The following is a 54442-nucleotide window of genomic DNA, read 5'->3' as shown; positions in this document are numbered from 1 at the left end:
GCCACGGTACGGCGGGCCTGGTTCCCGCTTGTGGTCGCCGTGACCGCCGCGATGGCTGCCGTGGTCACCACCCAGCTGCTCAAGAACGTGGTCCTCACCCGCCCCGACCTCGGCGTGGACGGCTACGACCCCAACTCATTCCCGTCCGGGCATACGACGGTGGCGGCGGCATCCGCGCTGGTGGTGTTTCTCGTGGCCAGCCCGCACACTCGATGGCTGGCCGGCACGATCGGAGCCGCGTTCGCCGTTGCAGCCGGGGTGTCGACCCTGGTGAGTCTGTGGCACCGGCCCAGCGACGTGATCGCTGCGCTGCTCGTGGTGGCCTTCTGGGGCTGTGTCGCCGGAGCCGTTCTCACCCGAGCCGGCGGCCGGCAACGCACCACCGGCATCCCCACCCCGGCCCGGGTGGGGTTGAAGTTGCAGACCTGGATCGCCGTTCTCGCCGCGATCGTCACCGCGGTGGCCGCGGGCATCGGCGCCACCGGGGCGTTCGGCATCTCGGATGCGCCGGTGGCCTATCTCGGCGCCGTCACCGCGATCGTCGCGGTGGGCTTCGTGCTCGCCATCACCGCCACCCGACTGTTCGACAGCCTGCCGTAGAGCGCAACTCCTGCAGAATCCGCCGGCCGGCACGCACTTCCGCGGAATTACCCCTGCCGCTGCCGGCCTGATCGAGAAATTGCAGGAGTTGTGCACCCCGGCGGTACTGGGAGCTGGCCGGCTCGCCGCGCGGGGGATGTGCCTACGGCGCGGTGCGTGTAACACTGGGGCATGGCCGTCACGCTGAGAGCGCTCCAGACCGTTGTCCCTCCCACCGTCCTTGTTCAGGAGCAGGTCAGGGATATCTTCGCCGCCCAACCCGGCCTCAGCCGGTTGGCTCAGCGGTTGGTGACCGCGTCCTTCAACCTGTCCGGGATCGATACCCGGCATACCGTGATCGAGGAACTCACCCTCGACGCGGATGTGGCCGAGCCGCAGTTCTTCGACGCCAAGACCCAGCGGCTACTGGTGCCCGGCACCCGGGCGCGCAACGAGCTCTACATCGAGCAGGCCACCAAGCTGTTCGTCGAGGCCGGCCGGCGCGCCCTGGCCGCCTGCCCGGGGCTGGAAGCCGGCGACATCACCCACGTCGTCACGGTGTCGTGCACGGGCTTCTACGCACCGGGCCCGGACTACATGCTGGTGCGAGAACTCGGCCTGGCGCCGTCGACCCAGCGCTACCACCTCGGTTTCATGGGCTGCTACGCGGCGATGCCGGCGCTCCGCACGGCCAAACAGTTCGTGGAGGCCGACCCGGACGCCGTGGTGCTCGTGGTCAGCGCCGAACTGTGCTCGCTGCACCTGCGTACCTCCAGCGACCCCGACACGATCGTGGCCTCGTCGCTGTTCTCGGATGGCGCGGCCGCCGGAATCGTGAGCAGCCGCCCACCGGTCGCCGGCGAGAACGCCCTGAACCTGGACCACTTCGAGACCGTGATCACGCCCGTGGGCGAGGGCGACATGGCCTGGAAGATCGGCGACGAGGGCTTCGAGATGGTGCTGAGCTCCTACGTGCCGCACATCATCGACGAGCACATCGAGTCGGCCCTTGCACCCCTGTTCGGCCGGGACGAGTCGCTCACCCGGGCCCTCGCGGCGGACGTGGTCGCCGAGGCCGGCGTGCTGGCCGCGCAGGCGCAGGAGCAGTCCCAGGACGGCGGGGAGAGCTCCGGTCAGGTGCTCACGGCCGCGTCGCCCGGGTCACAGCTGAGTACCGCGATCGCGCACTGGGCGATCCATCCAGGCGGGCGCAGCATCCTGGACAAGACCGAGGCCAAACTCGGTCTCACCGAGGCGCAACTGGTGCCGTCACGGGAGATCCTGCGCACCAACGGCAATATGTCCAGCGCCACCATCCTCTTTGTCATGAAGGCGATCCTCGACGGTGAGGCCACCGCCGACGGCGACCGGGTCTGTGCCATGGCGTTCGGACCCGGTCTGACCGTGGAGTCCGGCCTGATGACCGTGCAGCGCGGCTGAGCAGTGCTGCCCAGGCTCCGCGAACGGGCGGTCGACGCTGTCGAGATCATGGACGATCCGCACTGCGACGCCGAGACGTTGCGGCGCACCTACGCGAACTTCCGGTACGTCAACGCCGTGGTTTCCGGGCTGCGGCACACCTACCGGCGTGACATCCGGCCCCGGTTGTCGGCCGCCACCGACACCAGCCTGCTCGACATCGGCTCCGGTGGCGGCGACGTGGCCAGGTCGCTGGCCCGCTGGGCGGCCCGGGACGGGCTGCGCCTGCGGGTGCGGGCGATCGACCCGGATGCCCGGGCGCATGCCTACGCGACCGCCCACCCGCCGCTGCCCGGCCTGGACTTTCGCCGGGCGCTCAGCAGCGACCTCGTCGCCGCGGGGGAGCGCTACGACATTGTGCTCTCCAACCACGTGCTGCACCACCTCACCGGCGCCGAGCTCGGCGCCCTGCTGGTGGACTCCGAACGGCTCAGCCGGGGCATCGTGCTGCACGGCGACATCGAACGGGCCCCGCTGGCCTACCTCGGCTTCGGGCTGGGCACCTGGCCGTTCTTCCGCCGCTCCTTCATTCGCGCCGACGGGCTCACCTCGATCCGGCGCAGTTTCACCTGGCGGGAGCTCTCCGCCGTGGCGCCGCCGGGCTGGACCGTGCGCCGGGAGGTGCCGTACCGGCTGATGCTCTGTTGGCAGGCCCCCGCTGTCGCCGCAGCGCAGCCGGCCGAGGGAAGGCGAACGCATGCGTGACGTGATCGTGGTCGGCGGCGGCCCGGTGGGTATTCTGCTGGCCTGCCTGCTGGCCGAACGCGGCGTGGACGTTGAGGTGCTCGAACGGCGCACCGAACCGTCGATGCTGGCCAGGGCCATCGGCATCCACCCGCCGTCGATGCGGGTGCTTGGGCAGGCCGGCGTGGCCGAGCAGGTGCTCGCCCGCGCCGTGCGCATCGAGGCCGGCAGTGTGCAAAGCGGCGGCCGCACCCTCGGGCGGCTCTCGTTCGCGCGGATGACGGGGCGATTCCCGTTTGTCGTGGCCCTGCCGCAGCACGAGACCGAGGCGGTGCTGCGTGCACGGTTCGAGCAGCTGCGACCGGACGGCCTGCGCTCGGGTGTGGGCGTGGGCATGCTGCACGATCGCGGCCACCACGTAGACGTGATCGCCGAGCCCGGCGTCGGGACGGCCGTCGACGCATCCGACGAGCACGACGGCGACACCGGGCTCGAGATCGTGGGTTCGGCACGCTACGTGGTGGTCGCCGACGGCGCCCGCGGCCAGCTGCGCGACGCCGTCGGCATCGCCTCCCGGCCGCTCGGCGGCGGGGAGACCTACCTGATGGCCGACTACCCGGACACCGGCGAGCACGGCAGTGAGGCCGTGCTGTTCTTCGAACGGGGCGGTGTCGTGGAGTCGTTCCCGCTGCCGAACGGGCGGCGGCGGTGGGTGGCGATGACGCCCGCCCTGATGCCGGATGCGTCGATCGACGAGCTGACGGCTCTGGTCCTGGGGCGCACCGGCGTGCTGCTGCCGGCGTCGGATGCACAGCCGAGCTCGTTCTCGGTGCGGCAACGGCTGGCCGCCACGATGGTGCAGGGCCGGGTGCTGCTGGCGGGGGATGCCGCGCACGAGATCAGCCCGATCGGCGGGCAGGGCATGAACCTGGGTTGGCTCGACGCCGTGGCGCTGGCACCCGCGCTCACACACGCGCTCGCGCAGCCGATCGAGGCCAGGGTGACCCTCGCCGGCTACGATCGGCGCCGGCGCCGGAGCGCCCGGATGGCCGCCAGGCAGGCCGGCTTCAACATGGCCATGGGCCGGCCCGCCCGCGGGCTCCGGCTGCGGCTGCGCAACGTGGTCGTGCGGGTGCTCGCGACCCCGCCGCTGAACAGCCTGCTCACGAGGGCGTTCACGATGCGCTGGCTCTAGCGGGTCTCCACTCCGGCCGTGCCGGTCTCGTCGGTCGTACCTTCCTCGTCGGTCGAGCTTGTCGAGACCTGGTGACGTGGTCTGCGAGTCGTTCCCGTTTCGTTGGTCGAGCTTGTCGAGACCTGGTGACGTGGTCTGCGAGTCGTTCCCGTTTCGTTGGTCGAGCTTGTCGAGACCTCGTGCGGGGTCTCGACAAGCTCGACCAGCGGAAGACCGGTCGCCGCTCGTGCAGTTGAATAGAGGGGTGACTGGACCCGTGATCGACCTGCTCCGCGCCGACCTCGCCGCCGCCAACTTCTCGGTGACCGCCCTGACCGGGGTGTGGGGCATCGAAGCGGATGCCGCCCTGCACCGCAACCAGCGGGTGCCGGCCCTGCGGGCGCTCGCCCGGCTGCGCGCCACCCTCACCGTGCCGGAGGCCAATGTTGTGCTCGCCCAGCTCTTCGTGCTCGGCCTGCCCGTCGACCGCGCCGAGCTGGCGGCCGCCCTGCCCTCCCTCGGCCTCGACGGTGCCGAGACGCTCGGCCTGGTCACCGCTCACCACGCGCACACCGGCACCATCGACAACCCGACCGTGGACACCGGCGCGGCTCGGGTGGCACCGATGGTGGAGCTGCGGCCGTACAGTTTCGTGGACGCGCACGGTGCCGGCAGTTGGTGGATCACGTCGGACCTGGGCGAACTGGCCCTGGGGCATCCGCTCGGCGAAGGGCACGTGCTCGGCGTCGGCGGTGCCTCGCTCACCCTGAGCGCCCTGATGATCCCCACCCCGGTCGAGAGCGCGCTGGATCTCGGCACCGGCTGCGGCATCCAGGCCCTGCACGCCTCCCGGCACGCCGCCCGCGTGGTGGCCACCGACATCTCCGAGCGCGCCCTCGAGCTCGCCGCGTTGAACGCACGGCTGAACGGTGTCGAGAACATCGAGTTCCGGCTCGGCAGCCTGTTCGACCCGGTGGCGGGGGAGCGCTTCGACCACATCATCTCCAACCCGCCGTTCGTGATCACCCCGCGGGTGGAGGGTGTGCCCAGCTACGAGTACCGCGACGGTGGCCTCGTCGGGGACGCCCTCGTCGAGGCGGTGGTGCGCGGCGCCGCGGAACACCTCACCGCCGGCGGGGTGGCGCAGCTGCTCGGCAACTGGGAGTACCACGACGACGACGCCTTCGACCGGCTGACCGGCTGGCTGGAGCGCCCCGCCGGCGGGGAGGCCCCGTTGGACGTCTGGATCATCGAACGCGAGGTGCAGGCGCCTACCGGCTACGCCGAGACCTGGATCCGCGACGGCGGCACCCGCCCGGACACCCCCGACTTCGACCGGCTCTACGGCGCCTGGCTCGACGACTTCGAGGCGCGCGGGGTGCGCCAGGTGGGCTTCGGCTACATGCTGCTGCGCCGCCCGACGGATGCCCGCCGCCGCGCCGCCGCGCCGGCCCGGCCCCGCCTGCTGCGGCTCGAACGCCTGCCGGAGGCCCTCGGCCACAACCCGGCCGGCATCGGCCACCACCTGGCCGAGTGCCTGGCCGCGCACGACTGGCAGGCCGGACTGGACGACGACGCGCTGAGCCGCAGCACCCTCACCGTGGCCTCCGACGTCACCGAGGAACGCCACTTCTGGCCCGGTCAGGAAGACCCCACGCTGCTGACCCTGCACCAGGGCGGCGGCTTCGGCCGGTCGGTGTCGCTGGACACCGCCCAGGCCGCCCTGATCGGCGCCTGCGACGGCGAGCTGCCGGTGGGCGCCATCATCGACGCGATCGCCCAGCTGCTCGACGCCGACGCGGCGGCGTTGCGGGTCGAGCTGCTGCCCCGGGTGCGCGCCCTGCTCGACGACGGGTTCCTCGAGCCGCCCGCGGCCGGCTCCGGCGCCTGACCGGGCTCGACCGCCGCCGCATCCGCCCGCCCCAGCCCCGCCCCGCCCCCGCCCCGCCCAACTGGTGCCAAAGCGGACAAGTGCACCCGGTGTGCCGGGACCCTTTGTCCGCACGGGGAACAGTTGCGGCGCCGCACGGGGGACCGGCGCGCCCACGCTCGGTCGAAAGCCGGCGTCCGCACGCTGAGGTAGCGTGAGGGGTACCACTTCGAGGGTCCGAGAGGAGGGCGTCGCATGACGCGAACGCAGGTATGGAACGTCGAACCTTTCTGATCAGCTCCCTCACCGGGCTCTCGCTGCTCGCGCTCACCGGGTGCGTGCCGCCCAAGCCCACCCCGACGGGCACGCCCACCCCCAGCACCACGCCCGCGCCCTCCCTGGTGCCGCAGCCCCAGGACATGCTGCGCAGTTCCTGGTCGGACGACCCGTTCGCCCGCGGGTCCTACAGCTTCGCGGCGGTCTCCTCGACACCGCAGCAGCGCGAAGACCTCGCCGAACCCATCCTTGAGCGGCTCTTCTTCGCCGGCGAGGCGCTCTCCGACACCGCGCCCGGCACCGTGCAGGGCGCCCGCGGCTCCGGCCAGCGCGCCGCCAGGGCCGTGACGGATGTCGCCGAACCCGGCGAGCGGGTGGCCGTGATCGGCGCCGGCGCCGCCGGCATCGCCGCCGCCCGGTTGCTCGCCGACGCCGGGTTGACCGTGCTCGTCATCGAGGCCCGTGACAGGCTCGGCGGCCGCATCCACACCGTCACCAATGACTCGTGGCCGATACCCGTCGAGCTCGGCCCGTCGTTCATCGTGGCTAGCAACGCCCACTCCCTGGACGAGGAGTTCACCGGCCTCGAGGTCTCGCACGCGGCGTTCCCGACTGACCCGGAGGCCCGCACCCCGGACGGCACCGTCACCCCGGTCTCGCCCGTCGGCTCCGGCGCCGTCACTGCGGCGCTGGCCTGGGCCGCCGCCGAGGCCCAAGACACCTCCCTGGCCAAGGCGCTCGTCGCCACCGGCTCGGCCACGCTGTCGTCGACGGATGGTGACGCCGGCGTCTCCGACGCCGACTGGCTGGACTACCAGCTTGCCACCTCCACCACCCTGGAGTCCGGCGCCTCGACCGACGAGATGTCCGGCTGGTATGCCCCCACCCCCGAGGCCACGGCCGCCGACGACACCCGCATCGTGCTCGGCGGCTACCGCACCCTGCTCGACGAGGACGCGGCCGGCCTGGACGTGCTCTACTCCAGCGTGGTGACCCGCGTGGCGCACAGCGAGACATCCGTGAGTCTGCGCCTGGGCACCGGCGAATCACTCACCGTGGACCGGGCGATCGTGACCGTGCCGCTGGGCGTGCTCAAGAGCGACGTCATCGAATTCGACCCGCCGCTGCCGTTCGCGCACCGGGGCGCGATCGCCGCGCTAGGAATGGGCGTTCAGGACAAGATCTGGCTGCGCTTCGACGAACCGTTCTGGGACACCGATGCCGCCCTGTGGACCACGGTCGGTGACGACACCCTGGACTTCAGAGTCTGGGTGAACATGATGCCGCTGACCAACGAGCCGATCCTGGTGGGCTTCGTCAGCGGAGAGAAGGCCCTGGGGTTGGCGAAGTCCGATGACACCACCTTCACCGACGCGGCGCTGCGCAGCCTCGAGCCGTTCGCGATCGTCCCGACGGCCACGCCCACGCCCTGACCGGCCTTTCTGCAGAGGCCGCCGAATCGGCCACGTTGCCGCTGAAACATTAACGAGTAAAACTCAGAGTCCCGGTGTATTCTCCTCGAAACGTCTAGTCGGTAACGGGGCCGCCCATCTCAGGGACGCCCCACGGGGTAGATCCAGTCGTTTCCCTGCTGGTCGTGCCGACGGTGTCTGGTCGGGCGCCTTTCACCGTCGGACACCGGGTGCGGTCGCGATCCCGGTGCATCTGCACCGCGGCCAATGCCTCTGCTGATTGACCGTGTGAAACATGTATATTCTGACCAATCTTGATTCCATGTCGTTGCTCGACTTCGATACCAATCTGCCCTGCGAGGGCAGCCACCACCACCGGAGCCTGAGCGGTCACGCCGCTGCAGAGCCCGGGGCCTTCATGGTGATCTCACCGTGCTGCGGCCCGAAGGTGATCCAGTGCTCGCCGCGGGTGTCCGCCATGCAGGCTTCCGGCGTGCTGTACTGCGGCACCTGCGAGTCCGAGCACCTCACCAGCCAGTACACCTTCGTTCCGGTCGAGCAGTAGCGGGTGATGCCGGCCTGTTGGCCGGCATCCGCCCCGCTGGCATCCGCCCCGCCGGCCGGTCTAGTTCGGCACCGACGAGGTTCGGTCGCCGCGCGGCCGGGGCCGCCAACTGAGCCGCGATGTGGCCACGAGCACCGCCGCGATGCCCAGGAGCAGCACCACCGCTATCAGGCAGTACAGCAGCGTTTCGAGCGGGCCGCTGACCTGAGCGGGGTCGAGGAAGAAGTACGGGTACCAGCCCACGAACGAGCCGCGCACGAGCGTGAAGACGCCCCAGGCGATGGGGTAGGGCAGGATCCAGCGCAGGAAGCGCCAGGACAGCCGGGCCTTGCCGGTGTCGGTCAGCCAATCGAGCAGCGCGATCACGGGGATGTAGAAGTGCAGCACCTGGCTCGGCCAGGGCACCTCGATCGCGTAGTCGCGGGATGACGACTGGATGACGATGGTGAGGAATACGATCCCGGACACCAGGATGTACGTCGTCACGAGCGCCCGGAACAGGTCCAGCCACTGCGGGTCCTTCTCCTGCCGGAACGCCACGATCGCGCCGAGCACAAACGCGATCACCGCCGCGATCGCGCTTTGCACCGTGAAATAGCTGAAGACGTTGTACGCGGCGAAGGTGGGGAACAGCAGCACATACTCGTAGTTGCCGATCAGGCCGATGACGCCCGCCACCGCCAGCACAAGCCGGCCGATGCCGTAGCTGGAGCGCAGAGTCAGGCGCCGGCGCGCGCGCGACGGCTCGCGCTCATTCGGTTCCCCCCGCGGCCGAGAGGATTCGCGCACCGTCGGTCCCGTCCGGCCGGGACCGGATGCCTGCGCGCCCATACTCCCACGGTACGCCAGAGAGTCCCTCGCCCGTGGCCATCCCCGGTTCGGGCGGGCTGGCTACAGGCGGATGCTGAAACTCGCCTCGCCGTGTTCGGCCAGGTCGGTCACCTGCACCGACTCCACACTCGCCGAGCGCGGTCCGGTGTGCAGCCAGGCCAGCATCCGTTCGACGGCGTCGTCGTCGCCCTCGATCTCGGCTTCAACGGCGCCGTCTGGCCGGTTGCGCACGTAACCGCCCAGGCCCAGGGTGCCGGCCTGCGCCTCGGTGTAGTACCGAAACGCCACGCCCTGCACCATCCCGTTCACGATCACTCGCTTCCGACTCACGTTGCCCATTCTGTGCGCCCACCGCCGCCCCGGCAACCGCGGCAACCCCGGCGGCGTCGCTGCCGCCGCGGTTCCAGATGTAACACTTACCCGTTCGGACAATTGCACCCGGTGTGCCGGGTGCAAATGTCCGCAGCGGGACCAGTTGGGCTCGCGGGGTCGCGACCGGCTCGACCAGCGGTGCGGCTGAGCCGAGATCGGCCGCCGCGGGTTAGGCCGAGTCGCGCCAGACGATTTGGGTGTCGAGCAGGATGCCGCCGAGCTCGGGCGCCTCACCGCGCAGCTGGCTGAGCACCGACTCGGCCGCGCGTTGGCCCAGGCCCTTCGCGGGCTGGCGCACGGTGGAGAGCAGCGGCTGGCAGCGCAGGGCCCAGGCGCTGTCGTCGAAGCCGACGATGCCCACATCCTCCGGCACCCGCCGGCCGGCCTCACGCAGGGCGTTCAGCGCGCCGGCCGCGATCACGTCGGAGGCCGCGAAGACGCCGTCGATCAGCGGATCCTGGGCGAGCAGCGCGCTCATGCCGTCGCGGCCGTCGGCGTAGGTGTACAGCGGCACCGGAGCCACCAGGGCGGGGTCGAACCGTTCGCCCAGGGCATCCGTGAAGCCGGCCAGCCGGTCGGAGCCGGAGTCGCGGTCCAGCGCTGCGGCAATCATGCCGATACGGCGGCGGCCGGTACCAATCAGGCGTTCGGTGATGGCTCGGGCCGCGGCCCGGTTGTTGATTCCCACGTACGGCAGGTCGCGCAGATCCTGCGGATGTCCGACAAACGCCGCCGGCAGGTCCAACCGTTCGATCACCCGGGTGATCGGGTCTTGTTCTCGGGCCGACACCACGACGACCCCGTCGACGAAACCGCCGCTGAGGTAGCGCGCCACCCGTTCGGTGTCGCGCTCGGACTCGATGACCAGGCTCACCATCTGGTAGTCGGCTTGGGAGAGGGCGGAGTTGGCGCCGAGCATGATTTCGCCGATGTTCGGGTCCTCGAGGAACAGGGAGTGCGGCTCGTGCACGATCAGGCCCACCGCCTGGGAGCGCTGCATCACGAGGTTGCGCGCGGCTGTGTTCGGCACGTAGCCGACCTTCTCGATGGCCGCCTCGATGGCCACGCGAGCCTCGGCCGAGACGTAGGGCTCGTTGTTCACCACCCGGCTGACGGTGCCGCGGGAGACCCCGGCTTCCGCGGCGACGTCGTGGATCGTCGCGCGCCTGCGCCGCCCCGGAATCGTCACCATTCGATAACTGTACCCGTCCGTCGGCTTGACATAGCGGCCGCGCTGTACATACTCTGTGTACGTTCACAGACACTCAATGAGGAGTCATTTGCTTCTCGATCTGTGCACGTTCACAGAACGACAGATCGAGGCTGGTCCCACCGGGCCGGTACCGCAGAAGCAGGAGCAGATGAACACCCCAGTAGCCACCCCGGCCGTGACGCACCAGGTCACCGCGGCGACCCCGTTCGTGCAGAACGGCATCGCCTACGGCTGCGACTACAACCCCGAGCAGTGGGGACCGGAGGTCTGGGCCGAAGACGTCGTGCTCATGCAGCAGGCCGGCGTCGACCTCGTTGCGATCAACATCTTCGGCTGGTCCGCCCTCGAACCGGCTCCGGGGGAGTACGACTTCACCCTGCTCGACATCATCGTGGACCTGCTGCACGATCACGGCATCCGGGTGAACCTGGGCACCGGCACCTCCTCTCCGCCGCCGTGGTTGACCACGCTGCACCCGGAGATCCTGCCGCAGACCGAGGACGGCACCACCCGCTACCCCGGCGGCCGCCAGGCCTGGTGCCCGAGCTCGCCGGTGTTCCGCGAGCACGCGCTGCGCCTGGTGGAGCAGGTGGCCCGGCGCTACGGCGACCACCCGGCCGTGGTCCTCTGGCATGTGTCCAACGAGCTCGGTTGCCACAACGCGCTCTGCTACGACGACGACACCGCCGCCGCCTTCCGGCTCTGGCTCGAGGCCAAGTACTGCACCATCGGCGCCCTCAACGCCGCCTGGGGCACGAGCTTCTGGAGCCAGCGCTACACCGCCTGGGCCGAGGTGCACACCCCCCGGCTCACCCTGTCCAGCCGCAACCCGGGCCAGGTGCTCGACTTCCAGCGGTTCAGCTCCGACGAACTGCTCGGCTACTACCGCGCCGAAGAGGCCGTCATCCGCCGGCACAGCGCCGTGCCGGTCACGACGAACTTCATGGTCACCGCGCACATCAAGAACCTCGACTACTGGCGCTGGGCATCCGCGGTCGACGTGGTCGCCAATGACCACTACCTCGACCACCGCCTCGCCGACCCGACCACCGAGCTGGCCTTCGCCGCCGACCTCACCCGCGGCCTGGCCGGCGGCGATGCCTGGCTGCTGATGGAGCAGGCCACCAGCGCCGTCAACTGGCAGCCGATGAACCTGGCCAAGACGCCGGGGGAGCTCACCCGCAACTCGCTTGCCCATGTGGCCCGCGGTGCCGAGGCAATCTGTTTCTTCCAGTGGCGCGCCTCCCAGCAGGGCTCGGAGAAGTTCCATTCCGCCCTGGTGCCGCACGCCGGCACCGACACCGTGCTCTGGCGCGAGGTCGTGGAACTCGGCGCGACCTTGGACAGGCTCGACGAGGTCATCGGCAGCCGCGTCGTGGCGGATACCGCGATCCTGTTCAGCTGGGAGGCCTGGTGGGCCGGCGACGGTGAATCCCGGCCGTCCAAGTCGGTGAAATACCTCGAGCAGGTGCACGCCGCCTACACCGCGTTGCACCGGCTGGGCGTCACCGTCGACATCGTCTCGCCGGATGCCGACCTGGCCGGCTACACCCTCGTCGTGGTGCCCGCGCTGTACCTGGCCACCGACGCGCAGGCCGCCAACCTCACCGGTTTCGTCGCCGACGGCGGCCACACCCTGGTCACCTTCTACAGCGGCATCGTCGACGAAGACGACCGGGTACGCCTCGGCGGCTACCCCGGCGCCTTCCGCGACCTGCTCGGCGTGCGCGTGGAAGAGTTCGTGCCTCTGCCACCGGGCAGCGCTGTGGGCCTGCACGCCCCGATCGGGCTGACCGCCGACGCGACCGGCACCCTGTGGACCGAGCGCCTGCAGCTGGCCGGGGCCGAGGCCGTGGCGCACTACACTGACGGCGCCCTCACCGGTGTGCCCGCGCTCACCCGCAACCGGCACGGCGCCGGCACCGCCTGGTACCTGGCCACCGCGCCCGACTCCGACACCTACCGCGACATTCTCCGCACCATCGCCGGGCAGGCCCGCGTCACCGCGGCCGGCCCGGAGGGTGACGGCCTGGTCGAGGTCATCCGTCGCGCCGCAGCCGACCGCTCCTACCGCTTCATCATCAACCACGGCGACACCGACGTGGAGGTGAGCGCGGCGGGGGTCGAGCTCGTCACCGGCGCCACCATCGCCAGCACCCTGCGCGTACCGGCCGGAGCCGTTCGCGTCATCAGAGAGGACCCCGCATCATGAGCGCACCAGCCCTTCCGGCCGCGGATGCCCGGAGCGCGGCACCCCGCAGCCCGGCAGCCCGGCCCCGCAGGATCAAGGTTGCGCACCCGCGCGCGATCGCGATTTTCATCGTGCCCTTCGCCGTGCTGTTCACGCTGTTCTACCTGATCCCGATCGGGTACGCGATCTACCAGTCGCTGCTCGTGGTGGAGCGCGACGGCACCTTCGGCAAGGCCACCCAGGTCTTCGGCGGGCTGACGCAGTACATCGCGGTGTTCCAGAACGGACCGTTCTGGGAATCCATCGGCCGGGTGCTCGCCTTCGGCGTGGTGCAGGTGCCGGTGATGCTCGGCCTGGCGCTGCTCTTCGCGCTGCTGCTGGATTCCCCGCTGCTCCGCGGCAAGCGCTTCTTCAGGCTCGCGTTCTTCGTGCCCTATGCCGTCCCCGGCGTCATCGCCGCGATCATGTGGGGCTTCCTCTACTCGCCCAACCTGTCGCCGTTCACGGCGCTGACCAGCAACGTCAGCTTCCTCTCCGCCGACCTGGTGCTCTGGGCCATCGCCAACGTCGTCACCTGGGTTTACGTGGGCTACAACATGCTCATCATCTACTCGGCCCTGCTGGCGATCCCCACCGAGATCTACGAGGCCGCCCGCCTCGACGGCGCCGGGCAGCTGCGCATCGCCTGGTCGATCAAGATCCCGCTGATCATGCCCGCGATCGTGCTCACCGGCATCTTCTCCATCATCGGCACCCTCCAGCTACTCGCCGAACCGCAGGTGTTCCGCACCTTCAGCTCCGCCGTGACCAGCACCTTCACGCCCAACCTGATGGTCTACTCCACCTCCTCCATCCCCAACGTGAGTCTCGCCGCCGCGTTCAGCGTGGTGCTGGCCCTGGCCACCTTCGTGCTCTCGTTCTCGTTCCTCAAGTTCACCCAGCGGAAGGAAGGCAAATGAGCGCCCTCACCGAGACTCCGGCCGCCACCCGCGCCGCGAAGCGTGCCAGGAACAACAACCCGGCTCCGAAGGTCGCCAAGGAGAGCCCGCTTTCCCGGATCGGCGCGATGACCGTGATGCTCGTCTTCACGCTCTACTTCCTCATCCCGATCTGGTGGCTGTTCATCGCCGGCACCAAGAGCAGCACGCAGTTCACCAACACCAACCCGCTCTGGTTCGCCGACTTCAACCTGTTCGCCAACATCGGCAACCTGGTGGCCTACCGTGACGGCGTCTTCCTCAAGTGGATGCTCAACAGTGCCCTCTACGCCGGCGCCGGCGCCCTGCTGGCCACCCTGTTCGCCGCCATGTGCGGTTACGCCTTGGCGAAGTACCGCTTCCCGGGCCGGGAACTGCTCTTCAACATCGTGCTCGGCGGGGTGCTGGTGCCCGCCACCGCGCTGGCGCTGCCGCTGTTCCTGATCTTCAGCCAGGTCAGCCTCACCAACACCTTCTGGGCGGTGTTCCTGCCCAGCCTGGTCAGCCCGTTCGGCGTGTACCTCACCCGCATCTTCGCCGCGGCGAGCGTGCCGGATGAACTCATCGAGGCCGCCCGTCTCGACGGCGCCGGCGAGGTGCGCACCTTCTTCACCGTCTCGGTGAAGCTGATGTTCCCCGCCCTGGTGACGGTGTTCCTCTTCCAGTTCGTGGCCATCTGGAACAACTTCTTCCTGCCGCTGATCATGCTGCGCGACGAGACCCTGTTCCCCGTCACCCTGGGCCTCTACGCCTGGAACTCGCAGGTCAACCAGATCCCCGAACTGCGCGGCTACGTGCTCATCGGCGCGCTGCTGTCGATCGTCCCGCTGATCATTCTGTTCCTGCTGCTGCAGCGCTTCTGGCGCAACGGCCTCGGCGCCGGCAGCGTCAAGTAGTCTCCCTCAACTTTTTGACCGCACGACCAGCCTTACCCGCACCATCCTGCACCACCTTGCACCACTCCTTTTCAGCGAAAACCCAACAAAGGAAAACAATGCGAATCACCAAGAGAGCGGCCACCGTTGCCCTGCTCACCGCAGCCACGGTGGCCCTGACCGGCTGCTCCGCTGCCGGCGACACCACCACCGGTGGCGACGACGCTGCCGCCTGCGAGCCCGCCGAGGGCAAGGTCGACCTGACCTTCACGTCCTGGATCCCCGGCATCGAAGACGTCGTCGACGTGTGGAACGAGGCCAACCCCGACATCCAGGTGGCTGTGCAGACCGGCCCGAACGGCAACGGCGGCACCTATGCCAACTTCTTCAACCAGCTCGAGGCCGGCAACGCGCCCGACCTCGGCCAGATCGAATACGACGCCCTGCCCAACTTCCGGGTGCAGGACGGCCTGATGAACCTCGCATCCTGCGACGGTGTCCTGGACGCCAAGGCAGACTTCGTCGACTGGACCTGGGGACAGGTCAGCTTCAACGAGGACGACGCCGCCTACGCCATCCCGCAGGACTCCGGCCCCATGGCCATGTTCTACCGGGCCGACCTCTTCGAGGCCAACGGCATCGCGATCCCCACCACCTGGGCCGAGTTCGCCACGGCGGCCGAGCAGGTGCGTGCCACCGGTTCGTACATCACCAACTTCTCGCAGAGTGACATCAACCAGTTCGCCGGACTCGTCTGGCAGGCCGGCGGCACCTGGTTCGGCAACGACGGCACCGACTGGAACGTCGACCTCACCGGCGACGAGTCCATCAAGGTCGCCGACTACTGGCAGGACCTGATCGACCGGGACCTCGTCTCGACCCAGCCGCCGTGGACCACCGAGTGGGACAACGCCTACAACACCGGCGCCGCATGGACCTGGAACTCCGCAGCCTGGGGTGCAAACTCCATCGCCAGCGGCGCGCCCGACACCGCGGGCAAGTGGGCCGTCGCGGCCTCCCCGCAGTGGGAAGCCGGCGATGAGGCCAGTGGCAACTGGGGTGGCTCGTCCACCGCAGTGTTCACCGGTTCCAAGCACCCGTACGAAGCCGCGCAGTTCGCCCTGTGGCTGAACAGCTCCAGCGAGTCGCTCACCATGCTCAACGAGTCGGCGAACCTGTACCCGGCCGCCAAGGCCGGCCTGGACCTCCCCGTGCTCAAGGAAGGCGTGGAGTTCTACGGCGACCAGCCGATCTACGACGTCTTCGCGAAGGCATCCGGCGAGGTCTCGGCTGACTTCGTCTGGGGCCCGACCATGACCCAGACGTACAACGATGTCTCGGACGGCTTCAAGGCCGCCGTGAGCGGTAACGGCACCCTGGCCGAGGCACTGACCACCGGTCAGAGCGCCACGATCAAGGCGCTGCAGGCGCAGTCCATTCCCGTCAAGGAGTAGCTGACCCGTTCGCGTGATACCCGTACCGCCCGGCGCCTCTCGTGCCGGGCGGTACTCTCGTGTCGGGGACAAGGCTCGCCCACTTTTGCTAGTGGGTGTGCGTTCGGACTAGCAGTTTTGGGCGAGTCAGCTTTTTGTTTGCCAAAGAAGAGAGCAATGTCATGATTCACCACCTCCGTGCCGCCGGCACCAGCCTTGTTCTCGACGCCTCGGGCAGCGGAGCGCCGGTGATCGTGCACTGGGGCGCCGACCTCGGCGAGCTGGCCCCGACCGACCTGGCCGCGCTGGCCGCGGCGAGCGTGCCGCCGGTCGGCCCCAGCTCGATCGACGCGCCGCTCCGGCTCAGCCTGCTGCCCGCCCTCGCCGAGGGCTGGAGCGGCCGGCCGGCCCTGAGCGGGTTTCGCGCCGGCAGCGGCACCGGCGGCGGCACGGGCGGCGGCACCGGCAGCGGCACGGGCAGCGGCACCCTCGACCCGGCGCTGACCCTGGTGGCGGTGCGCGAGCGCGGTGCGAACACGCTGGCCGTCGAGCTGGCGGATGCTGACGCATCCGTCACCGTGACGACCGACCTCGAACTCACCGTGCAGGGCGTGCTGCGGATGCGGCACACCGTGACCAACACCGGCGCCAGCAGCCTCGAACTCGCCGGTCTCGACGTGACACTGCCCGTGCCCGACCGGGCGGCCGAGCTGCTCGACTTCACCGGACTGTGGAGCCACGAACGCCGCCCGCAGCGCAGCACGCTGCGGCAGGGCGTCTGGAGCCGGGAATCCCGGCACGGCCGGCCCGGCCACGACGACTCCTACCTCACCGTGGCCGGCACCCCCGGCTTCGGCTTCCGCGTCGGCGAGGTGTGGGCGGTGCACCTCGCGTTCAGCGGCGACAAGCGGGTGTGGGCTGAGCGGAGCGCCCTCGGCTTCGCCACCCTCGGCGCGGGCGAGCTGCTCGCCCCCGGCGAACTGAGCCTGGCCGCGGGGGAGAGCTACACCAGCCCGTGGACCGTGGCGGTGTACTCCGACGCGGGCCTGGACGGGCTCAGCGCCCGGCTGCACCCGTGGATCCGGTCCTGGTCGACCATCACCGGCCCGCGCAAGGTGCTGCTGAACACCTGGGAGGCGGTGTACTTCGACCACGACCTGCCCACCCTCGGCCGCCTCGTCGACGCCGCCGCGCGAGTGGGCGTAGAACGGTTCGTGCTCGACGACGGCTGGTTCTCCGGCCGCACCGACGACCAGCGGGCGCTCGGCGACTGGTTCGTCGACGCCGCCAAATGGCCGGAAGGCCTGCACCCACTCATCGACCGGGTGCACACGGCGGGCCTCGACTTCGGCCTCTGGGTGGAACCCGAGATGGTCAACCCCGACTCCGACCTGGCCCGGGCGCACCCGGACTGGCTGCTCGGGTCGGCATCCGCCCCCACCTGGCGGGGGCAGCGAGTGCTCGACCTGGCCAACCCGGATGCCTTCGCCTGGCTGCTCGGACGGCTCACCGCGCTGCTGGCCGAGTACCCGATCGCGTACCTCAAGTGGGACCACAACCGCGACCTGCTCGGCGGGTCGGTGCACCGGCAGACCGCGGCGCTGTACAGGTTGATCGACGCCGTGCGCGCCGCGCAGCCCGGCCTGGAGATCGAGTCCTGCGCCTCCGGCGGCGCCCGGATCGACCTGGGGATCCTCGAGCGGGTGGACCGGGTCTGGACCAGCGACACCAACGACCCGCTGGAGCGCCAACAGATCCAGCGCTACACGAGCGTGCTCGTGCCGCCGGAATACCTCGGCGGCCACCTCGGCGCCGCCACCGCGCACACCACCGGGCGCACCTCGGCGCTGGGCTTCCGCCTGGCCACCGCGCTGTTCGGCAGCGCCGGCATCGAGTGGGACCTCACCCGGGCGACGGCGGTCGACCTGGACCAGATCGCGGCCTGGATCGCCATCTATAAGGAGCGTCGGGCGCTGCTGCACGGCGGCACCGTCGTGCACGCCGACGCGTCCGACCCGGCGATCGAGCTGCACGGTGTGGTGGCAGCGGATGGCGCCTCCGCCGTCTTCGCCCAGGTCGCCCTGGCTGCGCCGCGCACCGCGTTGCCCGCCCCGATCCGCTTTCCCGGCCTCGACCCCGAGCGGCGCTACCGGGTGCGGCCGCTGCTCGCGGGTCCGGCGCCGCTCGCCGTGCAAACCCTGCCGCCGGCCTGGCTGGCCGCCGATGCGCCGGAGTTGGTGCTCAGCGGCGCCGTGCTCGCCCGAGTGGGCCTGCCCGCCCCGCTGCTCACCCCGGAGCAGGCCGCCCTGTTCAGCCTCGACGCGGTCTGAGCCCACCGACTCTGAGCCCCGAACCTCTCGTGGGGACTGTCCTTTCGTGGGGACTGTCCTTTCGCGGGGACGGACCTTCGCTGGGGAGAACTCGCGAGAGCGGTGTTGGGGCTGCCTCAGGTGCATGAGGCAGCCACACGGCCGCTTTCGCGAAAGCCGGGCGGGCCGGGCGGCACTAACGTAAAGGGCATGAACGACCAGACTTCGTCACCCCGGCGCACAGCGCTGACGGGCAAGATCCTGGTCACCGGGGCATCCGGCACCGTGGGACAGGCCGTGGTGGATGCTCTGGCCGCAGCCGGTGAGACCGTGATCGCCGGGATGCGAGACCCGCGCGCCTGGATCGCCGAGGGCGCCCGGCGCGCCAGCGGCACCGCGGGCGGGCAGCAGCCCGGCGGGTACGGGACGGGCCGACCCGGCGGGGGATCCAACGGCAGTGGACGGGGCGCTGGTGTGCCCGGGACCGGCGGACGGGGCGTTGGTGTGCCCGGGACCGGCCGATCCGGCACCGGTGGGCCCGGCACCGGCCGACCCGGCGCCGGTGGGACGGGCCACGGCGCAGCAGCGCCCCTCGGCAAGCCGCTGCGGGCGCCCAACCAGAAGCCGGAGCTCAACCCGGCGCACAAGCCCGAGCCGAGCAGCCTGCCCGCCACGGCGGCCCCCCAGCGCACGGTCGGCCGGCCCGGCGCGGGAGCCGCGACCGGCGCGGGCCGGGGCGGGAAGGCATCCGCTCAGACCGCCGCTCACCCCATCGGTCACGCCGTCGACGGCAGCGGCGCCAGTGTGCGCGCCTTCGACTTCGGCGACCGCAGCACCTGGGCCCGCGCCCTCGCCGGTGTGGACCGGGTGTTCCTGCTCGTTCCGCCGACGATCGCTGAGGTGGGTCGCACCCTGATTCCGTTCATCGACCAGGCGATGGAGGAGAGCGGCGTGCAGCAGATCGTGTTCCTCTCGGCCCCGGGCGTGCGGTCCACCCCCCGCTCACCGCATCACCTGGTGGAGCAGTACCTCAAGCGCACCCGCACGCCGCACACGATACTGCGGCCCAACGTGCTCATGCAGACTCTGTCGACTCTGTACCGCGACGACATCCGCCTGCGCGGCGAGATCGTGCTGCCGGCCGGCCGTGCCCCGGTGGCGTTCGTCGACGCCGACGACGTGGGCCGGGTGGCCGCCCGGGTGCTCACCGAACCCGGTCACCTGGGCAAGTCGTATTCCCTCGCCGGGGAGCAGGCGCTGAGCTATGCGCAGGTGGCCGAGATCCTCACCGACGTGCTGAACCGGCCCGTGCGTTACACCGCCACGACCGAGGCCGAGTTCGCCGAGTCGGCCGCGAAGCAGGGGGCCACGGCGCCGGACATCGCCGCGCAGGCCAGCTGGTACAGGGTGGCGCGCCTCCGCCTGACCGCGCTGCCGAATCGCAGCATCCGCCGGCTCACCGGCGAGGGCGCGACCACGCTGCGCCAGTTCGTCGAGGACCACCGGCAGAGCTGGCTCTGACGAGGCACTGACCCCGAACTGGGGTGCACCGCCAGCTTGGTCGGCCGGGCGGGTGTTGGTACGGTCAGTCGGGGTCGCTGACCCCCACGCCACCTGACCGAGACGGATGCGCCATGCCACGTGCTCCGATCCCGGCTGTGCGCCGATGATCGTGCTCGCCGCCGTCATCCTGTTCTGCGTGGTGCTGCCGTTCGCGTTGTCGTTCGTCGCCGACACCATCGTGCTGGTGGTGCGGCGCGGCCGGGCCGGGGTGCCGGCCCTGGTCGTTGTCGTCGCACTGACCCTGGCGAGCGCCGGGGCCGGGCTGCTGCTGCTGTACCTGGGCCGGGCGGTCGACACGACCCCCGCCGAGTGGGACCGGGCCGCCTCGCTCGGCCGGGGCCTGCTGCTCGTGTGTGTGCCGTTGGCCGTGGCCGGGCTGCTGCTGCGGTTGTGGATCGCCGCGCCGCCCGGCCGGCGCCGCGACCCGAAGGCCTGAGACCCGCCCTACGCGGTGGGGGCGCCGTCGACCTCAACCACGGCGAAGCTCGCGTCAAGCTCGACGTCGACGTCCTGACCGTTGTCGAGGGTGATCTCGACCTCGTAGGCGTAGTCGAAGTCGTCGCTCTGCTCAACCTCGGTGATGGTGCCGACGGTGCCCGCGGGCAGGGTCGCGAGCGCGGCGGCGGTGGCGGCGTCCCGGTCGGCGGCGGAGAGCGCGCCGAGGTCGCCGGAGTCGTCGGTGTCCGCGCTGTCGGAGTCGTCGGAGCTGCCCGAGTCGTTGGCGCTGTCGGAGTCGTCGGAGCTGCCCGAGTCGTGGGTGCTGCCCGAGTCGTCAGGGCTGCCCGAGTAGTCGGCGCTGCCCGCGTCGTCACCGCTGCCGGCGTCGGTGCCGGTGCCACTGCCGACGGCATCCAGTGCGGCGGTGCTGGCCTTGTCACGGGTGCTGCCGTCGAACGGGCCGCCAGACGGGTCGGCGACGGCCAGGCCCGCGCCGCCCACGACGAGAACGGCGGCAACGGCAGCGCCGGTGATCCAGAGGGTCTTCTTCTTCACGGTATGTCCCTTGTTCTAAGCGGTGCCACTGGGGCCGATGACTCCACTGCGGGGCCGATGACCCCACTGTGTCAAGGTGCCGCTGAAGCCATCCTGAAGCCCGCTGAAGGCGCCTTCAGAAATGCTGGTCAGGCCTCATCTACCGCGGGCAGGCGTACTTCGAACCTGGCGCCGCCGAGGCTGCTCTCGACGACCCTCACGGTGCCGCCGTGCGCCTGCACGCTCTCCCGCACGATCGCCAGGCCCAGCCCGGTGCCGCCGGATGCCCGTGCCCGGGACTCGTCCAGCCGCACGAACCGTTCGAACACCCGGTCGCGCTCGCCGAGCGGCACCCCGTGGCCGTCGTCCTCCACGACCAGCAGCGCCTGCCCGTCGACAACGCCGAGCGCGAGGTTCACCCGCCCGGAGGCGTGTTGGGCGGCGTTGTCGACGAGGTTGCGCACCACCTGGCCGAGCAGGTTCTGGTCGCCGTGCACCCGGGCCGGGCCCACCCCGGTGCTGTCGATGCTGAGCGCCATGGTGTCGCGCAGCCGGCGGGCCTCGGCGAGCATCAGGTCGTCCAGGTCCACGGCGGTGCCGGTGCGATCGATCGAACTCTCGGTCACCCGCGCCAGCAGGAGCATGCCCGCCACGAGGCGCTCGAGCCGGTCCCCTTCGTCGAGCACGGCCTCGGACAGGTCGTCGAGGTCGACCCGGTCCGGATGCGCCTGGGCCACCTCGGCGTACTGGCGGAGCGACGCGAGCGGGGAGCGCAGCTCGTGCGAGGCATCCGAGACGAACTGGCGCTGGGCGCGCTGGGAGGTGTCCAGCCGGTCGAGCATGCCGTTCATGGTGTGCGCCAACCGGCCGATCTGGTCGTTGCGGCCCGGGTCGGCAATGCGGCGGTCGAGGTTGCTGGAGGTGACGGTGTCGACCTCGCGGCGCATCCGTTCGACGGGGGCCAGCGCCCGGCCCACCACGATCCAGGTGAGCACGGCGACGATCCCGGTGAGCAGCGGCACGGCGCCGGCCAGCAGCACGGCCACCGTGGCGACGGCTTCGTCGGTGTTCTCCACCGCGCGGCCGGCCAGGATGGTGGTGTCGTCCTGGTCGTCGGCCGCGACGAGATAGTCGGTGTTCTCGCCAAGCACCCGCACGATCTGGGTGTCACCGCCGTCGCGCACGGTGAGGAGCCGGCCGTCGAGGGCCTCGCTGCCGGCGATGAGGGCGCCGGAGGAGTCGGTGATCTGAAAGATCACGTCATCGTCGTCGGCGTCGAGGCCGGCCACGCCGGTGCCGGTGTCGAGCTCAGTCTCGATCTGCTCGAGGTCGCGTTCGACGGCCGTGCCCACCTCATCCAGCAGCACGCTGCGCAGTACGAGCACGAAGACCAGCGCGCCCACGACCAGGGTGACGGCCACGATCGCCGTGGACACCAGGGTGATCCGGCCGCGGAGCGACCGGGTGCGCCGCTCAGCCACCGTCGGCCGCCAGCCGGTAGCCGGCACCGCGCAGGGTCTCGATCGCGTTCCGGTCGAACGGCCGGTCCACTTTGTTGCGCAGGTGCCCCACGTACACCTCCACAATGTTGGGGTCGCCCTCGAAGTCGAAGTCCCAGACGTTGTCGAGCACGTCGCGCTTGCTCACCACGCTGCCCCGGTTGCGCATCAGGTACTCCAGCACCGCGAACTCCCGGGCGGTGATGTCAACGGATGCGCCGCCCCGCGTCACCGCGCGGGTCGCCGGGTCCAGGTGCAGGTCGCCGGCCCGCAACACGGTGGGCCTGGCGCTGGTGCCGCGACGGATGAGGGCGCGCATCCGGGCCAGCAGCACGGCGGAGGAGAACGGTTTGGTGAGGTAGTCGTCGGCGCCGGTGTCCAGGGCTTCGATCTGGTCCCAATCACCGTCCTTGGCGGTGAGCATCAGGATCGGCGTCCAGTTCTCCTCGGCGCGCAGGGTCTCGCAGACCCGGTAGCCGCTGAGTCCGGGCAGCATGATGTCGAGCAGGATGACCGCGTACTCGTTCTCGCGGGCCAGCCAGAGGCCGTCCGGACCGGTGCCGGCGATGTCGACCGCGAAGCCCTCGGCTTCGAGGCCGCGCTTGAGCCCGGTCGCCAGGCGCACCTCGTCTTCCACCAGCAGGACTCGCATCCGGCCCCTCGTCAATCTGGCGGCCACGCGGCCGCCGGTGTCAGTCTGGCCGACCCCGCTGAAGGCAAGCTGAAACCGCCGTGATCAGCCCGATTTGTTGTGCGGCCGCCGCCATCTCGTTGGTCGAGCGTGTCGAGACCCGGTGAGGCAGCGTATGGGTCGCGGCCATCGCGCCGGGATCTCGACAGGCTCGATCAGCGTATGGGTCGCGGCCATCGCGCCGGGATCTCGACAGGCTCGATCAGCGTATGGGTCGCGGCCATCGCGCCGGGATCTCGACAGGCTCGATCAGCGTCTGGGTCGCGCCCGCGTTCGTTGGTCGAGCCTGTCGAGACCCCGTGCGCCAGCCTCGGCCCTACGGTGCCGCATCCGCCGTCGATTTGTGGTCCCTAGAACGAAAACCGCTGGTCAACAGCCGGATACCTTTGGGCAGCGCTAGGGTATGGGCATGACGAAAGCAGCGGGGTCTCTTGTCCACATCGAAAATTTCCGGATGGATTTTGCCGGCACCACGGTTATCGAGGACCTCTCCTTCGACGTGCTGCGCGGCGAGACGTTCGGTTTTCTCGGCTCAAACGGCTCCGGCAAGACCACCACTCTGCGTGCCCTGCTGGGCATCTACATCCCGACCGGCGGCATCCTCCACATCGATGGACGCCCGTTCACGCCGGAGGCCGGCATCCGGCTGGGCTACCTCCCGGAGGAGCGGGGGCTGTACAAGAAGGAGTCCGTTCTTGCCGTGATGACCTACTTCGGTGAGCTCAAGGGGCTGACCAAGAAGGCCGCGGCGGCCTGGTCGATGACGTACCTCGAGCGGGTGGGTCTGGGCGACAAGGCCAAGGTGCGGGTGGACAAGCTCTCCGGCGGGCAGCAGCAGAAGGTTCAGCTGGGCGTGACGATCATGAACGACCCGGAGCTGCTGATCCTGGATGAGCCGACGAAGGGGTTCGACCCGGTGAACCGGCGACTGCTGATGGACATCATCGAGGAGCAGAAGAAGGCCGGGGCCACGGTGCTGATGGTGACGCACCAGATGGAGGAGGTCGAGCGGCTCTGCGACCGGGTGATCCTGTTGAAGGGCGGCCGGGCGGAGGCGTACGGCACGATCCCCGAGGTGCAGAACCAGTACGGCGGCACGATGATCCGGGTCGCCTACTCCGGTGAGATCCCCGCGTCCGCACACTATGAGATCAGTCTGCGCGACCGCAACTACGCCGAACTCACCCTCCTCGACACCGTCGACGAGGCCCTGATCTTGCGCGACCTGGTCGACGCCGGCGCTCTCATCAGAAGCTTCACCACCAGCAAGCTCTCGCTCGAGGAGATCTTCGTCAGCGTGTACGGCGACCAGAACGAAATGGCAGGTGCCTGAGATGGCTCAGCACAATCTCCGCACGGTCATCGGCTTCGAGGTGGGCCGCACCCTGGGCAAGAAGAAGTTCTGGATCATCACCCTGCTGGTGCCGATCGCGATCGGCATCGTCGTGGGCCTGGTGACCCTGGGCAACACGTCGTCCATGAGCCGTATCGACGCCCAGTCCGACGCGCAGATCACCTTCACCTACAGCGACGCATCCGGCTATGTCGACCCGGCCGTGGCCGAAGCCCTGGGCGGCACCGCGGTCAGGGATGACGCGTCGGCGATTGCCGAGGTGAAGGCGGGGGAGGAAGACGCCCACTTTGTGTACGCGGCCGACCCGGCCGCAACACCGACCCAGGTGTACGGGATCGACAAGGGCCTGTTCGGCAACGGCGAGTATCAGAGCGTCGCCACCCAGGTGCTGATCACCAGCGCCCAGGACCAGATCGGGGATCCCGCGCTGACGGCATTGGCCCAGGGTGACGTGTCGGTGAACGCCACTACCTACACGAACGGGGAGGAAGCGGCCGGGTTCATGGGCGTGATCCCGCCGCTGATCTTTCTGGTGATGTTCTTCCTGGTCTTCACCCTGCTGTCCAACCAGATGCTCACCAGCACCCTCGAAGAGAAGGAGAACCGGGTCACAGAGATGATCCTCACCACCCTGAACCCCACGGCGCTGATCAGCGGGAAGATCATCTCGGTCTTCATCGTCGGCTTCGTGCAGGTTCTGGTGTTCCTGCTGCCGGTGCTGTTCGCCTATCTGTTCTTCCGGTCCTCGTTGAACCTGCCCGAGCTGGACCTGTCCAGTTTCACGTTCGATCCCGGGCAGATGATCGTGGGGGCGCTGCTGGCCCTGGGCGGGTTCGCCCTGTTCACAGGCACGGCCGTCGCGATCGGGGCGGTCATGCCCAACGCCAAGGATGCCGGCGGCTGGTTCACGGCACTCATCATCCTGATGATCGTGCCGCTCTATTCGGTCTCGCTGGTGCTTTCGGACCCGCACAGTCTGGTCGTTGGCCTGTTCACCTACTTCCCCTACTCCGCGCCGATCACCGCGATGCTGCGCAACGCGTTCGGCTCACTCTCGGGATGGGAGGCGGCCATTGTCATCACGGAACTCTTCCTCCTCAGCGCGGTCGTGTTGCAGCTCGCGGTGCGGCTGTTCCGGTACGGGTCCATCGAGTACACCAACCGGGTGTCGTTCAAGACCGTGTTCTCGGGGCGCAAGGCCAAGAGCCTGATTCTCCGGTGAGCGGGCGGGGAATGTCCGTGCCGGGCTGCGAGAAGGTTTCATTTCGGAACTTCGCAGGGTGAATCGTGGCCTGCACCCTGTTTTTTGCCGAAACGAATGAGCGGATGCGGCGGTGCAGCAGCAGGCGTGCGACCGGGCGCTTCGACGCCACTCAGTTGCGGATTTCCCGCCTTCGTATAGCGAACGAAGGCGGGAAGTCCGCAAATCAGTGTCCGGCGGGGGCCGTGAGGAGCCGGGCGAGCACGTCGAGCGCCCGGCCGAGCTCCAGATCGGTCGGCGAGCCGTAGCCGAGCACCAGGCCGTGCTGGCCCCGGTCCCGCACCGTGTAGTCGGCCAGCGACGCGACCCGCACCCCGCGCGCGGCGGCCTGCGTGATCAGAGCGGATGCATCCGCCTCGCCCGCGACGTCAATATGCACCACAACGTGCAGCCCGCCGTCGAGGCCGGCCAGTCGCACGCCGGGCAGCGCGCCCAGCGTGCCGATCACCAGGGCGCGGCGGTGCGCGTACTCGCGGCGCACCCGGGTGACGTTGCGGGCCAGGCCGCCGCCCTCGAGGTAGCGGGCGAGCGCCGCCTGCTGCACGCCGGACACCGACGGCCCGAGGTCGTCGCGCACCTCGCGGAGGGCCGCGCCGAGGTCGCCGGTGGCGATGATGTAGCCGCAGCGGATCCACGGGGTGACGGTCTTGGAGAAGCTGCCGACCAGTGCCACCCGGCCCGACGTGTCGAGGGTGGCCAGGGCGGGTAGCGGCGCGGCGCCGAAGCGGAACTCGCTGTCGTAGTCGTCCTCGATCACCACGGCATCCGCTGCGTGCGCCCAATCGAGCAGGTCGAGCCGCCCCTGCACCGAGAGGCTGCTGCCCAGCGGATACTGGTGGCTCGGGGTGATCAGAACGGCGTGCGGGGCCGGCACCAGCGCGGCGAGCTCTGCCAGGTCGATGCCGTGGGGATCGGTGCGCACCGGCAGAAGATGCGCGCCCACCCGGCGCAGCACCCGCAGGGCGGTGGGGTAGCCGGGGTCTTCCACGGCGATCCGCGGGGTCACCATCCGGAGGGTGGCAGCCGGCTCGGTGCAGGAGCTGGTGCCGCTGCCTGTGCCGGTGTCTGTGCCGCTGCCTGCGGTGTCGCCGCCGGCCAGTGCCGCGAGGGCCAGCCCGATGCTTGCCAGGGCGTCGCTGGTGCCGGCCGTGACGATCACGTCGTCGGGGCGGCAAGCCAGTCCCCGCGCCCGCCGCACGTGCTCGGCGATCGCGGTGCGCAACTCGAGGGTGCCGCTGGCGGGCGGCGAGTCGCTCCGCCCGGACGCTTGGACGGCGGAGCGCCAAGCCGCCGTCCAGGCCGGGTCGACGAGAGTCCGGGTCGACGGATGCCCGGGGGCCAGGTCGATCAACGGCAGGGGAGTGAGGTCCGGAGTTGCGCTCGCGGGCCTCTGGGTGCTCGCGGTGCTCTGGGTGCTCGCGGTGCTCGGGCCGCTCGCGGTGCTCTGGGTGCTCGCGGTGCTCGGGCCGCTCGCGGTGCTCGATGTGCTCGGGCCGCTCGCGGTGGGCCGTGCCCGCCCGCGGGAGAGGTGGCCGTGTGTGCCGTCGACGGCGTCGGCGAGCGCATCGGACCGCTCCACCATCACCCGGGTTGCCGAGCCCGGACGCGCCAGGAGGTAGCCCTCGCCGGCGAGCTGGTCGTAAGCGGCGACGACCGTGCCGCGCGACACCCGCACCGAGGCGGCGAGGGCGCGGGTCGAGGGCAGCGCCTCGTCGTGCCGCAGGACCCCGCCGAGGATCGCCCGGCGCAGTGCCGAGGCGAGTTGCGCCGCCAGGGGAAGCTCCGACGTCCGATCGAGCAGGATCGGCAGGTCGTGTGCGTTCACGGGTTTCCTCTCTCGGTGTCCGGCGGGCGCGGGCGGCATCCGGCCTCTCGCACCGGATCGAGGGTGCTCGACCCGAACTGGTGCGACGGCGCCGAACTCGCACCGGATCGACGGCTCTACTCGCACCGGATCGGCGGTGCTCGACCCGAACCGGTTCGACTGTGCTGGACCGAACCGGATCGGCGGCGCTCGCCCCGAACCGGTCTAGTAAAAGTTGCCACAACTGGTCCTGGTGTTGATCCACTCTGGGCTCGATCCTAGTAGCATGCCGCACTCCACACAGCCCCAGAGCGACCTGACCACCGAGTTACCCATCACCGCCCGCACCCGCATCACCCGCGCCCCCGAACGCCAACGCACCGACCGGGCCGAGCTGTACGGCATTCTGGACGACGCCCTCGTCGCCCACGTCGCGATCGTGCGTGACGGCCTGCCGCTGGTGCTGCCGATGGGCTTCGGCCGTGGCGCCGACGCCATCTACCTGCACGGCTCCACCGGCAGCGGCATCTTTCGCGCCATGGCATCCGGCGCCCCGATCTCGGTCACGGTGACGCACCTGGACGGACTCGTCTATGCCCGCTCGCTGTTCGACAGCTCGATGAACTACCGCAGCGCCGTCGTGTTCGGCGTACCGACGGTGGTCGCCGCCGCCGACAAGGAGAAGGCCATGCGCGTCGTCTCCGACCACCTGATGCCGGGCCGCTGGGACGAGGTGCGCGACATGACCAAGCGGGAGCTCGCCGCGACGCTCGTGCTGCGGCTGTCGTTGGCCGAGGCGAGCGTGAAGGTGCGCGCCCACGGGGCGTCCGAGGCCGCGGATGACGGCGACGACCGCTCGATCTGGGCGGGGGTGCTGCCCCTGCGGCTGACGGCCCTGGCGCCGGAGACCTCCGCGATGACCCCGCCGGGCGCCCCGGTCTCCGCCGCGGCGCTGGCCTATGCGGCCCGCCTGTCTCGCTGACTGACCGTGTGCGCGCTCGTTTTCGGAACTGCGCCTCAACTGTTCCCCGTGCGGACAAATGCACCCGGTACACCGGGCGCAGAAGTCCGCTTCGGCAACAGTTACCGCGTTCGCGCAGCGGCGGGCGGGAAGCCGCGACGGTGTTCGGTGGCAGTGCACGGCGACGGCGCCGCGGCGGCGCCGCGGCGGTGTGCAGCGGCGGTGCATGGTGGCAGTGCACGGTGGCGGTGCGCAGCGGTACCAGCCCCGGCAATTGACGACCGTTGATTGTCTCGCCATACTGAATGCATCGACATCCGTCTATATGAACCAGGGGTGGGACCGCGCATGACCGAGAAGACCGCGACAGAGAAATCCGCCACCGAGAGGACCAGGACCGAGAAGACCGCGACCGAGAAGGCCGCGATCACCGAGCAGGTGCGCGAGCGTTACGCCGCGCAGGCGCTGCAGGTCACCGACGTGAGCAGCGGCTCCTGCTGCGGCACACCGCTGGAGACCAGCGACGTCTTCGGCTCGGTGCTGTACACCGGTGCCGAGCACACCGAGGTGCCCGACGAGGCCATGCTGGCCAGCATCGGCTGCGGCAACCCCACCGCCGTGGCCGACCTGCGGCCCGGCGAGAGAGTGCTCGACCTGGGCTCCGGCGGCGGCATCGACGTGCTGCTCTCGGCCCGGCGGGTGGGCCCCACCGGCTTCGCCTACGGCCTGGACATGACCGACGAGATGCTGGCCCTGGCCCGTGCCAATGCCGCCAAAGCCGGCGCCACGAACGTCGAGTTCCTCAAAGGACTTATCGAAGAGATCCCGCTGGCGGATGCCACGGTCAACGTGATCATCTCCAACTGCGTGATCAACCTCTCGGCCGACAAGAACGCCGTCGTGCGCGAGATGTTCCGGGTGCTCACGCCGGGCGGTCGACTCGGGCTCTCCGATGTCGTGGCCGAGAACCAGCTCACCGAGAGCGAGCGCATTGAGCGGGGCTCCTATGCGGGCTGCATCGCCGGGGCGCTGTCGGATGCGGAGTACCAGGTGGCGCTGGCCGCGGCCGGGTTCACCGACGTGAGCGTGGAGTTCACCCACGAGGTGGCCCCGCAGATGCACGGCGCCATCATCAAGGCCGTCAAGCCGAGCTAGCGGGCCGCGGTCGCGGTACGAGGTCGTCTCGCGGGGTCTCGACGGGCTCGACCAGCGGGACGGGCTTGACCAGCGGGGCTGTCGGGCCTGAAGGTCGTCTCGCGGGGTCTCGACGGGCTCGACCACCGCGACGGGCTCGACCAGCGGGACGGTCGCGGTACGAGGTCGTCTCGCGGGGTCTCGACGGGCTCGACCGGCGGGACGGGCTCGACCGGCGGGGCGGGCTCGACCAGCGGGACTGTCGCGCCCACTCGTTGGTCGAGCTTGTCGAGACCAGGTGACGTGCCTATGCGTCGCGACCGGCGCCGTCGAGCCGCCCCCGCGGCTGCGCTCACTCGGAGCCGGGCAGCCCCAGGAACTCGATCGCGGCATCCCGGAACGCCCGGGAGGTGGGCGCGTTGAAGTGGTTGCGGCCGGGGATCTCGAAGAACGAGGCGCGCGGGGTGGCCTCGGCCAGCGCGCGGGACGCCTCGAGGATGCGGTCCTCGCTGCCGGTGGCGAAGAGCACCCGCTGCTCGGGCGCATTCGCGGCGTGCGGCTGCGGGCCGTCGCGCATCCCCTCGACGAGCGCGATCAACGCTTCGAGGTCGTTGTCGCGGATGGCGCCGGCCATCGTGAGGTACGCGCCGGTGAGGGCATCCGTGACCGGAGTGCCCTCGCGCACGAACGCGAGCGCCTGGTCGACGCGGAACCGGGTGAGCGGGTCGCCGTCGGGGATGCCGCCGAACACGGCGCGGTCGATGCGGGTAGGCATGAACCGGGCGGCGTGCCAGCCGACCCGGGCGCCGAGCGAGTAGCCCACGTAGTCCACCTCGTCGAGCATGAAGGTGTCCAGCACGGTGAGCACGTCGGTGACGAGCAGGTCCATCGAGTACGCGTCGGCGGAGTGCGGCTTGTCGCTCTGGCCGTGGCCGCGCTGGTCGATCGCGATCACGTGGTAGCCCTCGCGCACCAGGTCGCGGATCCAGCCGGTGGCGTGAAAATTGGCCAGCGCGCTCGAGGCGAAGCCGTGCACAGCGAGCACGGTGGGGGCGTCTGGATCGCCGAATTCGTAGGTGGCGATCTGCACGTTGTCGGGGGAGATGACCGTGCGGGCGGGCGGGGCTTGGGGAGTATGCATCGGCTCTATTCGACCACACGGGCGGATGCCGCGGCGCCCGCCGCCTGCGCGGCCACGGCCTGGCCATCCTCCCGGGTGCGCCCCCGCAGTTCTCGGCTGACCGCCGCCTGCGCGGCCACGGCCTGGCCATCCTCCCGGATGCGCCCCCGGCCGTGCCCGCTGACCGCGGCCGCCAGCTCAGAACTGTTGCCGAAACGGACATCTGCGCCCGGTGCGCCGGGGCCACATGTCCGCACGGGCAACAGTCGTGCGTTGCGGCGCGGGATAGCCGCGCGCAGCCCGCGCGCACGCGCATCCGCTGTGCGCCGACACCTACAGTGGGGGTGCCGCCGGGGTCTCCCGGCTCGGTAATCTCGAATCACCGAACGTGGTGGGCGCCCCGCCTGCGCCGCTCCCTGGATGGCCTGACGCCTGCGAAGCGGCGCACCTCCGTGTGGCGGTCCCGGCGCGACCATCCCTTCCACGCGGTCTCCCTGACGCAGCCGCGTCTGGGCGCGTCCGAAGGAGCACCGTGACCCTGCATCCCCCCGCCATGCGCAACCGCATCGCCGCTCAGCTGGTCATCGAGCACCTCCTCTCCCGCCAGACCGCGGTGCCCCCGCGCACCCGGGTCGCCCGGCTGTTCGGACAGTCGCCGCTCTGCCCCGAAAGCGTGAGCTGGTACCTCGGCGCGCAGGGCGAGATCACGGTCGGCAAGATGCTCGCCACCCTCCCCCCGGACTGGACCGCCTTCCACGCGGTGCCGATCGGCAAGAATGACACCGACATCGACCACATTCTGGTGGGCCCCGGCGGCATCTTCACCATCAACACCAAACACCACTGCGGCAAGCACATCTGGGTGGGCGCCCGCACGGTCACCGTGTCCGGACACAAGAAGGCCTACCTGCCCGCCGCCGAGCACGAGGCCGAACGCGTCACCACCGTGCTGCGCGAGCGGATGCCGCTGGTCGCGCCGGTGCAACCGGTGATCGCCCTCGTCGACCCCAAGCAGATCACCTTCCGCGACAAGCCCGTGCAGGTGAAGGTGCTCGACGCCCGCACCCTGCGCCGGTGGCTGCTCAAGCTGCAGCCGGTGCTCAGCGACGACGAGATCGCCGAGGCCGTCGTGATCCTGGACAGCCCGGCCACCTGGCGCCAGCACCCCACCCCGGCCCCCGCCGACGTGATGACCCGCTTCGCCGCGCTCGACGGGCAGGTGCGCCGGGCCCGCATCCGCCGAGTACTCTGGGCGGTCGCGGGGACGACGGCAGTGTGTGCGGCCTTCCTGGGCGGAGCGCTGCTGGGAATGCGGGCCCTGCTGGGCGGCTGACTCACCGCGCGGAACGCCAACGCCCAACCCGATCGTCCGGCTTCAGGCCGGTCGTCTTCGGCGTGCCCCCGGGTCAGTCCCGTTGCTGCCAGGTGCTCACGGCAATGGCGGTGAGCACGCCGACGACGTAGGCGACCAGGTCGAGGGCATGGAAGGTGGTACCGAACAGATAGCGGGCCGGCGGGACGAGCTCGGCGAGGCCGGCGGGCACGCCGGTGAGCTGGAAGACCTCGATAGCCAGGCAGAGCACGATCGCGGCCGCTGCAACCTGCCAGCTGGGCCGGCGGACGAAGATCACCGACAGCACCAGGTACACCAGGACTGCATAGAGCGCGTCGCCGACGAAATCGCTGACGATGCCGGCTGTCGTGGCGTGCACCAGCAGCCCGGTGACCACGATCAGGCAACCGACCGCGATCAGCAGAAGCCGATGCTTGCGGAAGCCCTGTTCCACCGCTCCCTGGGTGGGCTCTAGGTCGCGCAACTCCTGCGTGTGCTCATTGTTCAGGCCGGAATCCGGCTGCAGGCTGGCCCCGTAAGGCACCCGGTACTTCCGATCCATACGCTGACCGTACCGTGTGGCGCAGCCCCGGCGAAACAGTCAATGCGTACGAATGGTTTTCGGCGAGCGATTCCGGATGCCCGCGGAGCGCTAGCCTGACCTCATGACCACCGCGAAGAAGTCGATGCTGCCACCATTGGTAGCGGCCGTGGCCGTCGCCGCGCTGTTCCTGGTGTTGGCGTTGGGGGTGAACGGCAACTTCCCGGTGCCGATAGCCGCGGCCATCGCACCGGTTCTGGGCGCCGGAACGTTTCTGTCGATGCGGCCGCGCCGGTAGCCGACGGCACCCCTCGCCAGTGTCGGCGGCCGCTGCTAGCGTGCTGGCATGACCACCACTACTGGGCTGGGCGCGCCCGTTCCGCCCGTGATCGGTTGCGTGTTCGTGGGCACCAGCCTCGACGGTTTCATCGCCAGGGAGAACGGCGACTTCGACTGGCTCGTCGCCGCCGGCGACGCCCTGGGGGAGACCGGCTACGACGAGTTCTTCGCCTCTGTCGACGCGATGGTCGTGGGCCGCGCCACCTTCGACACCGTGAGCGGCTTCGCAGACTGGCCCTACGCCGGCAAACGGGTGCTGGTGCTCAGCCGCACCCTGGTGCGCGGCGTCGATGCCGAGTCCGCGCCCGACACCACCGCGCACGCGACGCTCGATGACGTGGTCGCCACCCTCGTCGCCGAGGGCCGCCGCCGGGTGTACGTCGACGGCGGCCGCACCATCCAGAGCTTTCTGCGGGCCGGGCTGATTCGGGAACTCACCATCACCCGTGCCCCGGTGCTGATCGGTACGGGCATCCCGCTGTTCGGCCCGCTCGATGCGGATGTGCACCTGCGGCACGTGGGCACCCGCGAGTTGGGCGCGGGGTTCACCCAGTCCAGCTACGAGGTGTTGGGCCCCGACCACCCTCGCGAACCGTGAGAAAAGCCCCGAAAACTCGCGTCTTGTGGTGCTTTTCTCACAGTTCGCGGAGGACGGGAGGGGCGTGGCGGGCCAGCCACGCGGCCAGCTCGGCAGGGGGCACCGCCCGGCAGTACAGGTGCCCCTGCGCCGCGTCGGTGCCGATCAGGGTGAGCATCTCCTGCTGGTCCAGCCGTTCCACACCCTCGGCGATGGTGGCGATGCCCAGTTTCGCGCTCATCTGCACGATCGCCTCCACCACGGTGCGGTCCACCGGGTTGCTCAGCGCCCCGGTCACAAAACTCGCGTCGAGCTTGACCACCGAGATCGGCAGCGACCGCAGCGTCGACAGCGACGAGTACCCGGTGCCGAAGTCGTCGATTCCCACCTGCACCCCGTGCGTGGCCAGCTTCTTCAACCGCTCCACCGCCGCGACCGACTCCAGCACCACCGTTTCGGCGAGCTCGAGCACCAGGCGAGTGGCGGGCAGCCCGCTGTCGGCCAGGCACCAGAGCACCGACTCCACAAAGTGATCGCTCTCCAGCTCCAGGGCCGAGATGTTCACGTGCACCGTCATCGGCACCCCTGGCCGGGCGGCCGGCCAGGTCATCGCATCCGTGCAGGAGCGCCGCAGCACAAACGCGCCGATGGCCAGGATGGCGCCGCTGGACTCGGCCAGCGGGATGAACTCCTCCGGCAGCAGCAGGCCGCGCCCCGGATGCCGCCACCGCACCAGGGCCTCGGCTCCGGTGCAGTGCAGGTCGGTGAGCGACACGATCGGCTGGTAGTGCACCTCGAGCTGCCCGCCGCCGGCCGCCCGGCCCAGCAGCCGTTCGAACGACACCAGCGTCGATTCGCCCTGCAGTAGCCCGGGCTTGAACAGCTGCACCTGGCCCTTGCCGTTGGCCTTGGCAGCGTACATGGCCACGTCGGCCTGGTGCACGAGCTCGTCAAGGTCGGCACCGGGCACGGCCGTGGCCACCCCCACGCTGGCGCCCACCCGGCAGGGCCGCCCGTCCACGATGATCGGTGCGGCCAGCGACCCCACCATGCGTTGCGCGATCACCTCGGCCGCGGCATCCGTGGTGCCCGTGAGCACCACCGCGAACTCGTCGCCGCCGAGCCGGGCCACGATGTCGTGCGGCCGGGTGCAGTGCCGCAGCCGCTCGGCCACCTCGGCGAGCACGGCGTCGCCGGCACGGTGGCCGAGCTGGTCGTTGACGTCCTTGAAGTCGTCGAGGTCGAGGAACAACACGTGCAGCGCCTCGGCGGTGTCGGTGCGGGCCAGCTGGGCGCCCAGCTGGGTGGTGAACGAGAGCCGGTTGTCGAGCCCGGTGAGGGCGTCGTACTGCGCCTGCGCCGTGAGCTGATGGTGCGAGTGGCTGTTGCGCAACGCCAGATTCACCTGGTTGACCAGGCTGCGCACCGACAGGATGGTGCCCTCGGGGATGCGCTTGGGCGCGCCGACCAGGAGCCAGGCGTCCTCCTCCTGCTCGGTGAGCGGCACGCACTCCCAGACCAGGGCGACCCCGACCGCGTCGTTCAGCGCGCCCGGGTGCAGGATGTGCGCCTCGGCGCCGCTGCTGCGCAGCACATCGCCGGGCAAGGTGGTGGGCGAGTCGACGAAATCGCCGGTGTGGGCGCCGACCTGCAGCACCTGGCCGTCGTGCACCACCTTGAGCACCCGCAGCCCCGGTGTAGAGGAGCCGAGTTCGTTCGCGGTGGTCCAGGCGAGGGTGCGGATCTGGGCGGCGTCGGTCATGCCGAGCAGCTTGGCGCCGGTTTTGGTGAGGGCCTTGTCGCGTTCGATGGCCCAGTCGTGGGCCTGCAGCCCGGTGCGCAGCTGCCCCGAGACCACGATGATGAGCAGCATGATCGTGGCGGTGCCCAGCTGGCGGGCCAGGTCCGGCGCGGTTTCGTGTGCCGGAAACACCGACCAGAGCATCGTGATGGCCACGACTGCTGCGGAGTAGAGCACTCCGCGCACCACCGAGCGCCACGGCGTGCCGTAGAGGGTGCCCAGCCAGGCGGCAGCGAAGATCAGCGGAGTTGCCGCCGCGGGAACCGGTCCGGCCAGGGCGAATGCGGTCAGAGCGAGGGCGTCGAGCACCTCCAGGGCCAACGGCACCTGCTGCCGCACCAGGCTGTAGATCCACGAGCCGCAGAGGGCGATTGCGGATGCCCCGGCCATCAGCAGGGCCTCCGGGCTCGCGCTCATCATCGCCACGATGCCCGGCAGGCTGAACAGAAGCGACAGCAACGCCAGCCAGGTGAACAGCCACCGGGTGCCCTGCAGAATGCCCGGCGGGCGGCGCAGCAGCGTGCGGCCGATTCCGGCCACTCCGAGCCGACCGGCTCTGTTCAAGGTAGATCGTTCCCCGACTGCGACCATCTCACTGCTTTCCTGGATCGTGTCTGAGCATCCGCTGGTGGCCGCGACGACACATACGTTGAACGTACCAGTGAGCAGCCCGCGCTCTTGACGGATGCGCGTGCCGTGGCCGGGCGCGCGCGGTCACCCGGTGGGGGCGTTCGTTTGCAGACGTCCGGCCTTCGTTTGCGCGGCGAAGGCCGGATCCTTGCGAACGAGTGTGCTTCAGTGGTCCATACGCTGGCGTCGGGTAGAAGCTCCCGCGTCGACGACCCTGCATCGTGAAAACCCCGTGCTGCTCGCTCACACGCGACCGGATCCGGTTGTGGAGCGCTGACAGAACTTGTTTCAGGCGCGGTCGTAGGTGAGAACTCGCATGCCGGATTCGAGTAAGACTTCATCGACGGGCTGGAACAGATGAGATTGGAAGGGGCCGTTGAAGAGCGGGATGCCGGCTCCGATGACGGACCGGTTCTGTTTGAGGATGAGCCGGTCGATTTCCGGCAGTAGGGAGTGGGCCAGCGTTCCGCCTCCCACCAGCCATAGGTCTTTCCCCTTCTCGGCCTTGAGCGCCCGTACGCAGGCCAGCGCGTCGCTTCGGACGACCTCGACGGCGGAGTCCTGGCTTTGTAGCGTGGTTGAGAAGACAAGGTGGCGAAGATGTGGATACGCATCGGTCAGGCCCGCTGCAAGGCCGATCTCGTAGGACGCCCGGCCTTCTAGAACAGTATCGAAGCTCTCGCCGATGCTGTCGATGCCCATGGCGTCACGCGCTGGGCCTGGAAGAGTTTCGGGAAAATGTTTCGCGATGAACTGGATGACGTCGGGCGTGAGCGGGAAGTAATCCGCACCGCTCGGGTCACCCCCGTCAGGGCCCGCGATGTAGCCGTCGAGGGTCGTGGCCACGTAGTAGACCAGCTTTCGCATGAGATGTGCCTTTCTGACCGTTGACGCCGACCCAAACCGGGCCACTTTGTGTGTTTCTACTATGACGTGCCGGATGTCGGCTTGTGGCGCTGCTCTCGCAGGAGATCACGACTTGCTTGCAGAGCAGCACTGGGGGTGCGCCGTCGCAGAGTTGCGATTGCGACGGCGGTGGGGAAGACCCCCAAGTAGACAACCGCGAGAATCGACGGTAGCGGCCCGGCCTCGAGATGCGGCGCTCGGTCTCAGTTGAGCTTGCGGCGGTAGGCGGCGATGGCGAAGGTGTAGGCGACGGCGAGGATGCCGACGAGCCAGGCGAGGGCGATCCAGATGTCGTTGCCGACGGGTTCCTGGGCGAGCAGGGCGCGGAGGGTGTTCACGATGGAGGTCACGGGCTGGTTCTCGGCGAACCAGGCGACCGGGCCGGGCATCGAGGTGGTGGGCACGAAGGCCGAGCTGATGAAGGGCAGGAGATCAGCGGGTAGCTGAACGCGCTGGCGCCGTCGATGGTTTTGGCTGAGAGGCCGGCGATCACGGCGAGCCAGGTCAGGGCGAGGGTGAACAGGATCAGGATGGCGGTGACCGCGAGCCAGGCGGCTGGGGACGCCCCGGTGCGGAACCCCATGATCAGCGCGACGCCGATGACGACTGCGACGGAGACCATGTTCGCGGTCAGGGAGGTGAGCACGTGTGCCCAGAGCACGCTGGGCCGTGAGATCGGCATCGATTGGAAGCGTTCGAAGATGCCGCCCTGCATGTCCAGGAACAGCCGGTACGCGGTGTACGCGACGCCGGACGCGATCGTGATGAGCAGGATGCCGGGGAGCAGGTAGTTGACGTAGGACTCGTCGGATCCGGTGTTGATCGCACCGCCGAGCACGAACACGAACAGCAGCAGCAGTGCGATCGGGGTGACGACGGTGGTGATGATCGTGTCGGGGCTGCGGAGGATGTGGCGCAGTGAGCGGCCGGTGAGGATGTTGGTGTCGCGAAGGACGTGGGTGGTCATCGGGGTTCCTTTCCTGTCGGAACAGTGCCGAGGGGACGGTCTGTGGTGGTGGTCTCGCCGGTGTCTGTGACGAGGGCGAGGAAGACGTCCTCAAGGGAGGGCTGCTTCTCGACGTACTCGACCGTGGCCGGGGGGAGGAGACATTTCAGTTCGCTGAGGGTGCCGTTCTGGATAATCGTGCCCTTGTGCAGGATTGCGATGCGGTCGGCGAGGTGTTCGGCTTCGTCGAGGTACTGGGTGGTCAGCAGCACGGTTGTGCCGGCTCTGGCGAGTTCCTTGATGGTTTGCCACACCTCGATGCGCGCCTGCGGGTCGAGTCCGGTGGTCGGTTCGTCGAGGAAGATGATCGGCGGGTTGCCGATCAGGCTCATCGAGATGTCGAGTCGGCGTCGCATGCCGCCGGAGTAGGTCGATGCCTTGCGGTTTCCTGCTTCGGTGAGGAAGAACCGGGTGAGCAGGTCGTCGGCGATCGCACCCGGGTTCTTCAGGTGACGCAGCTTGGCGATCAGTACGAGGTTCTCCCGGCCGGTGAGGATGTCATCGACCGCGGCGAACTGGCCGGTCAGGCTGATCGACTCGCGCACGTCGGCCGGTTTCGCGGCGACGTCGAAGCCGTGCACCGTCGCGGTGCCCGCGTCGGCTTTCAGCAGCGTCGAGAGGATCCGCACGAGCGTGGTTTTGCCCGCACCGTTGGAGCCGAGTAGCGCGAAGATGCTTCCCGCCGTCACGTCGAAATCGACGCCTTGCAGCACGTGCAGGTCCTTGAACGATTTCTCGATGCCCTGGACGCGGATGGCTGCTTCGGTGGTCATCGCTGTTCCTTTCGCTCGGCGTTGTCGATTGCCTCGTTCAGGCGGGCACGCTCCTTATCGATCCACTGCGTGCCTGAGTAGGCCTGGGCGAACGTCTCGGCGAACTCGGCGGGATTGTCGCCGACGATCTCGCGCACCGGCATGCCGTCGACGGCGGCGCGTTCCCACAAATCGGCCAGGTCGCCGAACATCGTCACGAGAGTGTCGCTGTCGGTGATACCTCCGTAGTACATGAGGTAGCGGTGGATCGCCTTGGCTGCCGTTCCGTAGGGCTCGGGGAGGGCGTCGATTCGGGCCTTGTCCTGCTTGTACTGCTTCTTCTGCTCGAGCGAGCCGGTGAGGGTCTCAATCCACTGTGCAGCCATGATTACGCTCCTTCTTCCTGTGGGTGTTCGATGTGGTGGTGGAGCTGTTCGATCCGTTCTGCGAGGAAGCTCCAGGTCCTCCAGAACTCTTCGAGGTACTCGCCGCCGAGTGCGTTCAGCGCGTAAACCTTGCGTGGCGGACCCTTCTCAGACGGGACCTTCTCGACGTCAACGAGGCCACGTTGTTCGACCCTGATCAGCAGGGCGTAGACGGTGCCCTCGGCGATGTCGGAGAACCCCTGGTTGCGTAGCCGGGCCGTGATCTCATAGCCGTACGCCGGCTGCACGGCGAGGATTGCGAGGACGATGCCCTCGAGCGTGCCCTTGAGCATTTCGGTCGTCTGCTTGCCCATGAACCTCTCCTTCAACTATTCAGTGTTGCTATCTACTGGTACATAGTAGCCATGAGTACCGGTAGATAGCAATACTGAATAGCAATTCGTGCGCGGGGGCTTTCATTGGCACAGAAATTCACCGTCCGGGTCCAACTCGCGTTTGACAGCTGGGTGGCAGTAGGAAACGCTCACCGGGCGTTGGCCCGATGAGCGTCCGAGTCTCGTTCAATTGGGACTCACTCATCTGGGGGTGCGCCGTCGCAGAGTCGCGATCGCGACGCCGGCGAGAGCCACTGCGCCACCGATGATCGCGAGCGTCGGTGGAGTCTCGTTCAGTACCAGCCACGACAGAAGAATCACGACCGCCGGGATGGCGTAGGTGGTCGCCGCCGTGCGACCGGCGCTGGATCGCGACAAAACGTAACCCCACGTCGTGAACGCTACGGCGGTGGGGAAGACCCCCAAGTAGACGACCGCGAGAATCGACGGTAGCGGCGCGGCCTCGAGCGCGCGCAGCAGATTCGGCAGGAACGGCAGGCAGGCGAGCGTGCCCGCGAGGCAACCGATCAGGGTCAACGTCGATGCGTTCAGGTGGTGCAGCAACCGCTTCTGCGCTGTCGCGGCCGTTCCGTAAATGACCGCCGCCAGCACCGCGAGTGCGACCCCGATCGGGTCGAACCGGCCCGTCGACGTGGCAACCGCGACGACGACGACGCCCAGCAGCGAGACGAGCATCCCGACGATAAGACGCCGGGGGAAGCCCTCACCGAGCAGGATGCCGGCGAGCACCGCCGTGATCATCGGGGCGATGTTCACCAGCAGTGCGGCCGTCCCCGCATCGATGTGCCGTTCCGCTGCGTTCAGGGCCAGGTTGTAGACGCCGAACCAGGAGATGCCCCAGACGATGACCCCGATCAGTACCCACCGCGGTGCGTCGCGGATCCGCCGAGTTTGCTGAGTCGAGCCAGCCGGCTTCAGTCGACGCCGCATCCTCAGCTGCATGATCGCCAGGGCGGCCGTCCCAACCACGATCCGGCCGAGGGTCAACGCGCCCGGATCGAAGTCCTCCGCAGCGGCGCGGATGCCCACAAACGCAGAAGCCCACAGCACCACGGTCACCACGGCGGCGCTCCCCAACAGCACGCGATCGCGTTGGTCGATCGGCGATGTCTCGGGGAGTGTTCGAAGTGTCATGGTCCGATCCTCGTCGAGCCATCCGTTTAGCACCAGTACTGATATATGAAGAACTCTTTAGCCCTGCTGTATGGTTGGCGATATGTTGGACGTACATCGGCTCCGTGTCTTCCGTTCCGTCGTCGCCAGTGGGTCCGTGGCCGCGGCCGCGGCGAATCTCGGATATACCCCGTCGGCCATCAGTCAGCACTTGACGGCACTGCACCGGGAGACCGGACTTGTCCTGCTCGAGCGGATAGGCCGCGGGCTGCGGCCGACGCCCGCCGGTCTTGTCATCGCCGCGCAGGCAGAGGGCGTGCTTGCCCGCCTCAGCGAGGCGGAGACTGTGGTTGCCGGCCTGCGCGCGGAGCGGACGGCGCACCTCACGCTTTCCTACTTCGCCTCGGTCGGCGCCACCTGGCTTCCGGAAGTGGCACGCCGCCTCGCCGCAGCGCACCCGGACGTGTCTCTCGACCTTCGCCTTCTCGAAGGCGCGATCCACGGAGATGTGGAGCGCCCGGATATCCAGCTGCTCGTCGGAGACGCCGCGTCTCTGCACACGACGGCGGGCTTCGACGCCCACCATCTGCTGGACGACCCGTATCGCGTTGTTCTCCAGGACTCGCACCCCCTGGCCCGCCGGGCGGAGATCGAGCTCGCGGAGCTCGCCTCGGAACGTTGGATCGACAACGAGGCGCCGTCGGGATGGTGCCGCCGGAACCTCCTGGAGGCGTGCAGCGCCGCGGGCATCGCCCCGGTGTTTCAGGTGCAGGCGCACGATTACGCCATGTCCATCGCATTCGTCGAAGCCGGGCTCGGGATCACCCTGCTGCCGGCCCTGGCCGCACGTCAGCTGCCGGACGGAGTCTGCTCGATCCCTGTCGTACGCCCCGCACCTACCCGCACGATCTACGTCGTCGTGCGCCGGGCCATCGCCGAGACACCGCCGGCGCAACTGATCCTCCACACTCTCTCGTCTGTGGTGACCAGGGGAACGCAATGATCAGGCTGGTGGCACTCGTCAGAGCGGGCACGTGTCGCTAACCGATGGGTTTCGAGGGTTACGTCCCTGTAAGTGGTGTGATTTCCCGCTCGTGAGCGTTGCTTCGACAACGTGAAGAGCCACCGTGGGATGGCCAGTGAGCACCGATCAAAGAACTCACAAAGGACACCACACGATGGCTCTAGACCAGTCTGCCGTTCTTGACCTGCTGGGAGCACTCAAACTGGGTCGACAAAGACGTCGCAGAGCCAAGCGAATGTCACCCAGCTGTCACCATCCGCGCATCTGCGACTTGCCTGCTTGAGGCAGTGTCGTAGACCCCGAAGTCTCGTGAGCCGTCTATCGCGGCATCCTGCCGAGAACGGGCGCGGCCGGGAGCCCACTATGTCTGCGCGAGGTCACGGTCCGTGGTTTCCAAGGACTTGGTCGCCCCCCATTCTGGGGCTGACGTTAGGTGCAACAGGACCGTAGCGTGTGGCCAGCTGCCGTAGTCACACTAGGGCTGGTGGTATCGCCATAAAGGCTCTGATGAAAGGAACGGATCTAGGTGTCCGAACCTGTACCCAAAGAGCGCACCTGGCCCCACCTGCTCTGGGCTCTTCCGATTCCAGTTGTTGTGAGTTCGGTCCTGCTGATCAGCGCACTGTGGGACTTCTGCGGCATCAACGGATGTACCGGTGGCGGATTCGGAATCAGTCGGGATATCGGCGGCACGATCGGTAACCTTGCCCCAATTCCGTTTTTAATCGGACTCCCTATTTTCCTCGTGCCCTGGTCGCCCAAGCGTGGAGTCCGGGCGGTTGTCGCCCTCGTGTTGGGAGTGGCTTTCGCGGGTCTCGGCTTCGCAATTCTCGTGTCGCTGGCCTCGTAATCCAGGACACAGATAGCGACCCCTGGGTTCAATGCAAGGATCTGGGCGGCAACTCCGCAGGCAGGCGAGCGTCATGGCATCCGCCGAGAACGGGGCACTTTCCCGTCGAAATGCAGCTCGGATTCAATACAGTGTCGATATGGTCCCCGGCGAAGAGCAACCTCCCGAACTGTGGTTTTCGAGGCGAGGACGGGGTGAAGCGTTTGTGCTCCTGCATCCGGGAGGTGTTGATTCTCGCGCTCTGGACCCGCTGGTTGCCGAGCTCGACGGCACGTACGCGTGCTTCACGCCGGATCAACGCGCTCATGGGCGCACAAGGGATGCTGCCGGGCCACTGAGTTTCCAGGCTATGGCGGACGACACGGTCGCGTTCCTGGAGCGGTCCGTTGAGACGCCGGTGCATCTCCTCGGCTATAGCGACGGCGCGATTGTTGCACTGCATGTTGCGCTGGCCCGGCCGGATCTGGTGCGGAGCCTGGTGTTCGCTGCCGCCGTTTTTCATCGCGACGGTTGGTTGCCGGGAGTGCTCGATGGTGAGGCGCCAGATTTCATGGGCGATTCCTACGGAGAGGTATCCCCGGATGGGAGGGAGCATTGGCCTGTTGTCGTCGCGAAGCTCGACGAGCTTCATGCGGTGTCGCCATCGCTGACCGCAGATGACCTCGCGACCCTCACCGTACCGACACTCGTGGTACTGGGAGACGATGACGAGGTGCGGTTCGAACATGCGCTCGCAATGTTTCGTGCGCTTCCGGACGGGGAGCTTGCGGTGGTACCTCGTGCCACCCACGGAGTCCTCGTTGAGAAACCGGCTCTGCTCGCGCATCTGATCCGCGACTTCCACGACACCGAGAAGACCGACGGGTTCGCGCCCATCCGACGCGCTTCAGGACCAACGCCTGATTAGTCCGCAGACGGACGGTTTGGGCGTCAGTCGGCAGCGTCATCAATGGAACGCTCGGCGGAACGTCGAGGCCCACGATCGGCTCGCCGGTGGTGGACTGTCAGCTGAGACTGAGGATGAGATAGCGGTCATCGTCTACTGTCATGCCCCACGGCTGGGTGTTCTCACTCAGATGCTGCAACTCTGCCTTGGCTCGGTGGCGCAGCACCAGGGAGCGGCAATCGCGTGCCCTCAACCCTGCGCCGGTCGACCATCGGCCTTCAATGAGGATCAAACGACCCTTCGGGGCGAGCAATTCCACCCAGCGTTGCAACGCGGCGTCTGGATCCTCGAATGCCCACAACACGTGTCGAGCCAGAACGACGTCGAAGGATGCCGCCGCAAGCGACGGGGTCGCCGCATCACCCCGCTCGAGGGCGACGCTCACACCCGCTGCCTGTGCTTTCGCTCGCGCCAACCGAATCATCTCGCCGGAAATATCGACGACGGATACCTGGTTTCCCGCTTCGGCGAGAAGAAAGCCAGGCTTCCCGTTCCGCAGCCGAGATCGGCGATGCGCGCGGGCCGTTCCGGAAGAAGCGGCGCCAGAAGCGACTGCCAGGCAGCACGTACCCGGGGATCTTGAAGGCCGTGATCGGCTTCGTCATCGAAGTCGTTCGCCTGGCCATCCCACGGCCGTTCAACATCCGCGCTCATGCAGTCAGTCTGGCATCAGCCACCGACCCACACGCGGGACCGTCAGTGCCTCGGCACCCGGCCGAGAAAGGCGACTAGGCGATCGTTTGCGGAGGAGTTGCCGGGGATGTCGATCGGTGCGGCGAAGTTCTCCCCCCGCGCACTGGCGTCGAGGGCGGGTGAGACCAGCGCGAGCACGTCTGCGGCCAGCGACTCCGGGATGCGGTGCGCCGGGTGGCGGGCCAGACCGATATCCCAGCAGTGCGTGGTCAACTCGACCGCGCCGGCTATCGTTGCGTTCTCGACCCTCGTCGCGTCGGCCGCGATGGAGAACGCGTGCGTCAGCTGTGCCAACCGTTCCGTCACCAGCGCCACGGGGTCGAGATCGTTGGTTCGTGGCGGCTGTGGAACGGCGAGCCGCCCCGTCTCGAGCAGACCGATGAGAGCGTCGATGACGTCGGCGAGGTGCAGGATGACCCTTCCGGCATCCCAGCCCTCACACGGAGTCGGTCGTCGGAGATCATCGTGGGTCAGCTCGGACAGGACGCCCTGGGCGTAGTCGGTGGCCCGGCCAAACAGCTCGGTACTCATGCGCGCGACCCCTGTGGCATGTTCCAGGGCGCTGTTGGCAGGACGTCGCCGGTTTCCAGCAGGGACTTGAGATTGGCGAGCACCGCAGGCCAGCCGCGCGAGATCCCGTTCAGCATGTGGGTGTTCGGGAGGTTCGCGTGGGTCACGGTCAGCCGGACGATGTCCTCATGGGGTTCGACGAGGAAGGTGACCACGGACGGTCCGTTCGTCCGCTGGTCTTCGGAATCTTCGAACGTGATCACAAGCCGGGTGGGTGGCTCGGCCTCGAGTACCGTGCCGGTCACGTCGATTGCGTCGGAACCGTCCACCCGTCGATGTTCCCAGGGCGAGCCGGGCAGCCAGTCGGACACGTTGGCGTGTCCCCAGTAGCGCGCGGTCAGGTCGGCATCGGTCAGTGCCTGCCAGACGTCCTCGCTTCTCGCCCGGATGTAGGTGACGTAGACGTACGTGGGTACGGATGTCTCGGCGTCGGTCATTGCATACTCCTCTGCTCGGTTTTTGATGGCGCTGATCGTGGCCAGTCGCGGTGCGTCGTACGCCGCGATCCAGCGCTCGCCCATCTCGTGGATCGGCGCGGGATTGAGGTAGTGCAAGCGCTCCCGGCCTCGCCGCACCACGGAGACGAGGTTTGCTTCGGCGAGGATGTCGAGATGCTGGGTTGCCGACTGTCGGGCCATCTCGAGAGTTTCGCAGAGCTCAGTGAGGGTCTGCCCGTTCCGGTGCCGGAGACGATCGAGAAGGGCGCGCCTGGTCGGGTCGGCCAACGCCTTGAACACCGGACCCAGCGCCTCGTCGGTCATGGGTACCATCATGCAGGCAGATACCTGCCTATGCAAGCACGGCGGCCCACAGGTCTCGTCTCAATGAGCGTGTCGACAGTTCCCGGGTCGGGCTTCTGGGCGAAAGCCTTCTGGACCCGCGCGAACTGGCTATCGCTCAGCCCGATGGTTTGGCCTTCGGGGTTGGTGCCGACTGCGATGGCGGTTCCAAAGATCACGGTCGGGTTGCCGAGCAGGTGGGCCAGCACGGTTGCGGGCAGGTTCAGGGTCGACCCGTTGATGAGTCCTTCATCGTCGACGAATAGGTCGATGCTGTCGGCCAGGTCGACGACGGCGAACATGCGGCAGTCGATGGCTGCCGCTATGTCGTTGCCACCCTTCGCGCTGTCCAGGTCGAGCGTGGTGATGGTTTCGGTCGGGTTGATCTTGACGCTGCGGATGGTGCTGGTGGTCATGGTGTTTCCCTCTCCAAGGATGGTGAGATACGCGGGGTCCCGGGCTCTCGTGGGCAGTGGTTGTGTAGTCGTCCACCGTTTTTCTGCCCTTGGTGGCAAGAGAAATCGATTGAGAGCGGGAGTGCCGTAGTGCACGCAATCTGGTGCGAAATAAGGGAGCTTGCGACCGCGTGCCAGATTGTGGGTGACGAAGGCACGGAGCGAACTACGATGACCGGCCACCAAGGGAAGAAAAGTTCTGTCAGGGTCAGGCCGGCGCAGCCGGCTCCGCGTGGATCCGGCCTCCGTGCCGGCTTCACCCTGGGGGAGTGTGAGGGGGTTTCGTCCCCCTCGCCGTCAATTCCGGCAGGCCACTAGGGTGGCCCCATGGCTGAGAAAATGACGCCCAAGCAGGTAATCGCGCACATCCGCTGGTCGGATGACGCGCAGCCGTTCGAGCACCTCATTGACTCGGGCCTGCTCGACCACCTGAATAAGATGGCCCTCCACCCGTTCGGCTTCGAGCTCGCGCTCGAGTTGAACGAGGCCGGGGAGGCCACCGGCTTCCACCTGGAAGGCGACGGCCAGCGGTTCATCTCGCACGACCCGCGCTCCCCCGAGGCGCACGAGGCGGCCCGGCTCTCCATCCTCCTCCTCGGCGCCAAGATGCGCGACGACACCGGCGAGGTCTTCGATTGATCGAGATCTAGGCACTCTTATGCCCGCCGCGTCTGGTGGGGGAGTGTGAGGGGGGCCCTCACGGCCGGCCCTGGGTGGGCCGGCCGCTGCGGCGGGACTACTCGGGCCGCACGAGCTGCTGAATCTCGGCGTAGGGGACGGTGTCGGTCCAGGTGTAGCCGGTGGCTTTGCCGCTGTCGACCTGGGCGGCGCGGACGGCTTCCCAATAGGCGATCTGGTCGCGCTTCTCGTCGATATGCGGGGCGAGGCGTGTTGCGCGGGCCTGGATCTGCTCGGCGGTGGCGTCGATGTAGCCGCGTGTGTCGTCATAGCACTGCGCGGTTATGCGGCGTTCGAGCTTGCGGAGCTCAGCGCCCAACGTTTCGATGCGGTTGGCCACGGTGACCGGGTTGTAACGGGCATCTGTGGTGTGGGTGGCCGCGCCAGAGCTATTTCGCCTCCAAACGAACTGCACTACTAGCATTCCGACGACGATGTACGGGACACTCTCATACCGGCTCATTGGTGAAGCCGACATTACGGGGGGTAAATGTGCGCAAAATTCGGAAGTCAATCATTTCTGGCTCGATCATCGCCATCGTCTTTAGTCTCGGCTTGACAGCGTCACCCGCGTTGGCGGAAACGCAAAGTGAAGGCGAAATTCTCATCTACATCAAAGTGGACGGCCAGTTAGTCGCACTCGATCAGAGTTTCATCGACGAACGAACGTTAGATCTCCATGGCGCTACCGAATCTTCTCCAGGGGAGGTTGCGCCCTCATCGATTTCTTGGGATCAATGGTTCGGCTGTTACAGCCTGAATAACGAAGAGGACATGTTCGCGGAATACGTTCAATACTGGGACGGAGCAGTACATGATGTACGCCTCAAGTGCGGCAATGACACTTGGGGATACAAGCACATTCGTGCAGGTAAAGAGGCCCTGTGGCAGAAGACGCTAAATGAGGCAAGAGCCACAGGGTGGATCTCTCAATCTCAGGGAATCGAATCGTGGGATGACCTTATGGCCGCTACCGCTGGCGTCGCTATTACTTGGCCCGAACGAACGTTTGAAAACGCTATAAGCAACAAGAAATGCGGTCTCGCGGACGCTTACTTCATAAACAGCCAAACCGGCGAGGTCCAGTACGTTTTCCAGGTTATGGCCTCGTGGGCAACGGACAGTGACCGACTAATAAATTCATACCCGTCTACGTCCGCGTCCTGCTGAGCATTCCATACTAAGTCTCTGGGAGCCGCCACTCCAAGGCGCCTCTCAGAGACTGCAGGGGAGAAGAGATTTCCGGCTCTGTCGATTCGGCAAGCTATGTCTGGAGCCCTCGATGTTCGGCTCGAACGTCGGCGAAATCCCAGACCTCTTGCTGCACACGAATGACGAGATCGTCACCGACGCTCATCCAGGCTTCACCTGTAGCGGCGGTTGGCCAACCCGTGTCATACCGAAATGTCGCATTCCACTCGTCGAACCAGCGACGTAGATCCCCTTGAAGGCTCTCACTCAAACCAAGGTCTTCTGCCGAAACAGCACCTTCCTCGCCCCAAAACGGCCAAGGATGTGGCCAGTCAGGATAAAAACGAACTGTCCTGATAAGGCCCTTCCTCGCCAACGCGGCCCGGCGAATCGTTCGTTCCGGCGTGCCATAGACAGGGACTACTAGCTCGATCTGGGTAACCGGATCAACGACCCGCGAATCATCGCTCACCCGCCCACCCTATGACTCCACGTCGGAATTCGGCAGAATCAACTGCAATAGGTCTCTCGGACGGCTCGACCAGCAGCCCCCGGTGGTAGGCGCGAAGCACACTACGATGACCGGTTGCCGGGCGAAGAAAAGATGTGGCATGATCGGGCGGGGCGTGACCGGGTCCGTGTAACGGGTGGCCGGAGGCCGGATTTGATGGGTGGGGGGGAGTGTGAGGGGGTTTCGTCCCCCTCACGGACGAGCTCATGAGGGTCGGCCCTGCGGTTAGGGCGTGGCCGTTGAGCTGGCAGTTACGTCGTCCTGGTCGCCCTCCCAGAAGTGGCCTACTCCGGCGTCGATCATGCTGCGGATCAGCGCGGCCGCGTTGATGCCGTGTGCAGCTCGGTCGGGAAACGACAGGGTGACGGTGATGCTCTGGGTGGGGGCAGCCTGGTCGACGTCGCCGCGCTGGGCGTCGGTGGTGTATTGGTACGTCCACGCGATGGCAACGGCGCCGGTCGGGCCGTCGCCTGCGGGCGTGATGGTGGCGCGGTGTTCGTCCTGGCCGGGGTGGGGTGCTCTGCTGCAGTTCCACTGGATCCCGAGTACGTCAACGGTCGTTGTTCCGCACGTGGCCCCGGTGGGGCTGAGGTCGGCGGCGGGGGCGTCCTGGTCGAGTTGGTGCGCCTCGAGCGTGGTGGGGCGTTGGTAGGTGATGATCATGGCCGGATCTCCTGTGGTCCCTGTGTCGGGACCGTTCTCGAGGGTGGGTGCCGGGCGGGGCCGGCTGCAGCTGGTGGGGGAGTGTGAGGGGGATTCCCCTCACGGCCGGCCCTGGGTGGGCCGGCCGCTGGGGCGGGATTACTCGGGCCGCATGAGCTGCTGAATCTCGGCGTATGGGGCGGTGTCGGTCCAGGTGCGCACGACGTCGCGCCACTGGCCGCGGATCTTCACCCGGGCACCCTAATTACTCTTGACAGTTGGATTCGCCTCTGACCGCGCTCAATCCTCACTAATCCACCGGTCAGCTGTCCAAAACAGATATGCTCACATCGCCCGCACTTCTCATTGTTGATGGAGGTCGCATGTCAAGAGCTGTCGTTCGAGTCGGATTGATACTCGCGTTAGCGCCGGCGCTCTTGGGACTACAGATTGCGCACCCAACGCTCGCAGACGCCCAAACTGGCCCAGCAGCCTCATCGAATGGCATAAACGGGTCTCGGACTGCAGGAGCAGAAGGAGCCACAGCCACAGCCACAGCCACAGCCACAGCCGAGGATGAAGATACTGGGGCCTTTGAGAAGACACAGGCCTGGAAGCTCGAAGCGGACGATAGCATCGCTGTTGTCCGGGAGGCCTTCCCTGCCGAGTTTGCAGGGGGATGGGTGACCGACACCGGGGTGGCTCTTGCCTTCGTAGCGAAACCCCCGGCTGGTGCCGTTGAGATACTGGCAGCGGCAGGCTATCCCTATGTCTTGGTCGACGACTATGGCGCATCGGAAGTTGAAATCTACGCTGCCGCCGACCAGGTGCACGCGGCAGCCGTCGCCTTGGCTGGGGAGGGCGTCACTGTCTCATCCAGTGCAGTCATTCAAGAACGCGCTTTCAACGTTTCGATCGCGGGTCAGCCTCAGAACCGTGGTGGGGAACTGGTGGACGCGGACTCGATTGCCGCCGAGATCAAGGCCGCGATAGGCGAGAATGCCCTAGCGGGATTTGAGGTGCGGGCTGTTCTCGAGAAACCCGACGAGGCCGGTCTTGCGGGGTATGGGCAGGCGGGTGGTACTGCTATTGACGCCACAGACGGACAACTCTCGTGCACCTCTGGGTTCGTCGTGACCTCAGCGACAGGGCCGGATCTCGGTGTGATTACTGCGGGACACTGCTCAAATTACCTCCGGCAGATTTCGCCCAATGGCAACTTCCTCTTCAGCTTCCGAGGATGAGAAGTCCGGTGATGATGGATGCGTGGTTCCACGCAAACTTCGGGGTCGGCCGGCCTGTCACCGGAAAGGATGCGCTTGAAGTGGGCGACCCGATTTGCCTGTTTGGGCGTGTTGGAGGATACGACTGCGGTACTGTCCACGCTCTATCCGCGCATCGCACCAGCGATTCCGGAATAGAAATCTATGGCCTTGCAGAAATCGCAAACACAATTGTAGAAAAGGGTGATAGCGGCGGACCTGTGTTTATCAACAACACTGCTCTGGGCATCATCACTGCGTATGGAGCCTTCTATGACTACATCACACCTATCAATCCGATCCTTTCTCGCTTCAGTCTCCAGCTCTGCATTGACCCTCCAGGCTGTCAATAGAGGAAGGCGTTGGCCCCCGATCAGCGTGGTCTTCGTTTCTGTGGCGCTGTTGGCCGGATGCACAGCCACCGAGCCCGTCGCACCTGAATCATCTGGGCTAGTCACTTACCCCCTTAGTGAGGACTCGATCGCATCGGCCGGCCTAAAAATCGGGACCCTTACGGTCATAGACAACTGTGTTCGTTTTGAGGACGGCTCTATCCCCGTCTTCCCTGACTCAATCACCAGCTGGGATGGCACAACGCTTACTTTCGCCGGCGACAAATACCAGATTGGGGATGAGATGGCGCTCGGCGGGGGAATCCCTCTCGCAGGTGAGGACGGGCCTGTTTCGATTCCTGAATCGTGCGGCGATGGAGCCGTCATAGTTATCTCCCCACCGCGACCCAACTAACCTGTAAGCCGACTTGGAACAGGCAGCTCGAGCCTTCCTGGGACCGTCGGCGGGGCCGTTCTCGAGGTCGGTGCCGCCTCGCCCCGCTTTACCTGGTGGGGGAGTGTGAGGGGGATACCCCCTCACGGCCGGCCCTGGGCGGGCCGGTCGCTGCGGCGGGACTACTCGGGCCGCACGAGCTGCTGAACCTCGGCATACGGGGCGGTGTCGGTCCACGTGTAGCCGGTTGTGACGCTGACCGTTTTGAGGTTGGCGCGCACGACTTCGCGCCACTGCCCGCGAATCTTCACCCGGTCGCCCTTCTTGACGGTGGAGCGGTCGTAGCCGGTGGCCGTGCCGCTTTCGACCTGGGCGGCGCGTACGGCTTCCCAGTAGGCGATCTGGTCGCGCTTCTCGTCGATGTGCGGGGCGAGGCGGGTTGCGCGGGCCTGGATCTGCTCGGCGGTGTTGTCCGTCACGTTGGATGACGATGAGGCGTCATCCAGTTTGACGATGAGTTTTGGGGGTGTGGTCGGCACGGTGACGTGGTGATCGTCGATGGTGACGGTGGGAATTGTCGCGGTCGTCACGATGACGGCGATTTTCGGGCACGCGGGAGCGCTCCGGCGTGGATTCTCAGGTGCGCAGGGGCGGGGGCAGGAGCCGGCCGCGGGTGAACATGCCAATCAGCGTCCACACCGGCAACGGGCAGTCCCCACGCCGCTGACAGGCCAGCGCTGCGCCGGCCAGGAGGTTCAGTGCGTCCCCGAGCGTGGTCGGCCAGACCAGCTCACGGTTCAGGATGTCAGGATCGGCGCGGTACGCGTGCTGCACGCCCTGTTCATGCAACCAATCGGCGTGTGGTTCCCGTGCCCGCCGCAGCCAGCGGCGCACCGTGGAGACCGGGCGGCCCAGCTGGGCCGCGATCGTACGGTGCCCCTCGCCGCGGGCCTGCGCCGCCAGGGCCGTGCCGATCACCTCGGCCGTGTCCGCCCGGCGCAGAACCAGTCCGGCGGGCAGCAGCACGTGCGTGGCCGCGCACGAGAAGCAGCGGGCCCGGCGAGGTCGCACCGTGACCGGTGCCTCGCCGAGGCTGCGCACCCTGCGGATGCGGCCATATCCGTGCGGGCGTAACGTCCCGGCGCAGCCGGGACAACTCAGCTGCCCCGCGTCGAGCAGGGCCTCGGCCTGCACCGGCGAGGCGACCACGATCATCGCGTCCAGCTCCGTTCTGCTGCCACCAGGTCATGCCAGCAACTCTTGACTACCACACCCGACCCGGGAAGGGGCCACCTCGTGTTGAGGAGGCGGCGCTCGCAGTCACACTGCCGACCAGCCTCGCCAGGATCAACGCGACGACCCCGGCCCGTGCGTTCGTCCGCGACCATCGCTGCTCGTCACGATGACGCCGCCGATGTCGACAACCCCATCGTCAACCAACGCGACGCACAACCCCGGCCTCATCGTCACCCGTGGAGACGCGCAACAGGCCACTGCCCGACCAATCTCCGGTACTACTACGCCCCAACAGGGGAAGTGCAGCAACTGACCATGCAATCCCAAATGCTCAGCTATACCGGAGACGCCATGCTCATGCGATCACCGGTAATGATGGACGCCTGGTTTCACTATAGGGAGACCGCCGGAAAGCCCGTCAAGGAAGTACGCGATCCGTGGCTGAACGAGAGAGTGCTCTCATACGGACGTGCATCCAACTATGAGCACAGCGGCACCGTCAGTTCTCTCAGTTCAATCAAATCTGCGACTCAAAACGGTGTCACCACAACAATTGGCAATCTCGTGGAGGTGGACCACTCCATGACATTTGGAGATAGTGGGGGCCCTTTATACGGAGGTAACACCGCCATGGGGCTCTTGAGCAACATGAACAGGGAAGGCACACTGGCTTACTACAAGAAGATCAAGACTGTGGAGAATACGTTGCGGCTCACTGTTTGTAAGGATCCAGTCTGCAGCTAGCTGCGAGACATCACGGGAAAAGGATCCGGCGCGGCAGTGGGGGACTGTCGCGCCGGGTCTTGGGCTGAGGCTACTCCTTTGTTTTTTCCCCTTCTTCGGCTGCCTTGGTCGCGGCGTTCTCGGCAACGGCGTCGATCACGATCTGCTCAACGTCGCTGAGCCCGTAGCCCCATGCGGCCAGCTGCACGAAGTACCGGGCGCTGTGTGCGTTCGGGTAGCGCCACGTTTCCTTGCTGGTGCTGTCCTCGATACCGGCCAGGACGATTGCGAGGCTGACGTGCTGCGCCTTGGTGGGGGTCTTTTCCACCAGTGCAGCGAGCTTGTCGGCATCCCAGTAGTTGGCCCGCTTCATCCCGAGCAGCGTGTGCGCGAGCACGTTGCCGTTCTGGATGGCTTTGCCGACCATGCCGTGGTGCACGGTCAGGCCGTAGGTGATGGCCTGGGTGGCATCCTTCGGGAGCGTCTTACGGCTCAGGAACTCTGCCAGCCATTCGCGGCGCACGACCTCGGCGCTGGCCCACGCCTTGTTGTTGGCGATCAGGGTCTTACGTTCGTCCTTCTGCTCGTCGGTCATCGGTCCGCTGGTGGCCCCGCTGCCGCTGGACTTGCGGAACCCGGCAGCCTTGGGGTCTTTCAGGTAATAGCGCACCGTGGCGGCGTCGCTGCTGCTGTACGCGTACACGTACGCGGCGCGGCCGTCGCTCTCGGTGATGTGCTCGGCGGTGACTGCCTCGCCGTCTGCGGTGGTCAGGTAGCTGATGCTCGTGTAGTCGGTTTCGTAGGATCCCCGGTCGCGGTCCAGAACCTCGAAGCCGCGCGCGATCAGGTCGGCGGTCGCGTCGGCCTTCATCGTGGCCACGCGCTTGTCGTCGCGTGCGCGCTGCGCTGCGTGGGCGAACTGCTCCGGGCTGGTGGTGGCAATGTCGATGAGCACGGACACGGTTTCGTCGTCGCCCTCGAACTCGATCAAGGCGGCAGCCTGGTCGAGAGTGAGGGAGTGGCTGACGATGGCGGATGCCGCGACGGCGTTCTCTGCGACGGCGATTCCGGCCTTGACTGTGGCAGGCTTGCTGCCCAGTCGCTTGGCGATCACGGCGGGGGTCAGTCCCTCAAAAGCCAACTGCTGAAACGCGGCCACCCGGTCGGCGTCGGTGACGGCCTCGCGGTGATCGTTCTCGGCCATCTGCTGCACGATGCGCTCGACGGTCGTTTCGTCGGCGGATACTACGTAAACCGGAATCGTAGCCAAACCGGCCTCACGGGCGGCGAGGGTGCGGCGCTGACCGGCTCGCACGATGATGTTGCCCTGGTCGTCGCGGCGGGCGAGGATCGGCGTCAGGACGCCGTTTGCCTTGATGCTGGCCACGAACTCGCGGCCCAGCTGAGCTTCGGTGCGCACGTTGGCTTCTACAACGATCAGGTTCGGGTCAATGTGCTCGATGGTGCCGACATTTACGGTGGTGTTAGTCATTGGGTTCTCTCTCCATCAACTGATTTTTTTGCCTGTCTGGCAAGAGAAATCGATTGAGAGCGGGAGTGCCGTAGTGCAGGGTCGTGGAATACCGCAGCGCAGCGAGGATATGCCGCGAAAGCCCGGAACGAAGGCACGGAGCGAACTACGATGACCGGCCAGACAGACGAAAAAAGGAAAAGGACGTGCCGCGCAGCGGCTCCCAGGGCCGGCACGGCCTCACCGAAGGTGGCTACTGAATGTAGATAACTTCGTAGCCACGGCTAGCGGCCCACGCCTGAACGTC

General features: G+C 67.9%; 57 protein-coding genes and 1 pseudogene (2 of these 58 cut by a window edge). 29 read left to right on the top strand and 29 right to left on the bottom strand.

Annotated features, from left to right (window positions below):
• The 7 genes from BJQ95_RS14210 to BJQ95_RS14180 all read left to right on the top strand — a co-directional run.
• Nucleotides 1-600, top strand: the 3' portion of a protein-coding gene (locus tag BJQ95_RS14210; protein WP_240694928.1) for a phosphatase PAP2 family protein. Its footprint begins 237 nt before the window's first position; 600 of the gene's 837 nt are visible here — the last part of the coding sequence; the start codon falls outside the window, past its left edge; it ends in the stop codon at nucleotides 598-600.
• 171 nt (nucleotides 601-771) lie between these two features.
• The gene (locus BJQ95_RS14205) at nucleotides 772-2019 is read left to right on the top strand and encodes a type III polyketide synthase (RefSeq protein ID WP_130179152.1); all 1248 of its coding nucleotides are present in this window, start codon (nucleotides 772-774) and stop codon (nucleotides 2017-2019) included.
• A gap of 48 nt (nucleotides 2020-2067) precedes the next feature.
• Nucleotides 2068-2763, top strand: a complete 696-nt coding sequence (locus tag BJQ95_RS14200) for a methyltransferase domain-containing protein (protein ID WP_240694927.1) — start codon at nucleotides 2068-2070, stop codon at nucleotides 2761-2763.
• Nucleotides 2756-3937, top strand: coding sequence for an NAD(P)/FAD-dependent oxidoreductase (locus tag BJQ95_RS14195; protein ID WP_130179151.1), 1182 nt, complete (start codon nucleotides 2756-2758; stop codon nucleotides 3935-3937). Before BJQ95_RS14200 ends, BJQ95_RS14195 begins: the two co-directional genes overlap by 8 nt.
• A 244-nt stretch (nucleotides 3938-4181) precedes the next feature.
• Nucleotides 4182-5807: a methyltransferase gene (locus BJQ95_RS14190; RefSeq protein ID WP_240694926.1), complete on the top strand. Its 1626-nt coding sequence runs from the start codon at nucleotides 4182-4184 to the stop codon at nucleotides 5805-5807.
• Nucleotides 5808-6058: 251 nt separating this feature from the next.
• Nucleotides 6059-7495, top strand: a complete 1437-nt coding sequence (locus BJQ95_RS14185; protein WP_256041392.1) for a flavin monoamine oxidase family protein — start codon at nucleotides 6059-6061, stop codon at nucleotides 7493-7495.
• A gap of 274 nt (nucleotides 7496-7769) precedes the next feature.
• Nucleotides 7770-8039, top strand: coding sequence for a hypothetical protein (locus BJQ95_RS14180; protein WP_130177070.1), 270 nt, complete (start codon nucleotides 7770-7772; stop codon nucleotides 8037-8039).
• Nucleotides 8040-8099: 60 nt separating this feature from the next.
• On the opposite strand, the gene BJQ95_RS14175 is transcribed toward BJQ95_RS14180, so the two are convergent.
• The 3 genes from BJQ95_RS14175 to BJQ95_RS14165 form a co-directional block, all read right to left on the bottom strand.
• The gene (locus BJQ95_RS14175) at nucleotides 8100-8870 is read right to left on the bottom strand and encodes a Pr6Pr family membrane protein (protein WP_130177071.1); all 771 of its coding nucleotides are present in this window, start codon (nucleotides 8868-8870) and stop codon (nucleotides 8100-8102) included.
• 60 nt (nucleotides 8871-8930) lie between these two features.
• Nucleotides 8931-9200 (bottom strand): acylphosphatase, encoded by a 270-nt coding sequence (locus BJQ95_RS14170; protein ID WP_370688340.1) that lies wholly within the window; start codon nucleotides 9198-9200, stop codon nucleotides 8931-8933.
• A gap of 211 nt (nucleotides 9201-9411) precedes the next feature.
• On the bottom strand, nucleotides 9412-10434 hold the full coding sequence (locus BJQ95_RS14165; protein WP_130177073.1) for a LacI family DNA-binding transcriptional regulator: 1023 nt from the start codon (nucleotides 10432-10434) through the stop codon (nucleotides 9412-9414).
• 169 nt (nucleotides 10435-10603) lie between these two features.
• On the opposite strand from BJQ95_RS14165, the gene BJQ95_RS14160 reads away from it, so the two are divergent.
• The 7 genes from BJQ95_RS14160 to BJQ95_RS14130 all read left to right on the top strand — a co-directional run bounded on the left by BJQ95_RS14160 (nucleotide 10604) and on the right by BJQ95_RS14130 (nucleotide 20239).
• Complete coding sequence (locus BJQ95_RS14160) at nucleotides 10604-12667, top strand: beta-galactosidase (RefSeq protein ID WP_130177074.1); 2064 nt, start codon at nucleotides 10604-10606, stop codon at nucleotides 12665-12667.
• The gene (locus tag BJQ95_RS14155; protein ID WP_130177075.1) at nucleotides 12664-13605 is read left to right on the top strand and encodes a carbohydrate ABC transporter permease; all 942 of its coding nucleotides are present in this window, start codon (nucleotides 12664-12666) and stop codon (nucleotides 13603-13605) included. Before BJQ95_RS14160 ends, BJQ95_RS14155 begins: the two co-directional genes overlap by 4 nt.
• The gene (locus BJQ95_RS14150; protein ID WP_130177076.1) at nucleotides 13602-14519 is read left to right on the top strand and encodes a carbohydrate ABC transporter permease; all 918 of its coding nucleotides are present in this window, start codon (nucleotides 13602-13604) and stop codon (nucleotides 14517-14519) included. The genes BJQ95_RS14155 and BJQ95_RS14150 overlap by 4 nt, the downstream gene beginning before the upstream one ends.
• Nucleotides 14520-14617: 98 nt before the next feature.
• The gene (locus BJQ95_RS14145; protein WP_130177077.1) at nucleotides 14618-15952 is read left to right on the top strand and encodes an ABC transporter substrate-binding protein; all 1335 of its coding nucleotides are present in this window, start codon (nucleotides 14618-14620) and stop codon (nucleotides 15950-15952) included.
• 161 nt (nucleotides 15953-16113) lie between these two features.
• Complete coding sequence (locus BJQ95_RS14140) at nucleotides 16114-18261, top strand: alpha-galactosidase (protein ID WP_130177078.1); 2148 nt, start codon at nucleotides 16114-16116, stop codon at nucleotides 18259-18261.
• A gap of 189 nt (nucleotides 18262-18450) precedes the next feature.
• The gene (locus BJQ95_RS14135; RefSeq protein ID WP_130177079.1) at nucleotides 18451-19761 is read left to right on the top strand and encodes an NmrA family NAD(P)-binding protein; all 1311 of its coding nucleotides are present in this window, start codon (nucleotides 18451-18453) and stop codon (nucleotides 19759-19761) included.
• Between the two features lie 106 nt (nucleotides 19762-19867).
• Nucleotides 19868-20239 (top strand): hypothetical protein, encoded by a 372-nt coding sequence (locus tag BJQ95_RS14130; protein ID WP_130177080.1) that lies wholly within the window; start codon nucleotides 19868-19870, stop codon nucleotides 20237-20239.
• 8 nt (nucleotides 20240-20247) lie between these two features.
• Here the strand turns inward: BJQ95_RS14130 and BJQ95_RS14125 are convergent, their stop codons facing one another.
• From BJQ95_RS14125 to BJQ95_RS14115, 3 genes are all read right to left on the bottom strand, one after another.
• On the bottom strand, nucleotides 20248-20796 hold the full coding sequence (locus BJQ95_RS14125; RefSeq protein WP_130177081.1) for a PepSY domain-containing protein: 549 nt from the start codon (nucleotides 20794-20796) through the stop codon (nucleotides 20248-20250).
• Nucleotides 20797-20924: 128 nt separating this feature from the next.
• Nucleotides 20925-22256: a cell wall metabolism sensor histidine kinase WalK gene (locus BJQ95_RS14120; protein ID WP_130177082.1), complete on the bottom strand. Its 1332-nt coding sequence runs from the start codon at nucleotides 22254-22256 to the stop codon at nucleotides 20925-20927.
• Entirely contained in the window at nucleotides 22249-22926 is a 678-nt protein-coding gene (locus tag BJQ95_RS14115) for a response regulator transcription factor (RefSeq protein ID WP_130177083.1), read from the bottom strand. Before BJQ95_RS14115 ends, BJQ95_RS14120 begins: the two co-directional genes overlap by 8 nt.
• 493 nt (nucleotides 22927-23419) lie before the next feature.
• On the opposite strand from BJQ95_RS14115, the gene BJQ95_RS14110 reads away from it, so the two are divergent.
• The gene (locus tag BJQ95_RS14110) at nucleotides 23420-24298 is read left to right on the top strand and encodes an ABC transporter ATP-binding protein (protein WP_130177084.1); all 879 of its coding nucleotides are present in this window, start codon (nucleotides 23420-23422) and stop codon (nucleotides 24296-24298) included.
• A gap of 1 nt (nucleotide 24299) precedes the next feature.
• Nucleotides 24300-25541: an ABC transporter permease gene (locus BJQ95_RS14105; RefSeq protein ID WP_130177085.1), complete on the top strand. Its 1242-nt coding sequence runs from the start codon at nucleotides 24300-24302 to the stop codon at nucleotides 25539-25541.
• A 205-nt stretch (nucleotides 25542-25746) separates the two neighbouring features.
• Here BJQ95_RS14105 and BJQ95_RS14100 read toward each other — a convergent pair whose 3' ends face one another.
• On the bottom strand, nucleotides 25747-27405 hold the full coding sequence (locus BJQ95_RS14100; protein WP_240694668.1) for a PLP-dependent aminotransferase family protein: 1659 nt from the start codon (nucleotides 27403-27405) through the stop codon (nucleotides 25747-25749).
• Between the two features lie 265 nt (nucleotides 27406-27670).
• Here BJQ95_RS14100 and BJQ95_RS14095 point away from each other — a divergent pair, with 265 nt between their 5' ends.
• On the top strand, nucleotides 27671-28366 hold the full coding sequence (locus BJQ95_RS14095) for a pyridoxamine 5'-phosphate oxidase family protein (RefSeq protein ID WP_130177086.1): 696 nt from the start codon (nucleotides 27671-27673) through the stop codon (nucleotides 28364-28366).
• A gap of 327 nt (nucleotides 28367-28693) precedes the next feature.
• Nucleotides 28694-29500, top strand: coding sequence for an arsenite methyltransferase (gene arsM / locus BJQ95_RS14090; protein WP_130177087.1), 807 nt, complete (start codon nucleotides 28694-28696; stop codon nucleotides 29498-29500).
• Between the two features lie 331 nt (nucleotides 29501-29831).
• Here arsM and BJQ95_RS14085 read toward each other — a convergent pair whose 3' ends face one another.
• Nucleotides 29832-30620 (bottom strand): alpha/beta fold hydrolase, encoded by a 789-nt coding sequence (locus BJQ95_RS14085; protein WP_130177088.1) that lies wholly within the window; start codon nucleotides 30618-30620, stop codon nucleotides 29832-29834.
• A gap of 5 nt (nucleotides 30621-30625) precedes the next feature.
• Nucleotides 30626-30856: a hypothetical protein gene (locus BJQ95_RS14080; protein WP_256041391.1), complete on the bottom strand. Its 231-nt coding sequence runs from the start codon at nucleotides 30854-30856 to the stop codon at nucleotides 30626-30628.
• A gap of 275 nt (nucleotides 30857-31131) precedes the next feature.
• Here BJQ95_RS14080 and BJQ95_RS14075 point away from each other — a divergent pair, with 275 nt between their 5' ends.
• Nucleotides 31132-31932, top strand: a complete 801-nt coding sequence (locus tag BJQ95_RS14075) for a nuclease-related domain-containing protein (protein ID WP_130177090.1) — start codon at nucleotides 31132-31134, stop codon at nucleotides 31930-31932.
• Nucleotides 31933-32005: 73 nt separating this feature from the next.
• On the opposite strand, the gene BJQ95_RS14070 is transcribed toward BJQ95_RS14075, so the two are convergent.
• Nucleotides 32006-32494: a DUF2809 domain-containing protein gene (locus BJQ95_RS14070; RefSeq protein WP_130177091.1), complete on the bottom strand. Its 489-nt coding sequence runs from the start codon at nucleotides 32492-32494 to the stop codon at nucleotides 32006-32008.
• Nucleotides 32495-32597: 103 nt separating this feature from the next.
• Between BJQ95_RS14070 and BJQ95_RS14065 the strand changes: the two genes are divergently transcribed.
• Nucleotides 32598-32771, top strand: a complete 174-nt coding sequence (locus BJQ95_RS14065; protein ID WP_165384887.1) for a hypothetical protein — start codon at nucleotides 32598-32600, stop codon at nucleotides 32769-32771.
• 48 nt (nucleotides 32772-32819) lie between these two features.
• Nucleotides 32820-33410, top strand: coding sequence for a dihydrofolate reductase family protein (locus BJQ95_RS14060; RefSeq protein WP_130177092.1), 591 nt, complete (start codon nucleotides 32820-32822; stop codon nucleotides 33408-33410).
• Nucleotides 33411-33447: 37 nt separating this feature from the next.
• Here BJQ95_RS14060 and BJQ95_RS14055 read toward each other — a convergent pair whose 3' ends face one another.
• The 7 genes and pseudogenes from BJQ95_RS14055 to BJQ95_RS14025 form a co-directional block, all read right to left on the bottom strand.
• On the bottom strand, nucleotides 33448-35754 hold the full coding sequence (locus tag BJQ95_RS14055; protein WP_165384888.1) for a bifunctional diguanylate cyclase/phosphodiesterase: 2307 nt from the start codon (nucleotides 35752-35754) through the stop codon (nucleotides 33448-33450).
• A gap of 354 nt (nucleotides 35755-36108) precedes the next feature.
• Nucleotides 36109-36687 carry a dihydrofolate reductase family protein gene (locus BJQ95_RS14050; RefSeq protein ID WP_130177094.1) on the bottom strand — a complete coding sequence of 193 codons (579 nt, stop codon included), beginning with the start codon at nucleotides 36685-36687 and terminating at the stop codon, nucleotides 36109-36111.
• A gap of 242 nt (nucleotides 36688-36929) precedes the next feature.
• Nucleotides 36930-37693, bottom strand: a pseudogene (locus tag BJQ95_RS14045) (ABC transporter permease).
• Nucleotides 37690-38505: an ABC transporter ATP-binding protein gene (locus BJQ95_RS14040; RefSeq protein ID WP_130177095.1), complete on the bottom strand. Its 816-nt coding sequence runs from the start codon at nucleotides 38503-38505 to the stop codon at nucleotides 37690-37692. Before BJQ95_RS14040 ends, BJQ95_RS14045 begins: the two are co-directional and overlap by 4 nt.
• The gene (locus tag BJQ95_RS14035) at nucleotides 38502-38870 is read right to left on the bottom strand and encodes a DUF1048 domain-containing protein (RefSeq protein WP_130177096.1); all 369 of its coding nucleotides are present in this window, start codon (nucleotides 38868-38870) and stop codon (nucleotides 38502-38504) included. Before BJQ95_RS14035 ends, BJQ95_RS14040 begins: the two co-directional genes overlap by 4 nt.
• 2 nt (nucleotides 38871-38872) lie before the next feature.
• A complete protein-coding gene (locus tag BJQ95_RS14030; RefSeq protein ID WP_130177097.1) occupies nucleotides 38873-39223 on the bottom strand; it encodes a PadR family transcriptional regulator in 351 nt (116 codons plus the stop codon).
• 222 nt (nucleotides 39224-39445) lie between these two features.
• Complete coding sequence (locus tag BJQ95_RS14025; RefSeq protein WP_130177098.1) at nucleotides 39446-40399, bottom strand: DMT family transporter; 954 nt, start codon at nucleotides 40397-40399, stop codon at nucleotides 39446-39448.
• 82 nt (nucleotides 40400-40481) lie between these two features.
• Between BJQ95_RS14025 and BJQ95_RS14020 the strand changes: the two genes are divergently transcribed.
• From BJQ95_RS14020 to BJQ95_RS14010, 3 genes are all read left to right on the top strand, one after another.
• Nucleotides 40482-41381 carry a LysR substrate-binding domain-containing protein gene (locus BJQ95_RS14020; RefSeq protein WP_130177099.1) on the top strand — a complete coding sequence of 300 codons (900 nt, stop codon included), beginning with the start codon at nucleotides 40482-40484 and terminating at the stop codon, nucleotides 41379-41381.
• Nucleotides 41382-41928: 547 nt separating this feature from the next.
• Nucleotides 41929-42252 carry a hypothetical protein gene (locus tag BJQ95_RS14015; protein WP_130177100.1) on the top strand — a complete coding sequence of 108 codons (324 nt, stop codon included), beginning with the start codon at nucleotides 41929-41931 and terminating at the stop codon, nucleotides 42250-42252.
• Between the two features lie 73 nt (nucleotides 42253-42325).
• The gene (locus BJQ95_RS14010; RefSeq protein WP_240694670.1) at nucleotides 42326-43159 is read left to right on the top strand and encodes an alpha/beta fold hydrolase; all 834 of its coding nucleotides are present in this window, start codon (nucleotides 42326-42328) and stop codon (nucleotides 43157-43159) included.
• Between the two features lie 97 nt (nucleotides 43160-43256).
• Here the strand turns inward: BJQ95_RS14010 and BJQ95_RS14005 are convergent, their stop codons facing one another.
• The 5 genes from BJQ95_RS14005 to BJQ95_RS13985 are packed head-to-tail and all read right to left on the bottom strand — an operon-like array spanning nucleotide 43257 to nucleotide 45656.
• Nucleotides 43257-43634: a class I SAM-dependent methyltransferase gene (locus tag BJQ95_RS14005; RefSeq protein ID WP_240694672.1), complete on the bottom strand. Its 378-nt coding sequence runs from the start codon at nucleotides 43632-43634 to the stop codon at nucleotides 43257-43259.
• On the bottom strand, nucleotides 43619-43852 hold the full coding sequence (locus BJQ95_RS14000; protein WP_240694671.1) for a class I SAM-dependent methyltransferase: 234 nt from the start codon (nucleotides 43850-43852) through the stop codon (nucleotides 43619-43621). The genes BJQ95_RS14005 and BJQ95_RS14000 overlap by 16 nt, the downstream gene beginning before the upstream one ends.
• A gap of 42 nt (nucleotides 43853-43894) precedes the next feature.
• Entirely contained in the window at nucleotides 43895-44422 is a 528-nt protein-coding gene (locus tag BJQ95_RS13995; protein ID WP_130177102.1) for a maleylpyruvate isomerase family mycothiol-dependent enzyme, read from the bottom strand.
• Complete coding sequence (locus BJQ95_RS13990) at nucleotides 44419-45222, bottom strand: metalloregulator ArsR/SmtB family transcription factor (protein ID WP_205750078.1); 804 nt, start codon at nucleotides 45220-45222, stop codon at nucleotides 44419-44421. The genes BJQ95_RS13995 and BJQ95_RS13990 overlap by 4 nt, the downstream gene beginning before the upstream one ends.
• 8 nt (nucleotides 45223-45230) lie before the next feature.
• Entirely contained in the window at nucleotides 45231-45656 is a 426-nt protein-coding gene (locus tag BJQ95_RS13985; protein ID WP_130177103.1) for a DUF3846 domain-containing protein, read from the bottom strand.
• 366 nt (nucleotides 45657-46022) lie between these two features.
• On the opposite strand from BJQ95_RS13985, the gene BJQ95_RS13980 reads away from it, so the two are divergent.
• A complete protein-coding gene (locus tag BJQ95_RS13980; RefSeq protein ID WP_130177104.1) occupies nucleotides 46023-46334 on the top strand; it encodes a hypothetical protein in 312 nt (103 codons plus the stop codon).
• A gap of 97 nt (nucleotides 46335-46431) precedes the next feature.
• Here the strand turns inward: BJQ95_RS13980 and BJQ95_RS13975 are convergent, their stop codons facing one another.
• Nucleotides 46432-46836, bottom strand: a complete 405-nt coding sequence (locus BJQ95_RS13975; RefSeq protein WP_130177105.1) for a hypothetical protein — start codon at nucleotides 46834-46836, stop codon at nucleotides 46432-46434.
• On the opposite strand from BJQ95_RS13975, the gene BJQ95_RS13970 reads away from it, so the two are divergent.
• The gene (locus tag BJQ95_RS13970) at nucleotides 46836-47543 is read left to right on the top strand and encodes a hypothetical protein (RefSeq protein WP_130177106.1); all 708 of its coding nucleotides are present in this window, start codon (nucleotides 46836-46838) and stop codon (nucleotides 47541-47543) included. The genes BJQ95_RS13975 and BJQ95_RS13970 overlap by 1 nt on opposite strands.
• Before the next feature lie 94 nt (nucleotides 47544-47637).
• Here the strand turns inward: BJQ95_RS13970 and BJQ95_RS13965 are convergent, their stop codons facing one another.
• Together BJQ95_RS13965 and BJQ95_RS13960 are read right to left on the bottom strand one after the other, a co-directional pair.
• Nucleotides 47638-48036, bottom strand: coding sequence for a hypothetical protein (locus tag BJQ95_RS13965; protein WP_130177107.1), 399 nt, complete (start codon nucleotides 48034-48036; stop codon nucleotides 47638-47640).
• Nucleotides 48037-48300: 264 nt separating this feature from the next.
• A complete protein-coding gene (locus BJQ95_RS13960; protein ID WP_256041390.1) occupies nucleotides 48301-48738 on the bottom strand; it encodes a hypothetical protein in 438 nt (145 codons plus the stop codon).
• A 362-nt stretch (nucleotides 48739-49100) separates the two neighbouring features.
• Between BJQ95_RS13960 and BJQ95_RS13955 the strand changes: the two genes are divergently transcribed.
• Together BJQ95_RS13955 and BJQ95_RS13950 are read left to right on the top strand one after the other, a co-directional pair.
• A complete protein-coding gene (locus tag BJQ95_RS13955) occupies nucleotides 49101-49961 on the top strand; it encodes a hypothetical protein (protein ID WP_130179239.1) in 861 nt (286 codons plus the stop codon).
• Nucleotides 49958-50332 (top strand): hypothetical protein, encoded by a 375-nt coding sequence (locus BJQ95_RS13950; RefSeq protein ID WP_130179238.1) that lies wholly within the window; start codon nucleotides 49958-49960, stop codon nucleotides 50330-50332. Before BJQ95_RS13955 ends, BJQ95_RS13950 begins: the two co-directional genes overlap by 4 nt.
• A gap of 555 nt (nucleotides 50333-50887) precedes the next feature.
• Here the strand turns inward: BJQ95_RS13950 and BJQ95_RS13945 are convergent.
• Together BJQ95_RS13945 and BJQ95_RS13940 are read right to left on the bottom strand one after the other, a co-directional pair.
• Nucleotides 50888-51295, bottom strand: a complete 408-nt coding sequence (locus BJQ95_RS13945) for a hypothetical protein (protein WP_130179237.1) — start codon at nucleotides 51293-51295, stop codon at nucleotides 50888-50890.
• A gap of 46 nt (nucleotides 51296-51341) precedes the next feature.
• A complete protein-coding gene (locus tag BJQ95_RS13940) occupies nucleotides 51342-51920 on the bottom strand; it encodes a DUF6431 domain-containing protein (protein WP_256041389.1) in 579 nt (192 codons plus the stop codon).
• A 348-nt stretch (nucleotides 51921-52268) separates the two neighbouring features.
• Here BJQ95_RS13940 and BJQ95_RS13935 point away from each other — a divergent pair, with 348 nt between their 5' ends.
• Nucleotides 52269-52685 carry a hypothetical protein gene (locus BJQ95_RS13935; RefSeq protein WP_130176903.1) on the top strand — a complete coding sequence of 139 codons (417 nt, stop codon included), beginning with the start codon at nucleotides 52269-52271 and terminating at the stop codon, nucleotides 52683-52685.
• A gap of 70 nt (nucleotides 52686-52755) precedes the next feature.
• Here the strand turns inward: BJQ95_RS13935 and BJQ95_RS13930 are convergent, their stop codons facing one another.
• A complete protein-coding gene (locus BJQ95_RS13930) occupies nucleotides 52756-54156 on the bottom strand; it encodes a ParB/RepB/Spo0J family partition protein (protein WP_130176902.1) in 1401 nt (466 codons plus the stop codon).
• Between the two features lie 232 nt (nucleotides 54157-54388).
• On the bottom strand, nucleotides 54389-54442 hold the final stretch of the coding sequence (locus BJQ95_RS13925) for a hypothetical protein (RefSeq protein ID WP_130176901.1). The gene runs 567 nt beyond the window's last position; the window shows 54 of its 621 coding nt (coding positions 568-621); its start codon lies beyond the right edge, outside the window — the gene reads right to left on this strand; the stop codon is at nucleotides 54389-54391.

It is taken from the genome of Cryobacterium sp. SO1 (genome assembly GCF_004210215.2).
GTDB lineage: Bacteria > Actinomycetota > Actinomycetes > Actinomycetales > Microbacteriaceae > Cryobacterium.
Note: the sequence above shows the minus strand (reverse complement) of the source record. Positions and strands in the feature narration are given on the sequence as shown.

Excerpts from the sequence above, each read along its gene's own strand:
- BJQ95_RS14205 (WP_130179152.1), top strand. The coding sequence starts at position 772 with ATGGCCGTCACGCTGAGAGCGCTCCAGACCGTTGTCCCTCCCACCGTC.
- BJQ95_RS14200 (WP_240694927.1), top strand. The coding sequence starts at position 2,068 with ATGGACGATCCGCACTGCGACGCCGAGACGTTGCGGCGCACCTACGCG.
- BJQ95_RS14195 (WP_130179151.1), top strand. The coding sequence starts at position 2,756 with ATGCGTGACGTGATCGTGGTCGGCGGCGGCCCGGTGGGTATTCTGCTG.
- BJQ95_RS14185 (WP_256041392.1), top strand. The coding sequence starts at position 6,059 with ATGGAACGTCGAACCTTTCTGATCAGCTCCCTCACCGGGCTCTCGCTG.
- BJQ95_RS14180 (WP_130177070.1), top strand. The coding sequence starts at position 7,770 with ATGTATATTCTGACCAATCTTGATTCCATGTCGTTGCTCGACTTCGAT.
- BJQ95_RS14175 (WP_130177071.1), bottom strand. The coding sequence starts at position 8,870 with ATGGGCGCGCAGGCATCCGGTCCCGGCCGGACGGGACCGACGGTGCGC.
- BJQ95_RS14165 (WP_130177073.1), bottom strand. The coding sequence starts at position 10,434 with ATGGTGACGATTCCGGGGCGGCGCAGGCGCGCGACGATCCACGACGTC.
- BJQ95_RS14160 (WP_130177074.1), top strand. The coding sequence starts at position 10,604 with ATGAACACCCCAGTAGCCACCCCGGCCGTGACGCACCAGGTCACCGCG.
- BJQ95_RS14155 (WP_130177075.1), top strand. The coding sequence starts at position 12,664 with ATGAGCGCACCAGCCCTTCCGGCCGCGGATGCCCGGAGCGCGGCACCC.
- BJQ95_RS14150 (WP_130177076.1), top strand. The coding sequence starts at position 13,602 with ATGAGCGCCCTCACCGAGACTCCGGCCGCCACCCGCGCCGCGAAGCGT.
- BJQ95_RS14145 (WP_130177077.1), top strand. The coding sequence starts at position 14,618 with ATGCGAATCACCAAGAGAGCGGCCACCGTTGCCCTGCTCACCGCAGCC.
- BJQ95_RS14140 (WP_130177078.1), top strand. The coding sequence starts at position 16,114 with ATGATTCACCACCTCCGTGCCGCCGGCACCAGCCTTGTTCTCGACGCC.
- BJQ95_RS14135 (WP_130177079.1), top strand. The coding sequence starts at position 18,451 with ATGAACGACCAGACTTCGTCACCCCGGCGCACAGCGCTGACGGGCAAG.
- BJQ95_RS14130 (WP_130177080.1), top strand. The coding sequence starts at position 19,868 with ATGCGCCATGCCACGTGCTCCGATCCCGGCTGTGCGCCGATGATCGTG.
- BJQ95_RS14115 (WP_130177083.1), bottom strand. The coding sequence starts at position 22,926 with ATGCGAGTCCTGCTGGTGGAAGACGAGGTGCGCCTGGCGACCGGGCTC.
- BJQ95_RS14110 (WP_130177084.1), top strand. The coding sequence starts at position 23,420 with ATGGATTTTGCCGGCACCACGGTTATCGAGGACCTCTCCTTCGACGTG.
- BJQ95_RS14105 (WP_130177085.1), top strand. The coding sequence starts at position 24,300 with ATGGCTCAGCACAATCTCCGCACGGTCATCGGCTTCGAGGTGGGCCGC.
- BJQ95_RS14095 (WP_130177086.1), top strand. The coding sequence starts at position 27,671 with ATGCCGCACTCCACACAGCCCCAGAGCGACCTGACCACCGAGTTACCC.
- arsM (WP_130177087.1), top strand. The coding sequence starts at position 28,694 with ATGACCGAGAAGACCGCGACAGAGAAATCCGCCACCGAGAGGACCAGG.
- BJQ95_RS14085 (WP_130177088.1), bottom strand. The coding sequence starts at position 30,620 with ATGCATACTCCCCAAGCCCCGCCCGCCCGCACGGTCATCTCCCCCGAC.
- BJQ95_RS14070 (WP_130177091.1), bottom strand. The coding sequence starts at position 32,494 with ATGGATCGGAAGTACCGGGTGCCTTACGGGGCCAGCCTGCAGCCGGAT.
- BJQ95_RS14065 (WP_165384887.1), top strand. The coding sequence starts at position 32,598 with ATGACCACCGCGAAGAAGTCGATGCTGCCACCATTGGTAGCGGCCGTG.
- BJQ95_RS14060 (WP_130177092.1), top strand. The coding sequence starts at position 32,820 with ATGACCACCACTACTGGGCTGGGCGCGCCCGTTCCGCCCGTGATCGGT.
- BJQ95_RS14050 (WP_130177094.1), bottom strand. The coding sequence starts at position 36,687 with ATGCGAAAGCTGGTCTACTACGTGGCCACGACCCTCGACGGCTACATC.
- BJQ95_RS14040 (WP_130177095.1), bottom strand. The coding sequence starts at position 38,505 with ATGACCACCGAAGCAGCCATCCGCGTCCAGGGCATCGAGAAATCGTTC.
- BJQ95_RS14035 (WP_130177096.1), bottom strand. The coding sequence starts at position 38,870 with ATGGCTGCACAGTGGATTGAGACCCTCACCGGCTCGCTCGAGCAGAAG.
- BJQ95_RS14030 (WP_130177097.1), bottom strand. The coding sequence starts at position 39,223 with ATGGGCAAGCAGACGACCGAAATGCTCAAGGGCACGCTCGAGGGCATC.
- BJQ95_RS14025 (WP_130177098.1), bottom strand. The coding sequence starts at position 40,399 with ATGACACTTCGAACACTCCCCGAGACATCGCCGATCGACCAACGCGAT.
- BJQ95_RS14020 (WP_130177099.1), top strand. The coding sequence starts at position 40,482 with ATGTTGGACGTACATCGGCTCCGTGTCTTCCGTTCCGTCGTCGCCAGT.
- BJQ95_RS14010 (WP_240694670.1), top strand. The coding sequence starts at position 42,326 with ATGGCATCCGCCGAGAACGGGGCACTTTCCCGTCGAAATGCAGCTCGG.
- BJQ95_RS14000 (WP_240694671.1), bottom strand. The coding sequence starts at position 43,852 with ATGAGCGCGGATGTTGAACGGCCGTGGGATGGCCAGGCGAACGACTTC.
- BJQ95_RS13995 (WP_130177102.1), bottom strand. The coding sequence starts at position 44,422 with ATGAGTACCGAGCTGTTTGGCCGGGCCACCGACTACGCCCAGGGCGTC.
- BJQ95_RS13990 (WP_205750078.1), bottom strand. The coding sequence starts at position 45,222 with ATGACCGACGAGGCGCTGGGTCCGGTGTTCAAGGCGTTGGCCGACCCG.
- BJQ95_RS13985 (WP_130177103.1), bottom strand. The coding sequence starts at position 45,656 with ATGACCACCAGCACCATCCGCAGCGTCAAGATCAACCCGACCGAAACC.
- BJQ95_RS13980 (WP_130177104.1), top strand. The coding sequence starts at position 46,023 with ATGGCTGAGAAAATGACGCCCAAGCAGGTAATCGCGCACATCCGCTGG.
- BJQ95_RS13975 (WP_130177105.1), bottom strand. The coding sequence starts at position 46,836 with ATGAGCCGGTATGAGAGTGTCCCGTACATCGTCGTCGGAATGCTAGTA.
- BJQ95_RS13960 (WP_256041390.1), bottom strand. The coding sequence starts at position 48,738 with ATGATCATCACCTACCAACGCCCCACCACGCTCGAGGCGCACCAACTC.
- BJQ95_RS13955 (WP_130179239.1), top strand. The coding sequence starts at position 49,101 with ATGTCAAGAGCTGTCGTTCGAGTCGGATTGATACTCGCGTTAGCGCCG.
- BJQ95_RS13950 (WP_130179238.1), top strand. The coding sequence starts at position 49,958 with ATGAGAAGTCCGGTGATGATGGATGCGTGGTTCCACGCAAACTTCGGG.
- BJQ95_RS13940 (WP_256041389.1), bottom strand. The coding sequence starts at position 51,920 with ATGATCGTGGTCGCCTCGCCGGTGCAGGCCGAGGCCCTGCTCGACGCG.
- BJQ95_RS13935 (WP_130176903.1), top strand. The coding sequence starts at position 52,269 with ATGCTCAGCTATACCGGAGACGCCATGCTCATGCGATCACCGGTAATG.
- BJQ95_RS13930 (WP_130176902.1), bottom strand. The coding sequence starts at position 54,156 with ATGACTAACACCACCGTAAATGTCGGCACCATCGAGCACATTGACCCG.